A 57,671-nucleotide genomic window follows, 5' to 3' on the forward strand; every position below is an offset into this window, starting at 1 on the left:
GGGGTGAGATGATGGGCTAAAAAGAGATTTAATGCATATTTGGTCAAATAGCCAAGAACAGCTAAGATGAATAAAAAATACACATCCCTGGCTACCTGGCGAAGAGTTAATTCCATATGTACCCCTTTTTGCAACGTCAAAACTCATGAGTGTCAAACTGATCATTATTTTTTATATTGAATTCATTTTTATAGCGGACGTTTTTTGTATTTAAATAGTTGATCAATGAATGAATGCCTTGCTGAAAAATACTCATTAACAGGTGCATCTCTTCCGGTTTAAAAGCAGTTGAATTATAACGAAACTCTGCATGCAATTGTCCATTATGGATGAGTGCCTGTAAAAAAAGTAAATAATCAGGTTGATTTTCAGGAGCTATGGTAGCTTCACTCCATTTAATCGTTGTTTTTATTGTTTGCGATTTTTGAGTTTCTTGAAATTGGCCAAGATAATTAAACTTCAATTTCGTATCACCAAGCAACTTCACCCATTTGGGTAGGATACCTTGTCTTAAAGTGCGTAGTAATCCAAAACCAATACCGTTGTTGGGCAGCTCTCGGAGTTGTTGGACTATCACTTGATAAATTGCCAGCGGGTCAGCACTTTTTTCTTCGGCAACACTTAGATCAATTAAAACGGGGAAAATAGAAGTAAACCATCCAACAGTGCGGGATACATCCAACCCTTCAATACAAACCTCTCTTCCATGCCCTTCCATGTGAAGTAAAATAGCTTCACCATCTCGCCATTCTTTTAAAGAAAGCACATATACTGCGAATAAAATTTCATGAATGCGTAAACCACTTTCCTCTGGTAAGATCTTTGTAAGCGTGAGGGTGTCTTCTGGTGATAACTTAAACACTAATTGGGCGATATCGGTGTAGGTCGTTGCTTGAGCAGTAAAACAAATTAATTGTTTCTCCCGGCACCTGTCGGCAAGACTTTTCCAATAAGTGTATTCATTGGTAAACCATGCGCTTTGTGTTGATTTTTCTAAAACCTGAGCCCACATCTGATAACTATCAGTTTTGTCACCGAACTTAGGGGCTCTACCTTGCTTGTAAGCATTAATTCCAGTTTCCAGATCCTCTAATAAAATTCGCCATGAAACACCATCAACCACTAAATGGTGTAGTGCGATAAGAATATCGGTCTGTTCATTATGACAACGAAATGCAACCGCAAGCAACGGTCCCTTTTCCAGATTAAATTGCCTTTGGCACTTTCCAAATGCTTCACGGAATTCCTTGTCATCAAGATGAGAACAATTCTCCAACTGGAGTAGTTGTGCCAAATCCGAGAAATCATAATGCTGCAACCAAGTTCCAGTTGTATTCTGTTTATAGCGTAATCTTAAACTATCATGCTGATCTACCAGCGTTTTGAAAATGTGTTCTAAGGCGAGCTGCTCAAAAACACCATTTACTGATACGAAAAAAGCCTGATTATAATATTGCGGATGGATTAAGTTTCTTGTAAAAAACCAATGTTGGATCGGTGTAAGGGGAACCTCACCCTCAGGACGAATTTCTTTTCGCTTCACAAGAGGTGACGATTTAATTTGAGAGGCAATTGCAGCAATGGTGGGTTGCTCAATAAAATCGATGAGCTGAATAAGCAGTCCAACTGAGCGGCATTTTGAGATGAATTGAATGCACAGAATGGAGTCACCACCCAAAGAAAAAAAGTTATCTAATACACCTATTTTTTCAACTCGAAGAACTTCCTGCCAAATCTGAACCAGTTGTTGTTCAATCTCATTGCGTGGCGGTACATGGTCTACATCTCTGGCGTGCTCTGTTGTTACTCCCAGGTTTATAAGCCTTGCTTTATCTACCTTCCCGTTACGGGTAATCGGTATTTCAGGAACAAATATAAATTGCTGCGGAATCATATAGTCGGGTAATTTTTCGGCAAGAGCTGTTTTGAGTGCATGAATGTCCTGGTGCTGGTACTGATAAGCAAACATGGGACGGGTGCTCAATTTAGTTGCTACAGGATTCTTTGCTTCATGGTAACCTGATAAAGAACTAAACCGGGTTGTGCAGCCTTTTTTTACGAATAACAGATCTAAATAGGTTTCTGCATCTTTAAAGCCCATAGCCATATAAGGGATTAAAATATACCCTCTTTGCTGGGCTAATTCGTAGAGAGTGTCGAGGGCAATGGGAACATGCTGATTATGATTTTCTTCAACGCGTCCTTCAAGGTAGGCTGTTGTCCAATAACTTGACCAAAGGCGCGAATTTGGAACGCCTCGAATACAGAATGACTCGTCTTTTACATCAAAGTAAATGGCCATATCGGTATTGGGTTCATAATGGTAGAATTTTATCGGTTCCTTTTCCTGGTCTGCCTGTTGTAGTAAAGCAACTGTCATTACAACATCATATCGCCAGGTATTCAGTTCATTGGAGGTATGTCCTTGTTTCGCTAGAACATCGACGCGAATACATTGGTTAATCCTTGTGCCTAAATCAACAAAATATTCTGGGTCTATCAGTAATTCTTTTTCCTGGACTTGTCTGGCATATTGATAATTACGTCGTGCTTCAAAATGGTGTAGTGCATTGATGTTATTGGCTAAAAATATGCTGTCGTAATAAGTCGGTGCTAATCGATAGTCACGAACGTCGCCAATAATTATCACACCAGAATCAGTCAGTTTACTGATACACCAGGTTAACACATCTTCCAAATACTCCAGACAGGGAAAATACTGCACTACAGAATTAAGGATAATAGTGTCGAACGTTGCATCTTGTAACTCAGCAAGAGTTCCTAACTTATGGGCTGGGGCACAAGCAAGGGTTGCATGGCGAACATCAAATTTCGCAATTTTTTTACTTAAAATATCTATAGCCGTACTTGAAATATCAACACCAAAATAGCTCGTATATTTATTTTTCAGACCAAATAATATTAAACCGGTACCACAACCAACTTCCAATACTCTGCCGGGTTTTTGCTGATAAATACGCTCGATAATGGCCTGTTGCCATTCTTTCATTTGGGCTTCAGGAATTTTTTCATGATCATAAGCACTTACCCAGGTACTCGTTGCAAATGAAGCCAATTCATTCTGGTTTTCTCGACTGTATAATTGATCATACATTTCAGTCCATGACGATAATGCTACTCCATCTCGTGCAGCACCAGGATCGGTTTCGGATGGTTTAATATAAGCAATTAAGCGATCGCTACCGATTGATGATCTGATTTTACAGAGTTCAACACTAGTTGCTATGCCTGTTTCAAGAATGGCATGCTCAATTTCCTTGCTTTCAATCCGATGGCCACGAATTTTGATTTGTGCATCTTTCCGTGAGCATATTTTTAAATTCCCATCTTCAAGCCAATAAGCCAAGTCTCCGGTTTTATAAAGCACCTCACCCGGAAATGCAGGGTGGTGCACAAATTGTTCAGCAGAAAGCTCAGGATTAGCCAGATACCCTCTGGAAATACCCTGACCACCAATCAGCAGTTCACCAATCACCTCTATGGGTTGCAAATGCATTTGGGGGTCAACTACAGCCGCAAAAGCTCCGGTAATGGGTTTTCCAACCACCGGTACCGATTTAAAATAAGAGTATTGATCGAAATTAATAAGGGTTGCACAACATCCAACAGTTGCTTCAGTTGGTCCATAATGATTCATAAATTCTATAAAAGGGTAGTGACTGCGAAATTGCGCTACATCTTCAACATCGATGGGTTCACCACCCAAAATAATGAGGCGTAAATGAGTTAAGGAAAATTGATGCGCGTCGCAAAAGCTGGAGCGCACAATAACACGGAAAAAAGAAGGAGTAATTTTAATATAAGTAATCTTGTTTTTTTCGATTAAACTTAGGGTGGAACATACATCCTGCAATGTGTTTTGCGATGGAATATAAAGTTGATTTCCAAGTGAAAGGGCAGGAAAAAGATTGGTATAAGAGGCATCAAAAAAATAAGGCAACATTAAAAAGGAGACATCTGCGTCGGTCAGCTTGGCCGCAGTTGAAAACCATTGTACGTAATTTGCTAAATTTTTATGTTCAACCATCACTCCTTTTGGATTACCTGTAGTGCCTGAGGTATAGATTACATAAGCCAAGTCATTCAATTGTGCTCGCACAGGCTGGTTAGCAATAATGAGGTTATGATTCCCTGAAAATACCTCATCAACATTAACAATGGTGAAATCCAGCTCACGCAGATAAGGATGCTGTTTTAATGTAAGGGTATTTGTTACTATAATTTTTATACCGGCGTGATTTAGCATGTACTCAATTCGACTTTTCGGGCAAGCAATGTCTAAGGGAAGAAATGCGCCACCACTACGCCAAATTGCCAGTATGCTAACCACTATTTCAGCACAACGCTCCATAAATATAGCCACAACGGGCTGTTGGGTATATTGTTGATTATTTTTCTGATGAAGGACATGGGCCAACATCACACTTTGTTGATAAGCAGCTCTGGCGGTTAATTCCGTGTGTTCATCCAGGAGAATTTTCTTTTCTGGATTAGCTTGTGTTGTTTGATCAAAGTCATCCAATATGGTTTGTAATGCATTTTTTACAGGGTTTTTATGACCAGACATTCGATACAGTTCTTGTAACTCTTCACTGTCAACGAGAGCTAACTGCTCAAGACGAGCCAATGGTTCGTCCAATAAAAACAATAAGGTTCGCAGATAATGATTTGCATAACGTTGAATCATCGCTGATGAAAAGAGAGTACTTTCGTAATTAATATCAAAAATCAAACAATCGTCTTCTTCCTGAGCTTCTAATGAAAACGCATAGTTTATATCGAAATGCTGATAAGCATATTTATTAAGCCAATGATGTTCCAAACGGGCTTTTAACGTATCGTTTAAAGAGTGTTTTTTAAAGTCAACAAAAGTTTCAAATAGGGTCTCGCTTTGATGTGTGCCAACCCAGCGTTGTAATTTACTGAGTGGTATCGTAATAAATTGCTCTAAATTTTGATATTGCTGACGAATCTCGCGTAAAAAGGACTGAACAGTCTGATGTTCAGTTGTCACCTTAATGGGCAGTGTATTGATGTATAAACCAACATGATTTTTCACAAGGCTTTGGGGATAAGCGCGAACAGTACCAAACACTACTTCGGGATTATTTAAGTAACGAGAAAGAAGCAGACCCCATGCGCCAAAAATAAACGTACTGGGAGTGAGGTTCCATTGGGTGGCTATCTCGCGTAGCCGAGTTGTTGCATTTGTCTCCAGTTTAAAACGATAAACAGATTGCCTGGCTGTAAGGATTTGATGTTCTGATGTTCTTTTTTCATGAATTCCGGGCAAATGACCACTTGCTTGTGAACCGGCAAAAATGGATTGCCAATACTGTCGTCCCAAGTCTTCATTAACCAGACTCGAATTTTCCCCGGTTCCGGGGATATAAAAACCACCTGGAGTTTCTTTAAAGTTCGGAGTGTTGCCTGATTTAAACGCTTCATAGGCCAATATCACGTCGACAAGTACCTGGACTGTAGAAGGGCCACCCATAAGTGCGTGATGATAACTCCAAATAAAATACGTCAATGATTCGTTATAGATGAGGCAGGTGAGTCTCATTAATGGCGGTTTTGATAGCAGAATGCCTTTGTCTGCGTCCTCTAACAAAAATTCATTCAAGGAATGTTCAATCTGATTGGCATTATAGGTTTTAGAGCTATAGTCTAAACAGGTCAAATGCACTGTGCACTCATCTTCAACGCATTGATGAGTATAATAGCTCTCTTGACTATCAAAATAAGATCGTAGAACAGGATATCTCGCTAATGCACTATTCCACGCTTTTTCAAGGGCTGTCAGGTTTACAGGCTCTGAAAACCTGATTATTTTCTGGACTAAATAAGTACTTTTTCGAGGACTTGATAAGGTATGGTATAACATTCCCTGCTGCAGATCGCTAAGAGGAAATCTTGACGTATTTTGACGAGATAATGTCATGGCATCAGATCAGAAAAAGTAGTTATCTCAAGATGTTATAATCAAATACCAGGTCTTAGCAATTATTTAACTTAGTAATTACTTAACTTAAAATAGAGTTAATAATCTAATCTATACTTTATTTTAAAACCGGATGCGTCAGCACAAAATATAAAAACTAAGGCTATTGAACCATGATGACTGTTGATGAATTTTTTTGTGCTCTGAAAAAAGAAGATATCCTTCTTACCGAGCAAGAAGGTAAGCTCATATGTCATGTAAAAAAAGGGGAGGATCTTAGCCCTGAGTATCGGTTGTACCTGAAGCAGAATAAAGAAGAGATTCTTAGAAAGCTCAAGCTTTTGTCACATAGTGATTCTATTAAAAAAATGTATGGCCTTACCCCCCTTCAGGAGGGATTGCTTTTTCATAGCTTGGATAGCTCTACTGATTTATCTCTTTATTGCCAACAAAAATGCTGGGAAATTGAACAAAATATTGATCTTCATGTCTTTAAAAAAGCCTGGCATATTTTGTTCGATCGCTATGATGTATTGAGGGCACGATTTATTTGGCAACAGTTGGATAGGCCACAGCAAGAAATCGTTGATGAGGTTGAATTGCCATGGTTTGAATACGATATCAACGATACATCAGCTGATCTTGATACTTTTCTAGCCAATGATTGGAGAACAGGCTTTGATTTAATGCAAGCGCCTTTGGTCCGACTGATTTTGTTAAAAGTAAACGGTAAGCCTTATAGGTTTGTCTTTACTCATCATCATTTAATCCTGGATGGTTGGTCATCCTCTTTACTTCTTCAAGAGCTTGAAACGCTTTATTTTGAGGGTGTATCTGGAAAAATATCACATGTTCACTCAAGCAGTCCCAGTCACTCGTCTCTGGTAGAGTGGTTGGAAAAGCAGGACTCTCGCGCAGGTCTTCAATTCTGGAAAGAACATCTTGGCGGATTTGCGGAAGGAAACTCTTTGCCCGTCAGGCTAAATCAAGAGGTTATAACGAGTACTCTTGGTGAAAAACAAGTATCCATTTTTGAACATAGATTTGATCCTGTTTTTTCAAAAGCATGTGTTGAGTTTGCTCGCAAGAATGGAATCACAATTAATGCCTTGATGCAATTTTCCTGGGGACTCCTACTCAGCATCTATTCAGGCTCAAATGATGTTTTATTTGGGATGGTATCCTCAGGAAGGACGGCTACCATCGATGATGCAGAACATATTATTGGCATGTGCATTAATACGTTACCATTTCGAGTAAAGATCACTGCACGTCTATCAGTGATTGATCATTTAAAACAAGTGCATACTGATATTCAAAAGGCAAATGTGTACGGGTTTCTCAAATTAGTGGACTTGCGCAAATATACCGAACTGGAAGCCGGAGTTGATTTTTTTTCCAGCCTGTTTCTCTTTGAAAATTATCCTGGCAGAAAAAAAGCCTTGTCCGACGCTTCACTTTGGCATCATCGCACGATTCAGGAAAAAACTAATGTTCCTATTACTTTGCAGGTATTCGAGGAGCTTGATCAAAGCCTTTGGCTTAAACTGCAATTAGCTCCTGATATCGCATTTCAGTTTAATGGGAAGCGATTATTGCGCCATTATGAGGGTGTTCTAAACTGGATCATTCAACATAGTGATCAAAGTCCATTTGCATGTGACTATCTTTCAGAGGAAGAGCGCACAAAAATTCTACGGTGGTCTCAAGGGCCGGTTAAAGAACGTGATAAAACGGTCTTGTCAATTTATTACGCCAACCCCTGTTTCAATAGTGATAAAATACTCCTTGAGTATGATGGACTACCGTTGTCTTTTGCGGCCTTTGAAGCGTTGACGAATAAATGGGCTAATTTACTCCAAAGTAAATATCAGGTTACCCAGGGCGATGCGATTGCTTTTTTACTCACAGAACCCTCTGCGGCAGTGGTGCTGATGTTCAGTATTTTAAAGCTTGGCGCTCATTATGTTCCTTTACATCAGGATTGGCCTAGAGCTCGACAGCAAAAAGCGGTTGCTGATGCAGGTGTTAGATTATGGATAACTGATGCTAATGTGACATTGTCCTCAAATGAACTGCATCCTGCAATAATCTTGTCCTCCTATGTAAAAGAAGTGCAGCATTTAGAGCATTATTCAAAGGAATTCAAAGCAGATTATATTGCACCTCATGAACTGGTTTATACCATTTACACCTCTGGTACTACAGGTGTTCCTAAAGGGGCTTCTGTATATCATGAGTCGGTAAGCAACGTAATTCGATGGTGTGAAGAAACTACTCCGATTGAGTCAGACAGCAAATTTTTAATTGTCTCCTCCTTGAGTTTTGATCTCACCCAAAAATACATTTTAACGCCTATATGTTTAGGAGCAGAATTGCATTTTTTGCCTGATGGTCATTTTGATATTTGGGCGATTTTAAGCATTATAGAGAGTAAAAAAATTACTCATTTAACCTGTACTCCCAGTGTATTTCGTCTTCTGCTCGATGAAGCAGAGACTGACAATTTTCAATGCATGAGGAGTTTGAAGCAAATAGTTTTTGGTGGGGAAAAGCTGCAATTGCCAAAATTGGCAGCCTGGATGGCAAGTGGTTTCTATGCTGCCAATTTACATAATAGTTATGGTCCTACTGAATGCACGGATATAGTGACCTGTTTTACCCTACCGCAAGGTTCAGCCCTGAGTGAAATCCCTGGAGAATTTTCCATTGGGACTCCCGTCCCAAATCTCACGGTGTATATTTTGGGCAGGGAAAGCTGTTTTGAAGGGATTGGAGTTCCCGGTGAATTATGCATTGGAGGTATGGGCGTTGGTTCTGGATATCTAAGTGATAAAGCATTAACCCAACAGCGTTTTGTATCCAACCCGATTAATAGTGCGGAACGAATTTATCACACTGGGGATTGGGGTATTTGGCGTGAGGATGGGCTGATTCATTTTCTTGGGCGTAAGGATGCTCAAATCAAGTATCACGGTCATCGTATCGATTTGACCGAAATAGAAAGAGTACTGAACAACCAGCCTGAAATGAAGCAGAGTGCGATTGCGCTTCAAGGCGAAGAAAATAAAGAGAAAATCATCGCTTATTGCGTTCCGCTTAATATGGATGAGCCGATAAATGCGGAATTATTGCGTACTCGATTACTGCAGGAATTACCTCAGTACATGATTCCCCATGTTTTTATTGAACTGACAGAGATTCCTCTAACCCATAATGGTAAATTAAATCGCGCTGCTTTGCCTCTTTTGGATAGAGAGGTTTTTGAGTTGCAAGAAGATTTTGTTGCACCTGTAACGCAGGAAGAACAGCAATTAGCGCAGATTTGGGCGGAAGTACTCGGTCAGTCTCAGATTGGCATCAATGATAATTTCTTTAGTCTAGGTGGTGATTCAATTCTGGGTATCCAGGTTGTAGCTAAAGCACGCGCCTTGGGATTAAGTTTTGAAGCCCACAATCTATTTCAATATCCCACAGTTTATGAACTTGCTAAAATTGCTCATCAAAGCAAGGCGCTTATAATTGATCAGGGTTTGGCAAGTGGAACATTTCCTTTGTCACCACCACAGGCCTGGTTTCTTAGGATGCAACCCGATAATCCCTCTCATTTTAATCAGTCGTTCTTATTTAAACTTAAAAAATCAGTGGCACTGAACTCTTTAGAAGGAGCGTTAAAAGAGTTGGTGAACCATCATGATGCCTTGCGCTTACGTTTGCGAAAAGGTCATCAGACGGCGGATGTGGCTTTTTATGACGCGCAGGATCATGCGTTTGTACCGTTTTTGCATCAGGTGAAGGTTCAAAAAGAGCAAGACCTAGAGGACTTATGTAATTCTTATCAAGCATCACTTGATATTGAGCAGGGCCCGGTAATGGTAGCGGTCTTAATTGAAGGAGCTGAATTTAAGTATAAGAGATTGTTTCTTGCAATCAATCATTTTGTTGTTGATACGGTTTCCTGGCGAATCATTCTTGAGGATTTCCAAGCCTTAATTGAACAATTGGAAATGAATAAAACCATCAGTTTACCCAAAAAAACATCCTCTTATCGTTCCTGGGTAGAAGGGCTGCATAGGGCTATTAATTCAACCTTGCAAAACGAATTACCCTATTGGGAAAAAATAAGTTCTGGATATCGGCCTGTTCCAGTAGAGTTGAATCAGGATTATTTTCCTAAACGTCATGAAACAGAACTTGTCCATATAAGTTGGACTAAAGAACAGACCCAAAATTTATTGACGCAAGCTCATGTTGCTTATAACACGCGAATGAATGATTTATTGCTGGTGGCATTATCGCTCGCTTTTTGGCGCTGGCAGCATATAGAACAACTCTGGTTTAATTTGGAAGGACATGGGCGGGAGCCTATTACACAAGATGTAGATATTTCGCGTACCGTTGGCTGGTTTACTTCGTTTTTTCCGCAAAAGTTGACATTTAAAACTGATTTTGCCGATAACTACGCGGAAATGATTAAATCGATTAAGGAGCAGATCCGCAGGGTTCCAAATCAAGGTGCTGGATTTGGGCCTTTATGGTGCTATTTAAATGAATGCCCCATTAATATTGCATGTAATGTCAGTTTCAATTATTTAGGACAACTTGATAGTTCTTTTAATGAGGGATGGCTGCTTTCATTAGCTTCCGAAAATAAAGGGAGGGAGCGATCCCCAAATCATCGCTCACCATTTCAACTCGATCTGAATGCTGCAATCCTGAATCATCAATTTACGATGCGTGTTCGTTATAGTCCTAAAAACTATCGTGAGGAGTCAGTGCGCCATTTTGCTCAGCTGTTTAATGATTCTTTAGATCAACTTGTAGCGCATTGTCTTGCTCAAAATTCATCCACGAAAACTCCCTCTGACTTTAATCAAATCAATATTACTCAAGACACCATCGATAAATTATCAACACATGGGGGCTTGGAAAATGCTTTTCCACTGACTCCATTGCAAGAAGGGATGTTGTTTCATAGTTTGTCTTTACCTGGGGATGATGTTTATTGTACCCAGGTTTGTATGCAATTTAGTGCAGAGGACTTTAATTCAATAGACTTTAAGCAAGTTTGGGAAGAAATTGTTGAAAAATATGATGTTTTTCGTACTCGTTTTGTTTGGGAAGGTGTTGAAAGGCCTTTTCAAGTCGTTTATGCCGATCGAAAGTTAAAATGGAACGAGTTGGATTGGCAGGAATATACTGAGTCAAAAATTGAAGAGCTGTATCAGGTGTTTCTTTATGAAGATCGGCAGCAGGGTTTTGATTTCACCCAGGATGGCTTATATCGTTTATCACTGATCCGGTTTTCAGAGAATACTTTTGCCTGTGTTTTTACGCATCATCATCTCCTTTTAGATGGATGGAGCATTTCGCTTTTGATTGATGAAGTTGTAAAAAAATATATTAATGCAAATAATTCGAAGAAAAATGGATCTAAAGTTGCGGGTTATGGCTCATTTGTAAATGTGTTTTATCAAACCAACAAAGAAGAATGCAAAGAATTCTGGCATGATTACTTGCGAGGTTTTGAGAAGACAACCACCTTGGGATTTGCAAATAATGCCCTGGATGTTCACAAGCAGATAAAATCAGTTTCACGTTTATCAACTCACCTTGATGTGGTGCTTTCAGATAAATGCCGTCAATTTGCTAAAGTTGCTCATGTGTCTCTGAGCACGTTTATGGAATATACCTGGGCAGTATTGTTGTATTTATATAATGGTGAACGAGATATAGTCTTAGGAGATGTGTCTTCGACTCGTCATTTGGAGGGAATGACCCATAGTGAATATATGGTGGGATTGTTTATTGCTACATTGCCCAAGCGTATTGCCTTAAAATTAAATCGACCCATAATCGAACAATTGCACGAACTTAACCTGATGTCGCAAAAACTGGTTAAGTATTCCAATGTTTCCTTAAAAGAAATTCAACAAGAAACATCACTTGATCCCAAGGCCTCACTCTTTTCAAGCATATTTGCTTTTGAAAACTATCCCATCAACACAACCTGGGTAAAGCATGATCGTTTTCATTTGCTGGAAAAAAGGACTTATGAAAAAAATAACTATCCATTTACCCTCTTTGTTATTCCCAAAGCCGAAGTTGAGTTACGCTTTGTTTGGGATGGGGAGTGTTTTGATAAAGTAGCAATAGAGCGAGTCTCTCGTCGGTACAAAAATCTGTTAGGTATTTTTATTGAATCAGACAATTTACTGCCTCTTGATCAACTTCTTTATCAGTTTTTTAAACAAGAGGATCTTGCTTATCATCAACCGCCAAGCGTTCAGTTCCTGCATGCGATACATAACGAAATGCCCCTTTCATATCATCAGGAAAGACTACGTTTTATTGATCAATTTGAAACGGGAAGCGTTTACGATTTAGCCCCAAGTTATCATAATATTCCAATTGTTGTGCAATTTTTTTCAGAATTGGATCTGGGAAAATTACATTGGGTTGTTGAGACTGTGTTAAAAAAACATGCTGTTCTCCGTGGGATCTTTACAGAAGAGGGCGGGCAGAATTGTTTTCGGATCCTTGATGTTCAAGAGGCGATTGAAGGCATTAAATTTAATGTTCAACAAATGAGTCATTTAAATTTGGAAGAAATTTTGGCAATTGTTGCTGAAGATGCTAATAAACCTTTTGCTATTGATAAACATCGTTTGCGGGTGGGTATTTATCTGCAACAGGAGCAGCACTTTATTTTCGTACTAACGGTACATCATAGTCTGTGTGACTTTCAATCTACTGGTATTCTTGCAGATGAAATTGGGGGCTGCTATTTGGGGTTGGACAATGAAAAAGCTTCGTCAACATTGTCATTTATGGACTTTTCTTTATGGCAACGTAATTTATCTTTTGAATTGATTGATCGCCTCTTTTTTTATTGGCGTTGGCAATTAGCTCTCCCATTACAGGCGCTGAAATTACCAGAGGATCATTCGCGACCACCTGTTCATCGTTATAGTCAGTCGAAAATTAGTGCTGAACTTTCTCCAGATTTGTTGCTGGGAGTTCAGCAGGTAGCAATGAGTAGTAATGTATCTGAGGAGGAGGTATTTCTAGGGAGTCTTCAGGTTGTTCTTGCTCAATATTCGAGTACTAATGAGGTAATTGTTGGACGGGAACATGATAATCGGATTTGTTCAGATCTTGACTATACCATAGGTCCATTAGGTAATTTGACCGTGATTCGCAGTATTCTGGATTGGCATGATGAATTAAAAACTCATTTTTTTAAATTAAAACAGCTCTGTGATTTGGCGGATCTGTATTCGGGACTGCCTTTTGATCAGCTCGTTAAAATGGTAAATCCTGAGAAAGATATGAGTCGCACGGCTCTTTTTGATGTGTTGTTTAAATACATGCAATCAGAGGGAGAAGAGGCTAATTCAACGCCGAATTCCTATAAACATCTCGTGAATTATCTGGGCTATGGTAAATATGATTACGTTTTTTTTATTAAAGCCGGTTCCTCGGGTTCTGCAATTGATGTTATTTATAATCGCGATATTTATGATGAAGAATCAGCGCGGCAATTGTTAAGACATTACATTGCGCTGCTGCAAAATCTTCCCAGGTTACTTTATGAACGGATTGAAGACATTGATTTGTTAAGCGAAGAAGAAAAACGCATTCAATTAGAAGTTTGGAATCGTCCAGACATTACTTTTCCTAAGACCTTAACGATTGTTCAGCGTTTTGAGGAAATGGTCTGTTTATACCCTCATCATATAGCCCTTCGTTTTGTCCACGAGGAAATGACCTATCGTGATCTTAACCGGATGGCAAATCAACTCTCAGAGTACTTAATGCATCATGGGGTTGGACGAGAGATGCTGGTAGGATTACTCATGCCTCGTTCATTGGATATGATAGTTGTCCTTTTGGCGGTCTTAAAGACGGGAGCTGCTTATTTACCCTTGGATGTTCATGCTCCAGAACGTCGCAATCAACACATCATTGAAAATTCAAAAGTTCAGTTTCTCATTACCGGTCTCTCGAATTCAGAACAGTTCATCGAGCATGTTGCACATGTGCTGGACTGGAATTGCATTAAACATCAATTACATCGCTATAGTCAGGAGAATCCTGGCACAGATATTAAGAGTTCAGATGCTGCGTATTGTATTTATACATCTGGGACAACAGGAGTGCCGAAAGGCGTTACTATCAGTCATCAAAATGTGATTAGGCTGTTTTTGAACGATGAGGCTTTATTTGCTTTTTCTGCAACAGATCGTTGGCTGCAATTTCATTCCTATCATTTTGATTTTTCAGTGTGGGAAATTTTTGGTGGATTGCTATTCGGTGGCTGCATTGTACTCGTTGCCAAAGACGATACCCTTAATCCTTCCCGAATTTTAGAGTTATTAAGGACGGAAAGGATTAGTGTCTTAAACCAAACGCCCACTGCATTTTTTAGTTTAAGCAGGGAAGTGGTTGCCCAAGATTATCCTTCTTTGGATGCATTGCGGATGGTGATTTTTGGGGGTGAAAAGTTAGATACGCGGTACTTGCTGGAGTGGGTAACCAAATACCAGCACATGAAAATGATTAATATGTACGGTATTACAGAAACAACCGTTCATGTTTCTTATAAAGAAATTCAATTGGAGGATATTCTCCATAATCGCAGCAACATTGGTAAGGCTATTCCCACGACGCTGATGTACATTATGGATCAGCATCAAAATCTGCTTCCTCCTGGAGTGCAAGGAGAAATTTATGTGGGAGGTGCAGGGCTGGGGGATGGCTACCTTTATAACCCAGCACTTACTGCAGAACGGTTCATTAACCATCCCTACCGCGTTGGGGAGCGCCTGTATCGCTCTGGTGATCGCGGTAAGCTATTACTTAATGGTGAGGTAATTTATCAAGGTAGGAATGATAACCAGGTTAATATACGTGGTTTTCGGATTGAACTGGGTGAAATTGAAACCTGCCTGGCCAAAATTACAGGAATCTCCCATGCCGTGGTGTTGGTCGATTACAGTATTGTAATGACCCCCAAAATAATTGCTTATTATATGGCAGATAAAACCATGCAAAGTGCTGATATATATTCTCAGTTACGTGATTTTCTGCCCCATTACATGATTCCTGCTTATCTTATTCAAGTTCCCAGGATCCCGCTTACCGTTCAAGGCAAAGTGGATAAAGCAGCCTTGCCATCGCCTACCGACTTAAAAAATGATGAGTTACATCGTTCGGAACCACAGACTGAGGTTGAACTTATCTTGGCTCAGATCTGGGAGAATGTGCTGAGCCGCGAAAGCATCTATTTAGAGGATAATTTTTTTGATTTGGGGGGAGACTCTATCCTGATTATTGTTGCCATTTCCAAGGCAAGAGAGCAGGGAATTTATTTAACTCCAAAAGATTTTTTTATCGCATCAACCCTTAAGGACTTAGTGAAGTTGGCAGCGTTTCATCATAAGCAAATTGCTGCTCTACCAATCCCCTCGGGCCCCTTACCATTGAGTCCAATTCAGCACTGGTTTTTTGCCCGTGATTTAGCTAAGCCTAATCATTTTAATCAATCGGTTTTGCTCAGAGCGAACGACTCCATACACACTGAATTTTTACAGCAGGCCCTTATTGAGTTGGTCAACTATCATGATGCTCTGCGGATTCGATTTAGTGTTGATAAAGAGGGACAATGGAAACAGACCTACCAAAATAAGGTCACTTCCCAAGATATTCCATTATATGTATTAAAACCAAGTGGCCTCTCTGGCGAGTGGGAAGAGGGGGAGTTGCTGGCGGCATTTACCCAGTTACAAGCTGGTTTAAATTTTCAAAATGGGCCTCTCATGCGTGCTGCGCTTGTTCCAAAGGCTGAGGGAACTAAAGACTTACTGCTTCTTGTGATTCATCATCTGGTTGTTGATACTGTTTCTTGGCATTTAATCATCAACGATTTGGAATTAATATACAAAGCAAAGCTTGCGGGAGTTGATGCGGATTTACCATCTAAAACATCTTCTTTTTATGATTGGGTCTTGGCACTTGAAACCTACAAAAACTCATGGGCTTGTAAGCTGCAGAACTCTTTTTGGCACAGTATTGTGCAATCCGATAAACTGCTGAAGTCCAGAGAAGAACAAAACAAACAACAGCAATACAGTGCTGCCAGCTGTTCCCTGAGTTTGGGCAAGAAAGTTACTCAAACACTGAGCAAAGCCTTGGCGAATCGCTCTGATATTTCCATTGACGATATTATTTTTACTGCCGTTTATAATGCATGTCAGTCTACCTTGGACGATGAGTTTATTTGCTATAAAGAAGGTCACGGGCGGGTTGGTGATTTATTAGGGGTTGATTTGACGCGCACGGTAGGTTGGTTTACCAGTTTATATCCAATAATGGCCGGTGTTCCAGTTGCCGATCTCGATGAGAATCAATCCAGAAGCAACCTCCAGCGGTGGTTGCAACGCAAGCTGCTTATTCCTGATGAGGGCATTGGGTATGGTTTGATACGCTATGGTGGCGCCCATGAGGCGGAGGTTGAACCATTACAAAAATATCGTATTGGAATTAATTTCTTGGGACGTCATGAAATTGCAAGGCAAAATGCGTTTTTTTCTCGAAGCGATTTAGCGTGTGGACTGGAGTTCTCTTCCCATAACCATCGATTTTTCGATGTGAATATAGTTGGGTGGATAGGTACTAATGGCCTAGAGTTAAAAATAGCTTATGATGCGAATACATTCGGTGCTGATTCTCTTCAGTATTTTACCAATAAAGTACGCAATACAATACAAGATATAGGTCAGACGCTAAAACAAATACCTTCTGACTCAGTGCAATTGAATCAGGTTATCCTGGGAAGCCTTCCTTTGTTTAAGCCTGTCCTGTCGTGGAGCGAAGAGGCTGTCAATACACCGTTATTTTTATTTCCGCCATTGTTGGGGGGGGCTGAAACGTATATAGAACTCGCTAACCGTCTTGGTTCTGATCGCCCGGTTTATTCTCTGGAATCGTATAATTTACATAGTGGTTATTCTTCGGTGTCTGATTTGGCTGAGTTAGCCAGATATTACAGTACAGTCATTTTAGCTATTTTGCAGGACTTTCCAGCCCATAATAAAATTTGTCTGGGAGGATGGTCCATGGGGGGGCTTCTTGCTTGGGAAGTAGCACATCAATTGGCAAAAAAATCTATAGTTATCGAGAAATTGTATTTAATTGATACACCTGTACATTTGGCTAACCATTTCTTTAATGCATCTGAAATTGCATTTGATCACTACCTGTCTCAACTTATGGACATTGCTAAAATTAATGAATCTCTTAAAGAAAAATACTACACAATATATGAATCCGAGCGAACTGCTATTGCGAACTATTCCATTCAACCGAACGAGTGCGATGTAGTGTTATTTGCTGCACAAGCAAGTTATGGTGATTTGCATGAAGGGTGGTCTCAGTTTGCTTGCAAGGTTGAATTTTATGATGTTCCCGGCTCACATTTCGATATCATGAAAGAAGATAATCTGGAAAAAATAGCATCTGTAATAAACGGTAACGCGAAACAAAAGGATTAATAAATGAATAAATTACAGGATAAAACTCGAACAAGTGATGGAAGAAATTTAAAAAAATATTCCAAGGACTATTTATCTGCTATTGAAAAGCGACAAGGGAGAGGAGAGTCTTTAACTATTGAAGAGGCCTATCAATTATTTTCTAGTGTTCAGGCAACATCGACGATTCCTGGGGTGATGGCAGAGGTGGGTGTCTATAAAGGCGGATCCGCAGTTATTCTTTGCGAAGCGAAGGGAAATCGGCCGCTATATCTTTTTGATACATTTACCGGCATGCCGATGTCGGAGGTTTCAACTGATGCGGATACCTGGGGTAGAAAAACGCATCAAGACACCTCGGTGGAGGGTGTTCAAGAGTTCTTGTCTGAATATCCTAAGGTTGAAATCATTCCAGGGATTTTTCCACAGAGTATTCCTGAACAATTTAAGTCCATGTCATTTTCTTTTGTAAATTTAGATGTGGATTTATATCAACCTACGCTGGAGGCACTAAAGTTCTTCTGGCCACGGATGTCTGTGGGCGGACGTTTAATTTCTCATAATTATAATTCGGTTTGTTATGATATTGATGATACACCTGGAGTAAAAAAAGCCTTTAAAGAATATTTTAAGGATAGCCCGCACCTTATTGTGGAGGTAGCTGAAACTCAATGTCTGGTGATGAAGTGTTAAATGTTTTAAATAGACAATTTCATGTCACTGAAGCAAATAGAGCCTGTGCTATGCGTAAACGTAAGTTCTCTAATTTTTCGATGGTGCGATAAAATTAGAAACAAAATTATATGCCCATTGCTGCCTATGAAACACAGAATACTTTTAATAGCACACTTATTAGTGTCTGTGCTGAACATGTGACGTCCTGGTGGCTCAAAGGTGCTGATCGCAGAAAACATCGTATTGAGACAGCAACTAATTGTAGCGATGTGAAATCGAAAAAAGTCACCACACTTAGGCACAAAGGATAGAACTATTTTTAGCTTCTTAGCTTCGTTTACAAGCCTGCAAAGACTAAAGCGCCTTGCCGTCGTAATCAAGCCGACTACTTTTTTAAAATTGCATAAGGCTCTGATACGCAACATACATAATTGAGTAAATAAGTTTGAAGCATGTGGTGTGTCATGCCTCTATGATCTTATCCATAGACCTTAAATCAAAACATTAAAGTTGTATTTTAAATACATCTTTAATATAATATATCTTATGTCATACACTCCAAAGGAGCATATCATGCCAGTAACTCATAAGCCTGCTACAACCATCAGTGATAAAATTGCTTTTGGTCTGGTGAAATTTTTCCGCTTTTTTGCAGATACTTTTTTTCAAAAACGCTATGGCAATCGAGCCATTGTGCTGGAAACAGTCGCCGCCGTTCCTGGTATGGTGGGCGCTGCTTTACTGCATTTACGTTGCTTAAGGAAAATCAAAAATGATGAAGGTTGGATTAAAATTTTATTGGATGAAGCCGATAATGAGCGAATGCATTTGATTACGTTTATGTATATTGCCAAGCCCAATTGGTTTGAACGTTTTATTATCTTTACAGCGCAAGCTATTTTTGTAGTGTTGTATCTGTTGATGTATGTTTTTTCTTCAAAAACAGCACATCGTTTTGTCGGATATCTTGAAGAAGAAGCCGTTGTCAGCTATACCCATTATTTACAGGAACTGGATGAAGGTCGCATTGAGAATATCCCAGCTCCTGATATTGCTAAAACTTATTGGGGACTAGCCCCCGATGCGCGATTACGAGACGTACTTTTAGTAGTGCGTGATGATGAGGTAGAACATCGGGATGTCAATCATCAATTAGCTGACAAGCTGGCAAACGAACGTACTTTGTTAACTCAATTGAAACCGGAGTCTATCAACAATACAAACGGCAAGGAATCACAGGATCTTTGATAACAGCATAAGGAATCATTATGAGATTAGAACACAATGAGCTACTGTGCTACAAACAAACAGAAATTGACAGCCATGGAAAACTAAAATTTTTCCTAGAAAAACACAGTACTAAAGAAGGAACCTGGGGTAAGCTTTCTCTGCATGAAGGCGCAATTGATTTTGTATTTTTAAATGGTGAAGGAAAAGAACTGTCACGCGATAGTATCAATGAAGAGCATCCCCAAATAATGATTCCACCTGCTGCGTGGCATAAAATTATTCCTGTTAGTGAATCGTTTAAAGCAACCCTTGAGTTTTATTGCATTCCCCAACGCTATTTCAATAAAAAATACGGTCTAAGTGCAGTGCACAGCGATTTGGCATCTACCTATCAAACTTATTTGCGCCATTTACAAAACGCATCAATTCTTGATGTAGGCTGCGGTTCGGGCAGAAATTTACTGTATTTGGCAAAAATGGGGCATCGTGTAAAAGGGATTGATCACAACCAATCAGCAATAGAGGCGATCCAGGATGTTGCTCAAAAAGAAGCCCTGCCTGATGTAATTGCCCAATTATACGATTTAAATCAACCCTTGAATCTTGAGCCAGAACATTATGATTTAGTGCTCTCAACAGTCACGCTGCAATTTTTAAATCCTGAACGTATCCCAGTTCTGTTCACTGAACTTCAAGAGGTGACTAAAATAAATGGATATCATTTTCTAGTCATTCCTATCCAATCAGAACTCTATCCATTGCCTGATTTCTTCACTTATCTTCCACAAAAAGAAGAGATCTATCATAGGTATCAAGACAGTGGGTGGTCTATACTGGAATATAAAGAATCAGTAGGTCATTTGCATAAGCAAGATGGATTAGGAAGGCAGATACCAGGTTTGTTTGGTGTTTTGCTTGCGCAAAAAACCGGATAATGCATGGTCTATAGCAAGGAGTGCTATGAACTCGACTTTTCGAAACAGGATAGTCATTTGCCGTGTCTATACTCCTCCAAAGGTTAAAGAAGGATCGTGGGTTTTGGTCGATAGACTTTGGCCTCGGGGCATTAAAAAAGAAACCTTGGCTTTTGACTTGTGGCTAAAAGACATCACTCCGAGTACTACTTTAAGACAATGGTTTCATGAAAATAGTGAAAAGCGGTGGAGCGAATTTGTTGATTGTTACATTGAAGAATTAAACCATAAAAGCGACTTAATAGAGCTCATTTTGGAAATGGCAGAACATACTCCTGTCACTTTATTTTATGCGGCGAAAGATCCTGAGCACAACCATGCACTTATTCTGAATGCTGTTTTGCGGTCCTGGCCCAATCTTCCCGATAAAACTTTACTTCTCTAGTGGTTTGATGTTCAGTAATACCGACAGCTCAGGTTTGTTGTACACTACATCCGCTAAAGTATAACGTTCTAAAACCCCCATAAAAGCAGCTTGAGCCTCATGTAATACACCCTTTAACCTGCATACAGGAGCAATACAACAATTAGCTTTTGCTTTATTAAAGCAAGGTACTAAATCAAAATGAGGCTCCAATTGAACAATTAATTGACCTAAATTAATGGTTTCAGGCTGCGATGCCATTAAAATACCACCGTTTTTTCCACGGATGGTTTTAATCAATCCCAGCTTGGCTAAATTATGAATGATTTTAACCATGTGATTGTTCGATATGCCATAAGCTTCGGTAATGTCTTTAATAGTGCAGGATTCATTTCTAAGCGTGATATAAATCAGAGCTCGTAATGAATAATCGGTAAATTGCGTAAGTTGCATTATTAATTCCTAATTGGTTGTTGACTGTGATTATTTCTTTTTACAAGATGCATTTCAAATAAATCTTTTAAAGGAGTCACTATGTCAGAGTCATTATTTGAGCGTCTGGGAGGTCAAGACGCGGTCAATGCTGCGGTTGAGGTATTCTATCGTAAAATGTTGATGGATGAACGGGTCAGTTATTTTTTTGATGACGTTGATATAGAGCAATAAATCCTTATGCAGAAAGGGTTTTTAACCATGGTGTTTGGTGGGCCTAATCAGTACAGCGGAAAAAATATACGCGAAGGACATGCTCAACTGGTCAAGCGTGGGTTAAATGATACGCATGTGGACATTGTTATTGAGCAAGCGTAGGTCGGGCGCCTCGCCCGACATTTCCTTACTCCCCAAATGCGAATAAATTCTGTTGTATTGGAGACGTCCAAAGAGGGGGAATAATCCCATCTCGAATAAACTGATGGATACTAGAGTAAGGCCAATCTACAGGAAGCTTAACATGTCCATGTTTCACTGGATTGTAATGAATATAATTGACATGATGTTCAAAGTCTAATTCATCACGAATGAGATGCTCCCAAAAGCGTTTTTGCCAAATACCACGTTCCCGTCTATTTTTTTGAATTGGCGAAATGAATTCCTGTGAAGGTAGCTGCCGTGAAAAGATGCCTTTTATCAAATTCCAACGCAATGAAAAATTTCCATCATTTTCTGGTAAGGTCATAATCATGTGCAAGTGATCGGGCAGTATCACAATGGCATCAATTGCGAAGGGGTGATGATTTTTTGCATGGCGAAAAGCCGCACGCAGCTCATCAATATACTCAATGAGTATCTGACTTGTTCTATTTTGCAGATTCACTGTAAAGAAATAAGTTCCTCCAGGATTTATCACTCGTCGATAGCGCATGTTGGATTATTTTTCTATTCCGTTGAGGATGTGTTTATAACTGTTTTGAAATGCGGGTGCAAGAAAAAAAGGAAATGTCGGGCGATGCGCCCGACCTACGCTTGCTACATTGGATTAAAGATCAGCAAAGCGCTCTATTCGGGATAGCAAGGTCAGCAGTGTATGGTGCTCAAATAGCGCTTCTTTTATCGCATAAGAAATCATTATATCATTTCGTGCTAGACAAAATTTGTTCTAGAGGTAAATGGAAAGATTATTTTATTGATTTCGTAAGTCCTCGCTCATTTTTCGAACCCTATGATTATAAAGAAATGATTGTTAAATCAGGATTAGAAGTAGTTGAATTATCTGAGGAAGAAATGACTTACTCCTTTAAATCAAAAGAGCAGCTCAAAGAATTTTTCAGTGCTGCTGGATCTCAGATAAAACAAATTCCTGAACATAGGAAAGTTGAGTTTTTGAATGATTTTGTGGCTGAATATTTAAAAGAAGCAGGCTGTACCCAAGAAGACTTAATACCTGTTGGTTTTTGGTGCTTACAAATTATAGCAACTAAACCAAAACCCAAATTAATGAAACATGCTGGTTTAGATGAGACACCAACATTTTTTTCAAAACTGTAATCTTAAGAAAGCACATTCATAATAATCAGTTATAACAGTGAATACAGAAATAAATCCCTCCAAGACACTAAGAACCACGATATCCATACATTGCTTATGTCTGATTTTGTCTTTGAGTTAATGGATTGCAGAAGCCGGAATAAAACCAGAGAATTTGTATTTCCATCGGAAAGTAAAACGGGCTCTTATTTTTCTGGCTTACAAAAACGAATAAAAAATTCAATGTTATTTTTGATTAATAATATAGTCGCAGATAAATGACTCATGTTAAGAAAACTTAAAAATGTTAATATGACTTACTTTTCATGTTACAAAATCGGATTTTCTTAACATGACTAAAATTAAAACTACAGGTCTTAAAGTGCGCAGAATCCTACTAATCAGCGATACTCATGGTAATTTGGATATCATCAACGAAAAAGTGAACCAGACACAAGCCGATATGGTCATTCATGCTGGTGACTTTGGATTTTATGATGAGCAGAGCATTTATCGACTCAGTCATCAGTCAAAGGGAATTACGCTTGTTAGTATCCCACTCACCAGTTTGGCGACAATATGAAGTTGATAAACAAACGAGTCGCGAAAGGTTAATAGAAATCGTCAAAGAAAATCGATTACTAGGTGACTTTCCAGATTATATCTCAGGTAAAATGAAGTTCTCCGTTCCTGTTTATGCTGTTTGGGGAAATCATGAGGATCTCCAAGTTTTAAGACAATTAAATACCAACCTTAATATTGAAAATCTACACATGCTTGACGAACGCCACTTTTATCAATTCCACAACAGTGAAAATGATCTTGAATTTTCTCTTTATGGCTTGGGCGGAAATTTTTTGGTCAGTAAAAAGCTATTCGATAAACCCATTGCAGGGTATGGGGGAAAGGTATGGACAGCATTACATCAGTTTGGTGTTTTGTATCAGCAGATTAAAGATAAAAGCAAACCTTCAATATTTGTTTCGCATGTCAGCCCCGGGAAAGAACCACTGTTATCTCGTTTAATCATGCATTTTATGCCTAACTTTTGGATCAGTGGTCATATGGGCGCACCGTTTACCTGTACCTGGAATCAATTTACTATCCGGGAAATGAATGAATCCTTAGATTGGCTAGAAAGCGATATTGATTTAATAGAAGAACAATACCAGCAAGGTCGTCTTACAGATGAGGCATTATTAGCTTATGAGCTAATTAAAAAGCCTATCTATAAGGTTGATTCTTGGTATAAAAAACTGTGGAATATTAATCATCCCTGATGTGATTGATGGGTATGCTCTTTTAATTTTGAAAGATGATAAATTTTCATTAGAGACTTATTCAAAAGGAATTAAATTCAATAATTAAATACTGCTATTTGCTGGCATATAGGAAACCATCAGGGAACCAGAACATACCTTAAATATAAAACCATCCTGTTCTGATTTGCCATTTAATAATGTCACCAACTCGGATAACAATAATTGAGTTTCATTAATCAAAAAATCTTTGAATTTATCTTTTTTCAAAGTTCTTTCCTGAACATTTAAAGGAATAAAGCATGATAGCTCTTTATGGAGTGCATCGCTGTAGATAATTTTTCCAATATTTGCAATTACTTATGGCGATTATTTTAATTAAGTATACGGTAATCCTATATTTATATAGCATTTCTGTATACTTGAATTTTTACGGCTGATTTCAGCTAATCAAAAAAATAGAATCGCTTGCATCGCTGATCGAGCAATTCGATATATTTTTCCTGCATCTGTTGAGATAACAAACTGAATCCAATAAGTTTTCGCCATTCAGGTATTATTTGATGGAACTCTTGTACGATCCCATCGATGATGTTCTGATTTAATCCTAATTTTTCAACGGCAAAGTATTTAAGAAAATCACTCTTTGTTAAATTATTTTTTTTCCCTTTCAGAGGCAAAGCGATTTCTTCTTTTGTGTTTTTTTGAGCGATAGTTGAGTTAAGTAAATCATATGCTGGTGATATGGAAATTTTTCTATCCTTAGTAATTAAGGAAAAATTTTTTAGATGCATGTCTTCATTGCCAATCAGAAAGTTAAACAACGTCAACTTAAATAATTTCACGAATTCAATTTTTGGGAATGTACAAAACTGTTCTATGACTGCAATTACTTTTTCCATAGAGCTTTTATATTTTGTATGTCGATCTTCACCTGATAGCTGTGCAAAATCTTCTAAAGCTAACTTTTTATTATGGCCTATTCTATCAAAGCGTTTAATAAAGTAGGTCAAACTGTTGTCTTTAGAATAAACCAAACCATGAACCGGAACTTCGAGGCCTATAGTTTTTGCAAGGGTCATAGTAATCGCTTCATTTTCAGGCAATTCTGGATAAATATCACTTTGTGGTTTTAAAATATACTGACCAAATTGATCAACGATTTCAAAACATCCCTGTTTAATCTTTAGTTTGGCACTTAGTTTCTTTTGGACGCCCTGAACAGACATCTTTCCTACACGAGCAATTGCTTCCTGTCGCTGCTCATCAGCACTTAAATCTAATGGGCTAAGATTTTTTAATTGAGGAGAAAGCAAATGCAATCCACGTTGCGAATAGTTTTCTTGAACACTTATCTTTTCATAAGTAATAGGACAGTGTTTCATCTTATTTCCTCAATAGTCACTGCGCCTACGACATCTTGGCCAACTAGTATCAACTGACCAAAATAGTCATTTTTATCAATTTTATATTTACGTAATAGTGCTTCAAGCATAATTCCTTCAGGAAGTAATCCTTCAAAAAAGGGTGGAAATACGCCAAAATCATAGATCTTATTGTTCAACGGCATAGTGAGCGAAACAGGTGCGCCCTGATAATCTTCAAAGTAAGTAAATTGATATGCTCCACCTTGTAATTCTTCTAATATTCCAGCTTTAATACCATTCACTGATACGTATGCTTTTCTCATATATTATTATCCGTTGTTTGAGGAAAAGGCGTTTCAAATTTCATTTGGATATTTAAAACATCGAACACTTTTAGCAAGGTGTTCAAGCGCACCGATTCTTTCCCTTTTTCAATATCATAGATAACCGTCTTACCGACACCCGCTAACCGTGCTAATTCTTGCTGCGATAAGCCGCTTTGCTTACGGTAGTAATGGACTAAATTGGCAATCTCGTGTGTGGGCATGGAACACCATAAATTAATCATATATTACTGTTATAGCAGTAAAAACGATAAAAATAAATTTATTATTGCATTTTTTTGCATTAATTAGCTATAAATTACTGTTATAGCGGTAAATTTGATTGATTTCCTGATTTTACCCATATTTATTTATTATAAATTCCTGAAAATTACTGTTACCGCGGTAAATTTGTGGGGAATAACAAAAAAGTCATGTTCAGCCTCAAAAATTCGTCCATTATGGATTAAAGATTTGGCTAATATGGATTATCAGTTCGTCCAAAATGGATTATATGTCCGTCTAATATGGAATAGAGCTTCGTCCAAAATGGAATGCAAATGAATTTTTTCGATTATTTAATGCTCATTGGTAGACGTATAAAAATATCTGGGACTAATGGGACACGTGGGGCATCCATGTCATTACTGGGCTAGACACGTCCCTAGCTTATTTGAGAACTTTGGGACGTATGGGACACGGATAATTCCTGCACTTAAGTAATAAAACTAAAGGTTATGATAAATTCGCGATTCGCGAATTGCGAATTTATGACATGTTATATTTCATTTTTAGCAAGCGTAGCCTGTATTAGACGAAGTCGTAATACAGGTTGTCAGATTGCTTGTCTATTCAAGTTAATGTGAAAAAATAGGTGGTACCGGGTGAATAATCTCTAAGATATCGCACCATGAAAAAGCCTTCCTAAGTTGTACGATGATGTGTATATCAAATTAAAGGGGGGATTACATGATTGGGATAGACCCTGTATTACGACTTCGTCTAATACAGGCTACGCTTGCTGAATTTTTGTGTTAAGGACTGTACCTCAATCAATAATGGGCTTTAGTCAAAATAACGTAACCCAATAGCACTCCGAACTTCTTCAAGAGTTTTTTCAGTTACTTTTTTTGCTGCGGCAGTGCCAGATATTATAATATCCATTACTTCACCGTGTTTATAACTATTTCTCTTTTCCCTTATTGGTTCAAGCATAGTCTGAAGGGTAGTATTAAGAATATTTTTAATAGTAGAGTCACCAAGCCCCCCTTTTCTATAATGAGCTTTTAAATCAGATACTTCTTGAGAGTCCAAATGAAATGCATCAAGGTATTCAAATACAACATTTCCTTCAACTTTCCCAGGGTCACTTATTTTTAAATGAGTTGGGTCAGTGAACATTAAAAATACTTTGCGTTTTATTTCATCTGGAGTGTCGGAAAGAAAAATTGCATTACCTAAAGATTTACTTGCTTTAGATTGACCATCTATTCCAACCAGTCGAGGGGTTTTACTTAAAATTGGTTTTGTTTCTTTTAAGCAATCGGTATTATAAATTCTATTGAAGCGTCTTACAATTTCATTGGTCTGCTCAATCATTGGAACCTGATCTTCACCAACAGGAACTGCCTCTGCTTTGAATGCGGTAATATCTGCTGCTTGACTGACTGGATAGCAAAAAAAACCTGCGGGTATAGATGAATCATATCCTTTTTGCTGAATTTCTGTTTTGACAGTGGGGTTTCTTTCTAGTCGCCCTAAAGTGACTAGGTTCAGATAATAAACAGTAAGTTCTGCAAGCTCAGGAATATGAGACTGTATGAATATTGTGCTTTTTTGTGGCTCAATACCTATTGATAAATAATCTAAAGCCACCTCATACAGGTTATCTACTATTTTACTTGGATTTTCAAAGTTGTCAGTTAGAGCTTGAATATCCGCTATCATTATATATTGCTGATATTCATCTTGAAGTTTAATTCTATTAGCTAAAGAACCAACATAATGACCAAGATGTAATTTACCTGTGGGGCGATCGCCAGTTAATATAATTTTTTTCATTGAAAACTCGAATGTAACTCTGAATTATTGGAACTATAACAGAAAACCAGTATCCACCAAGTATAATTTTATTCACTAATATTGAGCCTGAGATGACATTGGTTTTATTTTCAAAAACATTTGAAACAGCAATAATATCTTTAAAAAAATCCTTTAAAATTCCAGCTATAGCTAATGGGTCGCACCTTGTCTTTTGCTTTTTCGAAAAGGTAACAAGAAACAGGTTCATACCCAATTTGGTTCGAAATTCATATGGATACCTATGAGATAAGTTATTTAAGCAAAAGACAAGACGCGACCCCATTATGCGTATAAAATTACTTAGCAAGCGTAGCCTGTATTAGACGAAGTTGTAATACAGGAATGTTTCAACTTTATACGCTCTAGGTATCATTAATGACCCCGTTTTTAATAAAACGATGAATAGTTGAATAAGGCCATTCAACTGGTTTTTTTACATAACCATGTTTGACGGGATTATAATGGATATAGTCTACATGAGTTTGAAAATCTCTGTCATTTCTAATTCGATGTTCCCAAAATCGAGGCTGCCAAAGATTGACATTCCCTCGTTTATTTTTCTTTAAGGGGATATTTAACATTAATAACGCTTGAGTAAAATTGGTTTTAATCAATCTTATTCGTTGTGAATACTCTGAGTCATCGAAAGGTAATTGCCATATACAATGAAGATGCTCAGGCAAAACAACAAGAGCATGAGTGATGAAATGAGCTTTTGCCCTGACCGTTCGAAAAGCATTACCTAAATGGTCAATATGCTTTGTGAGATGGTCAGATTGTCTGTCTAATAAAGTTAATGTGAAAAAATAGTTGGCGCCGGGTGAATAATCTCTACGGTATCGTACCATGAAAAGCTTTCTTAAGTTGGACGAGATGATTATATCAAATTTATATGAAAAGGGGATTATTTGATGGAGTAGATCCTGTATTACGACTTCGTCTAATACAGGCTTGCTACGCTTGCTGAGTATCCCTGGATTTCTGAAATAATCGAGAAGAGATTTCCATTTATTTAAAAACTCACAACTCAGCTAATGCGCTAAGCTTGGACGTGGTCCACTTGCGTCGGAATATGCATCCTTTTCAAAATCAGTTAAAATCAGGGGGTTGTGTTTTTATTTCAGGAAGTCGTAATGAATGGTTTAGAAGGGCAGAGTGGCGCAGAGCTGACGGTAGAGCAAAAACATCAGACAGGAGTTTGTCTTTTGGCACTGATGAAAAGTCCGGGATTGTTTTTTTTCGAACAACGATTTGCCAATGAAATGTTGCGGCAGGTATTTCCAACGCCATCCTCAACATCTGATGTTAACATAACAACACCTGAAACGAAGATCACTGTAACTGACAAAGGTTTTCGTTTGGATGATGGAGCAGAGATTCTATGGTCTGATAGAGATGATATTATCTTGACGCTCGAAGATTCTCCAAAAAATCCAGCTTTGGGTTGAAAATTTCCAGATCAGGGTAAAGCAGTTGAGCTGTTATATTTAATTCTTTTGCCTTCCGCTTTTGTCCATTCAATCGAGCTATTTATTGTTACGCATTATTCTATCGAACTTTTGTTAAACACAGTAGCTCAAATCCGCTGTTCATTTAAATTTCAACTTGAGTTTCCGCAAGCTTGTCGAAAACGCACAAAAAATTTTACACTGCTTTTTCAATTCCCTGCTCATCTGGTTCTGCATCTAAAGCAAGTAAATATTTTTCTACCAGGAAAATACTGCCTGTGGCAGCATCAAGCAATTTCGTATGATCAATAGCTTTTCTTACATTACGCAGGAGTGCCAGCTGATCATTTATATCGCGGATGATTGGTAGAAGATCATGAGAAACATTGCCCCACAAAATCCCCACAATGGTTTTTGAGGAGTTGGGATAATCGATTGCAACTTATTGATTTTACTTACTTTAATTGGTGGGCCCACTAGGACTTGAACCTAGGACCAACGGATTATGAGCCCTGATCTTTTAAAATAACTCGTTGATTTTAAAGTAATAATTTGTCGCGCGATACCACTACAAATGTCGTACGATGTATAACAAAGTCGTACTCAAATACGCAAATCTCACGCAAGATTATTTAGGCTGAGTAATTAGATCTGCTCGCTTTTATTTCGTTTTTTAGTTCCCCTAGCCAAAAATCAAGCCCAATTAAAAAACCTGCAATTCCAGCACAAATCACTGTGTATTTGTTTAGTTCATAGCCATAAACTATTGAGGTGGAGCAGCTCACTAGTATAGTAAGAACGCAAGACCAGAAAATACCCACTATATCACCTTTACTCTCTAATATTTTGTGCAGAGTATAGCAATTTCGCGCTCAAACGCGCAAACTTAATTCAAGTATATTTTAGCTACTATATTCATATTTTATTAGAAAAAATTGATACAAATATTCGTTATTTATTTGTAATTAACGAAACAATGTATCATCATTTAAACATGAAGACCGAGTTCAACAATAAACAAAAAGTGCTCCAGATGGCTAGTAAAACGGGTGTCGTTAGAATGTCCGATCTAGCCAAGAAGGGGATAACTAGAGCGACCGTTTCAAGACTTGTTAGTGAAAACAAACTTGTAAAACTTGCTCCTGGACTCTATTGCTTGCCCGAAACCGAGTTTTCAGAAAAGGAAAGCCTTATTATTGTAGCAAGCCGAGTACCTCAAACAGTATTTTGCCTACTAACTGCTTTGCAGATCCATGCTCTAACAACACAGTTACCTCGAAAAGTATGGATAGCTATGCCCAAAGGCAGTCATACACCGAAAATGAATTATCCATCACTAAAAATGGTGCAATATTCAGATGAAGCCTTTAGCGAAGGAATTGAAATTATAGAATCAGATAATATTAAACTAAGAGTGTATAACATAGCCAAGACAATCGCAGATTGTTTCAAACATCGCAATAAAATTGGACTAGATGTGGCTATGGAAGTGCTGAAAGAAGCTTGTACAAAAAATAAAGTAAAAATAGATGAACTATGGCACTATGCAAAAATTTGTCGCGTTGCAAACGTAATGCGTCCTTATATTGAGGCAATTCAATAACAAATTGATTTTATTATAATTTTCATTTAATGAATTTATTATAAATGTCCTGCGATGTATAACAGTGTGGTACTCAAATACATAAATTCTCCAAAATAGATTTTATGGTTAAATTTTAATATTGAAACCCATTTGACGTAATTGGGTTTTAATATTAAAATTATAGGTATGAAACTAAGTAATGAAAATACATTGAAAGATCTGTTTGCAAGACCAGTCTTTTACGCCTCAGAGGCGCGTGAAGCAGGTATCCATCCTAGCAGACTTAGTTATTATGTAAAAACTAATCGAATTGAACGCATTGGTCACGGTGTTTATCGCAGTGTTGAATCGTCTGTTGATGTGGATTTTCAGTGGGAAGATCTGATTATCATTGCCAAAAGTATTCCACAAGGCATAGTCTGTCTAGTCTCAGCTTTGGCTCTTTATGAACTGACTGATGAAATGCCAAGAGAGCATTGGATAGCAGTTCCTCATTCTACTACGGCACCAAAACGAGATCATACTCGTATTGTTAGAATGCGTGATATGGAAATAGGTAAAGAACAGTACACAATAGGGCGGGAAACAGTAGTCATTTTTGACAGAGAAAGAACGATAATAGATGCTTTTCGCTATCTTAGTAAAGAAATTGCAATTAAAGCGCTTAAAGCAGCAGTGAGTGGTAGAGCGACAAAAAAATTGGATATTAAAAAGCTTCAGCAGTATGCGAGACAATTTGGACTTAATCTTGAGCCGTATATTTTGACGGTGACAACATGAATGAACAAGCATTAAAAGCACGATTAAAGTATATTCACAAGGAAAAAGGTTAGAGTGTTAATGAAGTCTGGAAGCTATTAGTTCTAGAGCGATTTTTAGCTAGACTTTCTCGTTCTGAATATTCTGATAAATTCATATTCAAAGGTGGGTTGCTGTTATCCTATTATCTGACTATTGGCAGAGAAACCATTGATATTGATTTACTTGCAAGACAGTTAAATACAGAAAAGTCCAATGTAGAGTTAATCATGCAAGAAATCTGTGAACTTAATTTAAATGATGGGTTTCAGATGAGGTTTATCAATCTGGACGATTTGGATCATCAACATATGAATTACCCTGGGTTTCAAGTAGAGATTGATGTTCAATTTGGGGTGATGAGCGATAAATTTTATGTAGATATTGGTGTGGGAGATGTTGTTGATCCAGTATTACTAGAGTGGCCGTCCTTTAATTACAAAGATAAGCCATTGTTTGAAGATCTCATTTCGCTGGAAGTATATCCAGTAGAAACAATTTTTGCCGAAAAGCTAGAAACTCTCATTTCTCGTGGTGCAGCCAACAGCCGTATGAAGGATTATCATGATCTGCTGCTGTTATGTAGGGAGAGTCGGCTTATTGATAAAATCCGGTTAAAGGATAATATCATCCAAACATTCCAAAATCGGGGAACAGTATTTTCTATTCCAGTTCAGTTTCATTCGGATGAATTAGAACGGATGCAGATTCTTTGGTCTGGGCATTTGCGTGTTTTAGGTGCTGAACGAGTTCAGGCACTTAGTTTGCCAGAAAAGATAGATATCGTTATTAATGACTTAAATCAATGGTTGTTAGCTATTTAGGCTGATTGATAAAGTTATTAAATTTACACTTGAAGCATATGTTGCCATGCTTCAATAATCATAACCATGGCCAATGTATCCAATTCACAATATCTCAATAGAGCGTTTCTAAGTTCTTCACGTTCAGAGTGGCTCATATTGGTGAACTGTAACTTTGCATAAGCTATTGTTGCGGCACCACCTCCTTTTAAGTCTTCACTATCAAATAGAAGTTGAGCATCTTCATCAGTGATCTCTTTATTAATTGGTGGTAACAAGTGGTATGGATCTTTTATTCGATTATTTTCTTTAACTATCCAGCATTGATTTATAAAGTTATGGCTATGAATTCCATTATCGGTGCCATAAATTGGTTGGCTATATTTTTCTTGAAGGAAATCTGATCGATTTAAAATTGCAGGAAATACTTTCTTAATTGAGTTAGACCCATTGGTAAGGGGATCATAATGAAAACGTTTGACTAATTCCAAAATATCAACCATACAACGTGGTCCCTCCCATTTTAATTTACTTTTAGAAGGTGACTTGGTGATCGAAAAAATAAAAGTACATAAATCTTCTTTATCATCAGGTGGCTCAATCATTTGCTCTAGATATTCGCGGATAAAGTTTAGATAGGTATTTTCATGACTGCTATATCTAAATATTGTTCCCTCATCATTTTCTAATTCCTTTTTTAGATGGCGAACAAAATCGATACTTGGATCTACTCCAGGCTCAGAATTAAGATACTGGCCAACATGAGTAACTTGACCGCTTTGATTGAGTGTATGATGTGAGAATTGAAAGGCGATACCTTGATAAGGGTGCGAACTCTTATTAAAAGGAATTGGCAGCATAGCTGTTTCAAAATCTATAAAGTGAAGGGGATATCGCCATGAATCAATTTCAGCCTTTAAGTTTTCTTTATCAATCCATACACTATTGTCTTGAGTTTTAATTTTTTCTATTTGCAGCCATTGCCTTTCTGTCCTCGAAATACCTGACTTATCCGATTCGGTTTTTTTGAATTCTGTTTCGTTAATATCCTTTAGTTTGATTAGCCCTTGCTGAAAGTATTTCGGTTTATCTCGGCAATCCCATAAATCGAGAATTGTATGGTCATTAAAATCTGTTTCTTTGTACCCTAATGATTCACGCCAACATTCTTTAAAACCAGATAGGAATTTGTCTGATTCTTTTGTATTAAACTGGCAATCCCCACATTCGCTTTTTGCTTTAGGAGGGAACTTCTGCTCACTAAAATACAGTTTGCTGAAATTGTGAAACTGGTCTTTTACCGTTTGTTCTTCGTCATTTTTTTCTTGCCAAAATAATTCGATATGATGGTCAACATTTACTTCTCTTAGGATTTTTATCGATAAATCTTCTTCCGTTACTGGTGATGTTAATGTAACAATAGCTTTACCGTTGCTATCTTTTTGTACCAGAAACTTTTGATTTAAGCCATCAGTTGGACAGATCGCATCTTTATCAACAAGCATTAAATAACTACTTATGGTGAAGGATGGGTAGAGTTGCTGCAGAACCCATTTTTGAAAAGCGATATCAGCAATATATGGCTGCCATTTTTTAGTTGCCATCTTAGATTCATCTTTTTTACTAATTGATTTTGCTTTAACTTCAATTATTTTGATATGCCCTGGTCTTTTTTGCAGGATATCAGCACGTAGAAAATAGTTTTGATATTGAAAGGAGGCCTCAAATACAGTTATTGAATCCCGTTGAATTAACTCTTGAGTTTTGTTCAGTGCCTCCGTTGTACTTGAGCTATCAATTGATATGCCATCTGGAAAATAACATCTTGCTAATGCTTCTACTTGAGCGCCACCTTCAGCTAATGCTTTTAGAAAAGAGTCATCATCCAATATATTTGTATATTCATCAGGTCGATCATAATACCAGAGCTTAGTTGGGCATTCTAAGGCCATCTTGAACTTTGATTTAGTTAGGAGCTTTGTCATCCCTGTCTCTAACAATATTGGGTTTAAATATGTATATTATTAAGTTTAGTTGATAAAATAAGAAGCCCTAATGTGGGCAATAGATAGATTTATAATTCTTTTGAAATGGACCTTATAAAAAAATATTAAAAAAGCATTATCAAAATATGTAGGAAACAACGTGGCTGATGAAACAATTAATTAATCATTCATAGTATTCCCAATCTTTTGGTCAAACAATAATTTCTTAACTTGGAGTTCTCATGAAATCATTTCTAATCGGCTGCATCCCTGGGATAATCATGATTTTAATCTTGACATTGGTAAACTTGACTCCCAAACCATCACTTTCAGATCCGGCTTGGGAAATTGTTCCAACCCCAAATTCAACTTCAGATATTATTAGAACGCGAGTCCCGCATGGATGGTTAGTTGCGTATAGAGCTTATTTCGCAAGAGGATTGGTGTATATTCCTGATGATAAACATGAGTGGAAAGTTAAATGAACTCTTAAACTCAAGACTGCACGACTATTTAATTTTACGATTCGTGCTTTTTATTCCTATTTTTGCAACTATATCACTAGTTCATACTTTAATAATATGAACTAGTGATGAAATCAAATTTTTAGTACCCATTAACTCTTTTTGCAGTCTAAATAAATACAGTACTTATTTACAAAACAATAAGAGAATTATACAAGAGGCAGCAAATAATGAGGCTGATGAAACCAATGCAAATCGACTTAATTTTTGCGTCTTTTGTGTTAAAGAGTGAGTATTAATTAATAAATCTGCAATCAATTTTTTCATGACTTGAACTAATTCTTTAGTAGACTCTTGCAGTAATCTATTTACAGATTCTTTACTGCTGGCTAATGCTGCATTGAGAACTTTTTCAGCTTTTTCTTTGGCATCATCTTTCCACTGCGAGGAAATACTTTCTATTTCCTCTCGGAACTGTATCAGCAAATCCTGTTGGGCTTTCCGATTTTCCTCAATCAGTTGTGCATTCATAGTCTGCAGCATGAGGATTGGATCGTCTTTACCCAAAAGTACACCATGTTTGACAGTGATGTCTTGAATGATTTTATCAAGTTTCTCTGACATTAGATCACCCTGGCGTTATCCAGCTGTCCAAATAGTTGATCGCGAACGATTTTTAAGCGTTGGCGGGTCATAATGTTTTTTTCTGGCGTACCCAAAACTTCATCGAAGGTCAGTTTCTGTTGAAGCATCTCGGTTAGATCTCTGCCATAGGTTTCTTTTTTCAGATCAGGGATATGAATTAAGGCTGATATTCTGTCTTTGTTATCTCGGTAGGCTTTCAGTTGCTCAAAGGGTTTGCCTTCATGCTCTATGGCTCCCCAGTAGGGGTTGAGCCAAACAACAAATTGCGCTTCATTTACAAATTGGTCAATCAGCTGTGCAAATCCATTAATAGTATCGAATAAGGCCTGGCCGCCGGTAATGACTGTATGAATTACCATTTCATGGCCTAATTCCTTTAATAAAGTGGGAACTTGGTTGCTTATGAGGTAATGCGACAGTGGTACAAAGGAGCTGGCACCATTGTCAATCACTACATCATTAGTTGTTGAGGCAATTTTTTCGATGAGTGTATCAAAAAGGCGTGGGTTGATTTCATCACCGCTCATGACTTGAATATGATCGACATTGAGGGCTTTAAAGCCATGAAAAGTAGAGTTGATCGGATCGGTGTCAATGCACAGTGGAGTTTGACCTTTGTGTTTTTTGTATTGTGCAGTGGTTGCTGAAATAAATGATTTGCCGACACCGCCTTTACCTTGCAGTGTGATATGTATTTTTGCCATTACAAGAGTTCCTCCAGGTTGGGTTTTGGATTAAAAGTAAAACCGCGTATTTCATTTTTTGTTTTACTTTTAGCCTGTTCATCTTCCTTGGTGTTCTCCTGAGTTGACGTTTTTTTTTCTGCAGCAATCAAACGTGCTACATAGCCACAAAATGTTTTATATGAAAATGAGATTTTGCCTTCTTCAACTAAGGTTTCCCAGACAAGCTTTATGGACCAACCGTCAGCCAGCGCTGAAGCTATATCTTTTTTTAGCGCAAGAAAAGCGGCTTTATTTACAGATTTATCAGAGATTTTTCTTTTCATCTGCTTGGCTGCAATTCGTTCGCTGAGAGAGCTTCCCATTTCATACCGTCAATTTATTGTTGTGCATCCTTGATGTTAAGTAATATTGCGTTTATGTGCAATAGGTTATGTTATTTTACTTCTATTTGTCGTTATTAAATAAACCCTGAATGTAACTAAGTGTAATTTATCGTAATTAATAGTAATTGTTCGTTATTATTTGGGTGTTACTAAAAATAAACTTGAAATTACATAAAATTACCTGATAGTATCCCATTTAATGAACTTAAAACGCAGGGCAAGATAGGTGAAGTTAGCTAACCAGCAAGCTGGCTACCAAACCTCACAAGTCTTATTCGCACCTTCGTTGCTCAACGAAAAACCTGTGTTTTGAGATCAAATCAATACCCAAAGGATTGCATAACCACTTAATTAAGAGGTCAGCATCCTTATGGACGATAAGCTTAAAACACCGACCAGAAAAAATGGTCGTCATCTTCGCGTACCTGTCTTGCCTTCCGAAGAAATTCAAATTAAATCGAATGCAGCCACTGCCGGCCTTTCAATTGCAGAGTACTTAAGACGTATTAGTCTCGGCTATCAAATTCAAAGTAGTATTGATAAAGACTATGTACTGCAGCTAGCCAAAATTAATGGAGACTTAGGGCGGCTTGGTGGGCTGTTAAAACTATGGTTGATTCAGGATAAACGCGTTGCGCATTTTGACTTCCAAACAGTAAAAACATTACTAAATCGTATTCAAACCACTCAGGATGCCATGTTGGAAGTGGTGAAAAAACTATGATTATTCGCCATATCCCTATGAAGAAAACTAGACTTAGTAGTTTTTCGAGTCTTGTTCAATACTTGTGTAATCAACAAAACAAACAAGAGCGAGTGGGTAAAGTCAGGTTATCAAACTGTAGTAGCCTCGATCCTATATGGGCGGTTCAAGAAGTATTAGCAACACAAGCTAAAAACCAAAGAGCCACCGGAGATAAAACCTACCATATGCTTATTTCTTTCGCTCCAGGAGAAAACCCTTCCGCTCAAGTTTTAGGGGAAATTGAAGATAGAGTGGTATTGTCGATTGGATTTAAAGAACACCAAAGAATCTCAGTTGTTCATCATGATACAGATAATCTTCATATTCATGTTGCGATTAATAAAATTCATCCTCAAACCTTGAATATGATTGAACCTTATAGGGCATATAAGATCTTTGCTGAGGTTGCATCCCAGCTCGAAATTGAATTAGGCCTTCAAATAACCAATCATCAAACTCGGAAAAACCGTTCGGAAAATCTTGCAGATGATATGGAGCACCATTCAGGTATTGAAAGCTTAATTAACTGGATGAAGCGTCATTGTAAAGAAAAAATAGAGGCAGCTAGAAGCTGGAAGGAGATTCATAGTATTTTGGCAGAACATGGGTTGATCATACGTGTTAAAGCCAACGGTTTTGTTTTCTGCAATCCGCAAGGGATGACTGTTAAAGCTAGCTCTATTTCCAGAACCTTTTCTAAAAAAAATCTCGAATCCAAGCTAGGTCCTTTCGTACCATCCTACTCAGAGGGTGATGCTCCTGAGTCTAATGTTTACCGTTATGAACCATTAAATAAAAAGATACTTGGCTCTGCGCTCTATGCCACATATAAGCATGAAAAATCACACAATAAACACATTATTTCAGACAAACTTAAAAATTTGCGGGAGGCTAGAGCCAAACTAATTGAGAAGGCTAAAAAGCGAGGTCGAATTAAAAGAGCGACTTTAAAATTAATGAACCTTTCTAAAGTAAAGAAAAAATTTCTATATAGTCACATCAACAAAACGTTACTTAATGAGATTGATAGCATAAGAAAAAATTACGCCAAAGAACGAAGCAGGTTATTAGATTCTTACCGCAATAAAACCTGGGCTGATTGGTTGAAACAAAAAGCACAAGAGGGCGATCAAGAGGCCTTAGTAGCAATGCGTTATCGTAATCGTAAAAATAAACATGATTACACCATTTCAGGTAAAGACTCAGTTTCTACTATTTTCAATTTTAGTCAAATCGACTCTGTTACCAAAGAAGGCACTGAGATTTATAAGAAAGATAAGAGTGTTATTAGGGACAATGGAAAGGAAATTTTCATTTCTAAAGGAGGTTCTATTTCGGCTCTTAAAAAAGCGTTGGAGATGGCGCGGCAGCGTTATGGTGACTGCATTTGTGTGAACGGGTCTCCACTATTTAAAAAGATTATTTTGCAAATTGTCATTCAATACCAAATGCCGATCACTTTTGCTGATTTGGATTTGGAAAATCAACGTCAAAAACTAAACTTTGAACAGGAGAAATCTCATGAGCAATCAAGATCAAACCGACAACACCATCGAGGAAGAACTTCAGGAAGCCATGAGGCTGTTGGAACAACCACTGGAAATAGACGAAACCGGAGCACGAAGCCCGACTCTGTTAGCATTAGACAAGGCTCGCCAGCCAAAGATCACAACGGCCTGCGAAACTTGTCCCAATGCGATCTGGTTCAGCTCACCGGAGGAGGTCAAGTGCTATTGCCGGATAATGCACATGATCACCTGGAGCGGAAAGGATTCAAATCTGATAACCATGTGCGACGGAAAATTTTTGGAATAAAGCAGAAATGAAACCACAGTAACTGTCGGATAAAGTCGGGACTAATACAAGTTAACAGCCAGCAATTTTGTATATTTTAATAACTGGCTAGATCTATTTCATGCCTTAGAAGGCGATGAATATAATTTTGCAATTGTTTCAAGTCATCTTGTGCTGTATCACCAAGTTCCTCAGCTCCGTTATGAACTATATTTGACCTGGTATCATAGATTTTTTTAAATTTGCTAATAATTTCATTTCTTTCCACAGGTGACTTTGCAATTGAGTAAGCCATACGATTTGAGATTAGATTTTGAATCCCTAAAGTATCTGTATATTTTTTCTCACCTAATAAAATTTCTATGGCAGTTGTTGCTTGTATATAAGCAAGTAAGTTATTTTCACTTAAATAACTGTTCATTAACCACCTGGCTGTCGCTCGTACTTTATTATTCATGTTGAAATAAGTTTGAATTTGATTGCTAGCATTAGCTAAAAATTCTGGTTTTCTGTCATTATCCATATTTCGAAAATAGTCACTTACATTTATGCTGGGATAAAATCCATACCCAGATGAATAACAAAAAGAATCAATATGATTGTATTGATCTTCAGAAATATTTTCAAAAGCAAAATATGACTTATCTCTTTGAATTGGTGTTGATCGTATATCAACTAAACCAATGGTATTACATATTAACAAAGATTCTTTGAATATATTATATACCTCTTTTTTAGAGGGGCCATCGAAAATTGGGAAATATCCATTGTGAGATATTTTAAGGCATGTCTTGCCGCTAGATAGAGGGGGGCTTTCCAAAAGACCTAATCTTTTTTCTTGGGTGATCAAATATTTTTTTTCTAGATCAAGACTTGTCAATTGGACAAGTTCCACAGAGTCAGAAAGTTTCAAGCTATTTTTTTCTAAAAAAGACCACAAACCACAATCTGTATAACTATCTAATATTTCGAAAAAAATTGTATAGCTACGAATTGGATTGAGAAGATTGTTTATAAGTTCATCAGAGACCGTGCCAATATCCTTATATTTATCAATAGATCTTAGTGATTGTTCTTTACAGTTATCGTCTCTGGTACGGTTGTTTTTTAAATCATAATAGATTTCAGAATATATAAAATCTCTTACAGGGTTCTCAGATATTACTGCTTTTAAGTGTTGTCTAGTTCTCTCAGGAAGAGAATTTTCAATCTCATTTAAGTTTGATAAGATATCCAAGCTTAGAAAATTATTGCTCGTGAACGAAGATTTTGTAATCCCATCCTCAACCTTTTCTTTTAAAATTGTTCTACACTTTTCATGCAAATTAATCTTGGTTATCTTATTCATTCCATGCCTAAAATTCCGTACGTATATTACATATAGTATATATTTTCAGATTTTTCGCTGTATATTAAAAGCCCGTGCCATTTCACAGGCTATTTAGAATTTCAATTGTATCTAGGCGATTCGAATGACATTGGTTTTTTGCGATAATTGTAAGCGGCTATTTTGCTTAGAAATTTTATCAAATTTTGATTTTAACTGTCGTTTCACGCCCTCAATTCCTAGCTTGCTGTTGTTAGCAAGATCATTAAAATCGCTGAGTTTCTGGTGGCTTAATAACTGCTCTTTTGGTGCAAAAGTCGGTAGGATGATAAAACCATTGACTGACTCTGCTGCTTCTCTCCCTTTTTCCTTTCCGGGATTGATGCCCTGCGTTAACTCAAGATGCTTGTCGTCATCAGCTGCCACAATAATTGGAGTTTGAGGATATTTTTCATGCATAGCTTTAGCGACTGATTTGAGATTGCCTGAATCAAAGGCGGATACAACTGGTAGTCCAGTTGCTTCTTTTATTGTTGCAGCTGTGGCATAACCTTCGGCAATTATAATGACAGGCGTTTTAGCAAGCTTATCTAATCCACCCAGTACATGAAAACAGCCTTCTTTTCTTGAGTCCTTTGCAAACCGTTTAGTACCATCTTCCGAAATATACTGAACAGTCCAAAGAGTGCCGTCGCAATCCGTTGCTGGAACGCAAGTTAGCTTTTTTTCTTCATCGGTATACACGCCAGCATGAACCTGAATGCCTTTTGCTTGCATATACGGTGTGGGTTCCACGACCTCCGTCATCATGGATAATTTTTGCTTAAGTCTTAATGCGGTACTTTTTTGTTTGGATTCCAGCTCACGTTGGCGAGTTTGTTGATGTTCCAGCGCTTCTCCCTTAAGCGTCGCCTTCTGTTCATCTGTTAAAATGTAACCCTTACATTTCCAGTTAAGCTCAGCGCCAGTTCGGTTGTTTTTAATGTATCCTGCCGGAATACCATCTAAATGGGCTACATAAAATCCTGCCTTCTCACCATTTTTATCACCCTCTGTGGAAATGCGATGGGGTTTCCCATCCATAACTGGATGCTCACCTGAAACTTTAGCACCGAGGCTTATCAATGCCGCTTTAAACTCATCCTCAGGTATAAGCGCTTTTTCCTGAGTTAATACCTGAAGAGCAGGAATCCAGGCTTTGATTTTCTCAACAGAAACGCCAGGCTTTGCATACCAACACTTTTGTACTTTATCCCAGGCAATACCTGGTGTTCCATCAGGGAGTTTTCCTATAGTGGATTTGGCAATTTCTTTTTGTTGGAAGGGGATGCTTAACCAGACTTTTTCAGAAGTGATGTTTTCAGACGCCATAACGAATTCCTCTTTTAGTTTATCATCCTTGATTTCAATAAATTCTCTCAGATTAATATCTTGAGTTTGTTCTAATGCACATAAGTGATTCACTATTTTCTCTGCATCAGCGGATGCTCTGAATATTTCTAAAGGATCGTCTTCTAAAACCCGTATCCATGATTTGATATATGCAGTGTGTTGAGAAGGGTCATGGCCTATACCCAGTTCGGCACCTAACAGCATACTTGCGATTTCTGCTCTTAATTCTTCTTTGGCATAAGCATCTGAACCAAAGGGATGGCCTAAATCTCTATCCAATCTTGAGGGATGACCGCTCCAATGCCCTAGTTCATGTAGGGCAGTAGCATAGTAGTTGTCCGCAGATTTAAATTGCTCTTTAGTGGGAAGATGAATGCTATCAGTCGATAATCTGTAAAAAGCTCTGTCTGCTTCTGAGTGAACAATGTTAGCGCCAGAGTTATGTAGCAGTTTTTCAGCTTTTTCAATTAAGGACCAATCTGGCTCTTTTGCAATGAGTTCTGGCATATTATCAATTTGCGAGGCATGAAATACCGTTGCATAAAACACTTTGGGCCGTTCAAGATTCACCTGCACTTTTAATGGATTACCCTGTTCATCAAGAACAGGTTTACCAGTATCATCGTGTTTGGTTTGTTCTTCATGAAATTTCCAATATTGGATTGTGGTGCCTTTTTCTCCCTTGCGAACCTGTGCACCCACACTTTGTGCTTGTTTATAGGTTAACCAACGATTGTCATCACTTTGATTCACCATCAAATACAAAGCATTGATACCTCGATAACGCTTCCCAGTGACTGGATTATATGGAATTTGACCATTGCCAATACCTGGCTCCCATGGTTTTAACCAGGGAGCGGTTCCTGATTTCAGGCTTTCAATAATTTGATTGGCAACGACTTCATGGTAAGGCATTTTAGTCATAAATAGCCTCCATCGCATCTTCTTCATTGAGTGCATCTTCTACAAATGCTCCCATGATGTCCGCTTCTATCGGACTGACTTCAAGAAGAAATCCAGGGATTACTAAATCCTCAAATTTTTCTGCAATCACATCCATTAATTCGGTTTCATGATTCATGTGGTTCTCTCCCGTTTATTTAATTACCCATATGGGTGTGATCATTCCTTTGATTTGTCCTGTATGAACAAGACCATAATATCGACCATCAAATGACCATTCGCTTTGACTGGTCATAGTCATCACTTCATCGTTTTGGAGTTGGTAATTCATTACTTGCCATTGAGGTAAGGAGCGCTTCATCCCATCCTGTAGTTTTGGTTTTGAGTAGGGGGTTAGTTTTTGATTAACAAAAACCCCTTTATTGGTTACAGAGAGGATATCGCCAGAAACAGCCACCACTTTTTTCATTAAATAACCATATCCCTCACAGTAAAGACCATAGTCTATATAACCTCTATCCCTCGCTAACCTAAAAGATTCCCTGTCATCAGGACAAAAAATCACATAAGAATTTTTGATTGGGGCTTTGCTGTCGATTCGATATAAACCTATAGGAATGGATTCAGTCAGGTTTATCCTAAAACCCATGCCATGAAATAGTGAGCCTACAACAATAAGGCTTATCAAAAACATAGAGATGATGACTGACATTTTTTTCATAACCTGATGACCTCATCTTCACGTAAGCGAGTACGTAAAATATCTGAGTGAACAGGAGCCTCAACTGATGCTCTTGCCATGAAGATCGGATCTTTAAAGTAAAGAGGTTGTTTACCGTAAATAGCAGGGAAGCCCGCTGCATATACGACCATATCCCCAGCTTCAACAATCAAGCCATTGGCATCTTTTTTAGGTCCTGGCATACGTAGACACTCATCAACGGTTAAGAGCGGTCTCGATATTTCCTGAACGGTTTTTGATATTTGATTTAAGAACGTAGAAAAACGTTTTCCACTGGTAGTGATGTGTTCTTTAACAATAGTGGTTTGACCTGTCAGCTTGGAAAGATGTTCTGCAGTTTCAACTCTGTTGGGTGGATAAGCATTTTGGATATGACAATTTGAAGTGATAGTTTCATCGGGGCCATAACCTCGCTCACGGCTTTTAAGTTGATTAATGTCCTGACAAATTAAATAAAACTTTAAACCATAGCCGGCAACAAAAGCTAATGACTCTTGCAGTATGTCGAGTTTTCCAAGACTTGGAAATTCATCAATCATGCAAAGCAGTCGATGTTTATACGTTTTTTTAGCACTTACATAAGATAATCCTCTGTCATCGGATACACGCTCAAATTCCATTCTGTCGGCCAATAGTCTCACTATCATATTAATCATGACTCTAACCAGAGGCTGAAGCCTTGCCTTGTCATTGGGTTGAGTAACGATATAGAGGCTCACGGGATTTTCATGATTCATTAAATCGCGGATGCAAAAATCTGAGGCAGATACGTTATGAGCAACCACGGGATCGCGATATAACGCCAGATAAGATTTTAAAGTAGATAACACAGAACCTGCTTCTTCTTCGGGCCTATCAATCATGTCACGAGCAGAGGCTGATATAACAGGATGGGTTTTTCCTTCAACATGCGGGTATTGGGTCATTTCAATGAGCAGGTCAGCAATATTAATATTGGGATCAACCAGCATGCGGTCAATGTTGGGAAATGTGGCTGGTTCTCCGCAGGCGTTCAATTTATAAATCGCATGCAGGATAAAACCAACCAGAAGGGCTTGAGAGGTTTTCTGCCAGTGGGTTTCCAACCCCTTTCCATCGGGATCAACCACAAGCGTTGCCAAATTTTGTACATCACCTACCTCTGATTCTGTACCCACTCTGATTTCATCCAGGGGGTTCCAGCGTGCGCTTCCTTTTAACGTTGCAGGTTCAAATCGAATGACTTTGTTGGCTGCATGTTTTTGTCGCCATCCAGCGGTCATTGCCCAAAGCTCGCCTTTTAAATCGGTAATCACACAGGAGTGTTTCCATGATAGAAGGGTTGGAATCACAAGGCCAACACCTTTCCCTGAGCGGGTTGGTGCATACGTTAAAACATGCTCAGGTCCATTATGGCGTAGATAATGAATTGCTCCTTTGTCATCTTCAAACGCACCAACATAAACTCCTTCATCATGTCCAATGAGACTTGCACTGTTTAAGTCTTCCCAATTAGCCCACCTGGCTGAACCATGGAGGTAGTCACTCACACTGTTCTTTTTTAAATACTTGGAAGCCAACACAATCATCATTAAAAAGAGAGAACCCATCATGACGATGAGACCAAAGGCGGCATTAAAAGAGTCTGGGTAATAGGGTTGATACTTAATAGCCCAGATAAAAATCTGCCAAGGCATATAAATAGGGGCGAATGCCCCTCCAAGGGCATCAGAATAGTGAAATTGATGCGCGAAAAACTGAGTTCCAATTTGCATGCTGATTAAGAAAGAACAAATTACTAGCAAGACTAATGTTTTATTTATTTTGCTGGTATTTTTTTCTCTGACTTGAGGGCCAATGGCTTTATTAGGTTTGTTTTGGCTCATTGGCTCTCTCCAGATGCCTTTTGGTTCACAAATTGACTGACCTCATCTGATGTCTCAAATCCTGAACTGAGACTACCTGCAGGTGTGCCCATAGATAAAATGTTTTGCGCATTAGATTCTTGCGGTTCAGAAGTGGATGTATCTACCTTGTTCTGAATTGCTTCGGCAATTTTTCCACCTGTTGTGTCAGCGATTTTTTCAGCAACTGCTTCTTTAATCGAATTTGCTTTCTCACGAGCTACATCCATAGTGCCTGAGGCTAAATGTGAACCAAAAGAGCCTGCAAATTTGGCAGCACTTCCCATCGCCTCAGCTAAACCACCGGTTTTGGAGCTTTTATCCATCCCTGACAGTGCATTGGTGTCACCTGAGTTGGTTGATTGACTGGCTGCTTTAAACGCAGCATTCAGTGCAGATAATCCACCACCGCTTTGAGCAACTACGCTACCTGCGGCACCCGCCATGGCTGCTCCTGCAATTCCAGCAGCTCCAATTGCACCACCAAGACCTAGTCCACCGCCACCACCAGAACCGCCTCCTGACACAATACCAGCTAAAGCAGGTGGAATTTTATCTATAAGAACTAATAGCAGTACTGCAACTACCAGCATGACAAACATCTCTTTGAGCATGATGTTTTCAGACATCGCTGCGTAATATTGATCTACAAAAGATTTACCGATACCAATAATCAAAATCATGGCAAAAGCTTGTAATGCAATACCCAACACGGTTTTGTAGTAGTTAATCGCAATATCCTGTGTCCAACGGCCACCGCCAAACCCTAATAAAACAATGCCACCATAGGTTAAGATCCAAGCGGTGATTAAGATAATGAGCATGTTAATACTGACTAAAGCAAGAATAATCAGAATTACCCCTGCAACGAGCAATCCTACTGTAGTAGCTGCGGGGGACCAGATAGATGAGCTGTCTATAGCTTTTGAGACTATATCAAACCCAACATCCACAATATCAGAAGGGGAGACATGTTCATTAATTCCCGAAGCCTTGGCTGCAAGTTGCCGCATGGAGTCTATGATTGCTTTTGCAATGGCCGGTCCATTGTCTAAAATCCAATAGAAAAAACCGACCACTACAAAGAACCGTACTGTTTCAGCTAAGAACTCCTGAATATCTGCTTTACGCAGTGCCATCAAGCCGTAAGTCCACACCATGCTAATTAAGGCCAAAGACCAGAAAAGATATCTGGCATAACTCAGCATGGTTTTGCTCCATAGCGCAGATGTGCTGGCAAATCGCTGTAAAATATTATCCAGTAAATCACGACTATCCATGCCATGCCCCTTGGCATAGCAGCAGGCAGAAAACCCAAATAAACTAATAGCAATTACATAGGGGATTATTTTTTTATTCATAGCATTACCACGTCTGTCCAGAGCTTTTGGAGTAACTACCCCCTCGGAAACACGCATCACCAATAGCCTGCAGTTCTTCTTGAGTTCGACCCTCTCGTGGGCTGCTACAGGTGAGTGTTGCCAAGTGCTCAGCTTTTTTCTGAGCCTTGGATTCAGCGCTGTCGCAACCTGATAAAACACAAGCAACAATCATAATTGATAAACATAAGATCTTCATTTTCCTCTCCTTTTTATGATGGATTACCACTTTTTTCCTGAACTTTTATGGTATGCGCCTGATCTGAAATGCTCATCCCCTGCAGTCTGTATCGCCTCTTTGTTGGCACTCGCTGCATCTTTGACCGCCTGAGCATTCTGCTGCGCTAATAACACGCCTCGGATTTGAAGCAATTGATGAGATTGATTACTGGCTAATTGAGAAGCTGCTTGAAGAGCCTGTTTTTGGCCTGCGGCACTTTGTGCCTGAGATTGCAAAGTACGTAACTTTGCAGAATCATTTTTTAAGCTCTGTTGTTGTTTATCAATCCCTTTAAGCATGGCGTCATTGGATCGCTTTTCAGCAACAGACGCCGCTAATCTGCTTTGTTTGATTTTTCTAAGTTCTTCAGCAGAACATTGACCTGTGCCATTAAAACACGGGGTCTTTTGGTAGTATTCCTGACTTTGGAATCGGTCCAAGTATCCTTGGAGGCTGCCAGCTTCCTGCTTGTAGTAATCAATGGTATCAGTCGATTCAAGCAAATTATTAATCACTGAGTTGGCATTATCCCATTCAAAGGAAGTCAGTGACTTGGTGTTGTCTAACATGTTTTGGTATTGATCCATCTGATTCTTGTATTGATCGACTTGCGTTTTATATTCACTAAGCTGGGTTGCAATCATTTTCCCATTTTGAATCCAATTCGCAATATCAAACACAGGTGCGCCACCCGCAAATACTGGTAAAACAAAGCAATAAATAATCATGGATTTAAATTTCATAATGCTCTCCTTCATTAATAAGCAAATTGCTTATAGGATTGTTTAAAGGTTAAGTCTTTCACCACGATGATATTGAAACGATAACCTGGGCGAACATTTATGGTGGGGGACACATTCAGGTTTTTTGAAACCAGTTGCGAAGTGACCTCGCCCAACTGTTGTCCTAAAGCCTGACTCATGACGCTGCCAGCTGTGGGCTGGGTGTAACCGAATTGATTAGATTGATTGGTATTTTGGCTATAAGTAATTCCAGCAATAATGCCTGACATTAAAAGTGCTGAACCATAAATTCTTGCATAATGATGATCTACCTCATCGCGAAATCCGGCATATCCAGCACTATCAGCACCTGGCATAGAGCCGATATCCAGGGCCCTACTGTCTGGAAAAACCAGGCGTTGCCAAGCCACTAATACAGAGTTCTGACCAAAAGGGACATCACTGGAGTAAAGCCCCAATATCTTGGTACCTTGTGGTATTAAAAGATATTTCCCCGTAGCAGTGTCATACACGTTTTGTGATACTTGAGCGATGATTTGGCCTGGTAATTCTGAGGAAATGCCACTAATCATTACCCCTGGAATTACACTACCAGCTCTTAGTTCGTATCGACTGTTTGGGCTTTGAAGTGTTGAATTTAAATGCCAGCGCATTTCATTTTCCTCACCACCTAAAGTTTGTGGCATGGGTTTGGCTTGCCTTCCTTGTAATAATGCGAGCTGCTCTTTAAACGCTAATGAGGGGTCGATGTTTAATGCCATCTCATTGCTATTCATGGACGTTTTGGCAGTGTCGCGATTATTCAATCGTGGGTTATCTACCATTACGGAAGTCTTAGCTTTGACCGCTTCTTCAAATTCTTGAGTTTTTTCCTGACGAATGCGTTCGATTTCAACTTCAGATACATCTTGTGTGAGAGCATCTTCTTTATGTGGAAGTTGTTCAGGAATGGGCAAAGGAGTTGTTTCACTGTTAGCTATCGTGACACTCTGGGGGGGAATTACTGCTGATTTATGGTTTCCTACCACGTCATTGGCAAGGCTCATGGTATTTTTCTTTGAGTTTTTAACCTTCACTATTTCTGGTGGCTGGTTTTGCGCATTAGCTCGTTTATTGGCAACCAATGCGATGAGCACTACAAAAAGAGTTAAAATACCAATTGCAATCATGAGTGGCACATTATTCACTCGTTTTACACCTGTGGTTTGAAGCTTTTGAGGTGAATTCTCTGGTGACAAATAATCATTATTTTGATTCATAGCTCTTACTCCTTATGAGTCCATGCGCTTACAGGGATGATATTTTCATGGCTTTTTGCATACACACGGCTCAATGTTTGCATTCCTACAAAAAGGCTTACTCGATAGCTTTGAGGTTTAAGCTCATCAAGCACGTAGAAAAAATTAGCTTTATTCCTAGGGCATTGATTTTCATTGATGCCATAACCCTTTTTTCTAAGGTTTTGAATAAGACTTAAGCCAAAGCCATCTGTCACTCGTTGACCAATACAAAATGTATTTTGAGCAGGTGGATATACTCGCGTTAATTGAGTAGCTGCATCTGCCGCCAGATATGCATCTTTGCCCTGAGACATTTGGGTGAAATTGCCATAACGCATGCTGGCACAACTTGATAACAAGATGGCAGTCAATAAAACACTTAATTTTTTCATCTTCAGCACCTTGTAATCGTATTTTTTTCTTGAGAGGAACCGCTGCCGATAACTAAGATGGCTTTATCAAAAACTCCATCTACGATGTAACGACAACCCTGGAGGCGATAATTGACCATGACGGACTCTGATTTTTTAAATAGCCCTCGACTTCTTAAAACCAGCAGCGCAGGCGCTTCACTTTGAGCCATGGTTCTTGGCATCTCAATAATTGTTTTGACACCATTGTTATAAACTCTAACTGGCTTAAATCGGGCATTGCCTTGAATTCGATAATTGAAGTTAAGGGAGCCAAGATATTCATTGGTTTCTGGTAAGGTATCTACTTTTCTTCTTTCAGCCTGAATGCGTTGTAGTAACTGCCATTTTGCTTTGGCTTCATCAGGATAAGTAAACGAAATGTAAGGCATAAATTCAGTTCTATCTGACTTTAATCTAAAGTGATATGTTCTTCTGTCTGTGGTGACTACCAAAGAAGAATCAAGCCCTACATCTTTAGGTTTTATTAACAGATGGATTTGTTGCATAGCCCCAGCTCCTGTGAGAGATGGTTCAACAACAAAGCGTGGGTCACCGACGTTCATGTCGTTAAACTGCTCACCTGGTTGAAGGGCAATATCACACACTTGTAAAGGGGCACAAACTACCCTGATTTGCCCTGAGCCATAAATAAAACTGACTGAACCATCGCTTGATGCAAAGGGTATACTTGTCTTTTCTCCTTGTTGTGTACGCTCTGCAATATCTAAACCTTGTTTTTCCTGAGTCGATAGCTTGGGTACGGTATCCGAAAAATAATGCTCGGCCAGAGTAGTGTTATCCAATGCAAAACTTGTGAGCGGTGTTAATAAACAAAATAGCTGCATTACTCTTTTCATTGCTGTTCTCCATGCTTTAATTCGTATGACCAGTTAAAATCACGCACATAAATCAGGTGGGGATTTTTCAAAATGGACTCACTGGTGGCATCATTGATTTCATTCTCCTGATACATTGTAATCATCGCTTTCATCATGCGAGGCTTTTCTTTAAGTGAGCCATCACGATTTCTCACTGTTTCAATCCAGTCGACTTGCCAGGTCTCATCCGATTCTTGAAGTACTGAGCGAATGTCTATGCTCACAATCTCAAAAGCTGCTCTTTCAAAGGGATTAGATTGTTGTTTGTCGCTGTAGAATTCTTGAACTTTGGCAAGGGCTGCATCATTGGCATTTAAATAGGAATACACTTGAAACACTGCCTTCTTTTGTAGTTCTACATCAAGGCTTACCATGCGTATGTTTTCAATAAAATGAGCAGCTGCAGCGCGATAATCATCGATGCTTGCCTCACCAACTCTATCAGCACGAGTAACCGATAAGGTATTGCCATTGGCATCTTGTTGAAACACCAAAGGGATAAATTTAGATTGGCTACCTATTGCGATGAGTCCACCAACTGCCGCCAATGCGATTAAAAGACTACTTAAACCAACCAACTGCCAAACTTGGAGTGATTTCATAAGTCCTGCGGTATGAACATTCCATGCTCGTCTCGCATTGAGATAAGGATTATTCGTTATACTTTGTTTCATGCTGCTTCTCCGTATTGATTCATGCGAATACCTTTTTCTAAAAGCCATTGAGAGACCCACGCATCCCCATGCTTAGACTCCAGTTGCTTCATTCTTGCTATGGAGTCAGGATCGGTAGCTCCAACAAACGCCAGGGCGTAAGGTCCTAATGCCAGTTGATAAAGACGTTGACCTTTTTCACTGACATAGTAGTAATCACGTTTAGGTTGAGCTGCTGCAATGATGTCAATCTGACGTGGATTTAAACCCATGCGCTCATAAATGAGGCGGGTTTCTGGATCTCTTGCATACAGATTTGGTAAAAAGATTTTGGTGGCGGTTGATTCAACAATAATATCCAGGATTCCAGAGTTGGCAGCATGTGATAAATGTTGGGTTGCCATAAACACCACACAATTTTTCTTAGCCATGGAATCAAGCCATTCAGCAATCTTGTTTTTAAACACTGGATGAGCCAGCATTAGCCATGCTTCATCAAGCAATATTAGGGTAGGGCGACCATCTAACGAGGTTTCAATACGCCTAAAGAGATAGAGCAACACAGGCAATGCAAATTTTTCACCTAGACCCATTAAATGTTCGATTTCAAAGGTCATAAAGGAAGACAAACCAAGCCCATCACTTTCTGCATCCAATAAATGCCCCATTAACCCATCTATGGTGTACTGTTTTAACGTTTCTCTAATAGGTTCATCCTGAATCGTCATAACAAATTCAGATAAGGTTTTAGAACCACTTTGGTGCATACTTAAAATGGCATGGCCGATTTCATTGCGTTGAGCTGGTGTGGTATTCAAACCATTCAAAGCTAAAATCGTATCAATCCACTCCATAGCCCAAGCTCTATCTGCTTTAGTTTCTAAGAACTGTAACGGTGCAAAGGCAAGACGAGAGTCTTTATCTGCAATGGTGAAATGCTCCCCACCTGTTGCCTTACAGGTTGGATACATAGACATGCCTTTATCAAAAGAATAAATACGTGCATCTTTATAACGACGCCAGGACAATGCCAACAAACCAAGATGAGTTGATTTACCAGAGCGTGTGGGGCCAAACATAATGCCATGCCCTAAATCTCTTACATGCAGGTTCAAACGAAATGGCGCATTGCCGCTGGTGACGCAGTGCATCAATGGTGGTGAATACGGAGGGAACAGTGGACAAGGCGCTTTATTTTCACCAGTCCAAATGCTGGATGTGGGTAACAAGTCCGCCAGATTCATGGTATTCATGAGAGGTCGTCTGATGTTTTCAACGCCATGGCCTGGCAGGCTGCCCATATAGGCATCCATGGTATTAATGGTTTCTGTTCGTGCGCTAAACCCTAACGCATTGATATTCTTTTCGATGAATAGGGCTGCTTTCTCAACGTTCGCTCTATCCTCGTCCATTAACACCACAATCGATGTATAGTAACCTTGGCCAACCATTCCTGAATTGGTTTCGGCAATCGCTGCTTGCGCATCATTAACCATGCCGAGCGCGTCTTCATCAACGACCCCCGAGTGGGTATTAAACATTTGGTCAAAAAAACCTCTGACTTTTTGTTTCCATTTTTTACGGAATTTAGTGAAATGAGCTACAGCTTCATGGGGATCCATGAATATGAAGCGAGAGTTCCAGCGATATTCCACAGGCAGTTGAGTCAACAGCGTTAAAATACCTGGGTAAGACTCCATGGGGAATCCTTCAATAGCAACACATTGAATGAACTTTCGACCAATTTTAGGTGTAATCCCCGGGGTTAATTCCTGACCGCCTATTAAAGCATCCAGATAAATTGGATTTTTAGGTAGATTCACAGGGTGATTAATCCCAGTGACACAATATTGGATGTGTCTTAAGAAGTTATCCTGAGTGACTTTATTGTGTTTGTTGATGAATAGTTCTGAGCCTAGCCTTTCAAGGTGAAGTGCCGCACTCATACGCGACTCAAAGTTCCTGCATGATTGCTTGAAGGTTTCAACCAGTTGATAGGTTTTCGCTTTATGGTTTAATTTTTCCCCTGAATCATCAAACATCAATTCAACAAAACGTTTTTGCGCCAATACAGGTGGATACCAGGTAAATGTGATAACAAAATAACCTTCATACAATGCCCCTATACTTTCAAAGTACTGCCGTCTTTCTTCATCAACAGCTTTTGATACCGGATCTGGAAAGTATGAAGCACTCTGCTCACTGTAACCTGGAGCAGCACGTCTTATGGCATCGACATGAATCATCCAGCCATTACCCAATGAGGACATTGCCTGATTGATTCGAAAAGCCATCATTTCACGGGCTTCATCTGTAGTGTTGGCTATGTCTTCACCTTGATACAACCAGGCTGCCATAAAAGAGCCATTTTTACCTACAATCACACCATCATCGACTACTGCTGCGTAATTCAGTAAATCAACCAGTCCTGCTGTATGACTTCGATGTCTTCTGACATGGTGTTTACCGCCTTTCATTTGAGTGGCGTGAAACAATGTACCTAACAACAAAAAACCAGTAATACTGATTAAAAAGGTAATGAATCCAATCATAGATAACCTCCTTTATTATTACGAAAAGGGGTAGAACGTGCTGGATAATAAGTCTGATAGCCTCTTTGTCTCAGATAGACTGCTCTCATATAAGGATCAGCTTTTGCCATGAGCCTTAGACCTTTTAAGGATAAAAACCAAAGGGCAAAGCCAAAAAGTGCGGCAAGCCAATCTTGAGCTGCGAATACTAAGATTGCTGAGAGTAAACCTGAAAACATAACCAGCTCGCGGTCACCACCCATGAAAAGGCTTGGGCGGTTACCACATCTGCGTATAGGAATGGTGCGTAGGCTCATGGCTGCAACTCCGTAGCACTCGTTAAAACTGAGGGTTTAGCAATTTCAGCTCCCTTGCCTGTAATCGCAGTCATGGTATTTTGTGCGGCAACCAGGAATGAAAGCACCAACACAATAAAGAGAAGGGTTCGCAAAAAACCATTCATTTCACCACCAAAAATCAGAGTGGCTCCTGCGCCAACTAAACCAATAATTGCAGCAGTAAAGGCAAATGGGCCGGTAATGGATTTTTGTATTTTGGTTAGATAAGAGTCAAAAGGTAAACCTCCACCTGCACTAGAAGCACATGCAGGATCTGTTATAAACAGAAGCAATAAAACAATCGCTCCCATCATCCATAGACTTCGATAATTTATATTGATTGCTTGGTTCATACCTATTCTCCTTAAATAAGTTGTTTAATGTTGTAATGACCGTTTTCATATCCTTTAACCGATATGATTTCTTCAACTCTGCGTCCTTGTGGAGTTCTTGCGATATGCACCACACAATGAACCGTCTCACCAATCAAAGGTTCAATTTCAGCAGGCGCTGCGGGGTTACGGGTAATGAGTGATTTCAAACGATGAAGCCCTGCGAGGCAGTTATTAGCATGCAAAGTGGCAGCACCGCCCTCATGACCTGTATTCCAGGCATCAAGTAAATCCAGCGCTTCACTGCCCCGCACTTCACCAACTAGGATTCGATCTGGTCTCATCCTTAAAGTGGTTTTCAAAAGCTGGGTCATATTGACATCAATGGTGGTGTGATATTGGACGCAGTTCTCAGCAGCACATTGAATTTCACCAGTATCTTCAATGATGAAGACACGCTCGGCTGGTGAGCTACAAACCATTTCATTGATAATGGCGTTCACTAAAGTAGTTTTACCAGAACCTGTGCCTCCAATGACGAGTATGTTTCGATGTGCAATAACAGCCTTCTTAATTACCGCACATTGTGCTTCTGTCATGATTTTTGATTTTACATAGTCATCTAGTGTAAAAACCGAAATGGCTTTTTTACGAATCGCAAATGTTGGTTTTGATACCACGGGTGGCAGCTGCCCTGCAAAACGTGAACCATCCAATGGCAGTTCACCCTCCAGTATTGGATTAAAACGTGTTACCTCTTTACCATGAAAGCCGGCAATAGTTTTAATGATGGATTCAGCACGCGCGTCATTGATACTACCTATACAACGCATGGTTTCTCCAAGCCTTTCCTGCCAAAGCTTGCCATCTGCATTGAGCATGATTTCAACGGTTTTAGGATCGCTTAGCGCTTGTTCAATCGTGTCACCCAAGTCACGCCTTAACTTTTCACGGGCACGGTCTTTAACTGTGATTCCTTGTTCTTCTTGTGCATTCATACGATATAATCCTCGATTACTGATGCTTTTAAGCTGACTTCAATCCGTTTTTGAATTTGCTAATTAAGCGATCAACGATGCTTTCTTTATTGGAGGAAGAGTCGCTAAACCATTGATCTTTTTGGCGTTCACGATAAATGCGTCTTTGAATTTCATCACGGTGAACAGGGATTGATTGAGGGGCATCGAAGGCTAGACGAACCTCACCATCTCGATAACCCACCACAGTGCAGTAAACTTCCTCACTGATAACAACTGATTCACCAACTTTTCTTGTTAAAACCAACATAATGCGTCTCCTTTAAGTTATTTAAATAAATAGGCCTTGCACTGCCTGATATTCTCTTCAACCACTTCTTTGCTGGCTGGTTTATATTTTTCTGATGTGACATAAAAAGCATTTCGCCTTTTGATATCACGACAAAATCTAATCATTTGCGGCAGGCTAGGAGGCATTTCGCAATGATCACGACAATCAATAATGACCTGATTCAAAATCTCATCACTGAATTGGCTTAAGCCCTCCAACCACTCTTTCTTGGCAAACTCCAAAAAACCATCACTCTTAAACTGACTGCGCCACAAATGTCCGTAGAACACTGCAAAGCGGGTAAACAAGTTTTCAATACACTTTTTTCTACTGTCGGTAGCATTGCAGGTTGATGACGTTTGATTGCTGGTATTCGTCTGTACCTGTGATTTCTTCATCTCCTGTTTCTGGGTTCCAGAATGGATCAATGGCTCCGCGCTTAGTATTTGTGCCGCACTTCTCATTCCTTTTCTCCTGGGTTAATTCAATTTTGATTTCATCTTCCCAGCATTTTTGAGATAACCAGTTGGCTGGAAACTTCCATGCTGGAACCCATTCTCCATGTGCTTCTTTTGCTGTACGGGCTTTGATTTGTTGATCAAGGGCATGCAACATGAATTGCAGCAAAGGTTCATCTGGATTGATTTGTTGAAAAATTTCAAAGGCACGTTCACGTGACTTTTTCTCGGGGTACATACACCAGAAATGGTCGAAGCGTTGTAATAAATAAATATAATTATTTTCTTTTATTAGAGGTGTGTCGGCTTTTAGGGATTTATCTGTGTCGGCTTTTACTTCAGTGTCCTCCGAAACCCTTGTATTTACAGGGATTACAGCGTGCGGTTTTGTGTCGGCTTGCTGTGTCGGGTTTGTGCCGGGTTTATTTTGGACACAATAGCTGATATCCGCTAAAAGACATTTTAAAATAAGATGTTTATCAAAAGACTGAATGACAATAAGTCCTGCGCGTTCAAGCCCTTTAATGACTCGACGAATTTGCTGACGGCTAGGACTTCCCGATTCTGTAATACCTTGATGGGGTTCAATATAAAGTGTCTCAGCCAGCGATTGATAACTAATACGTCGTTTAATCCCTACTATGAAAGTATTGCGATCCATGTAAGGTCGAATACCCCTTAAGTAGGTAATTTGCTGGATATATGAAAGCCCACAGAGCGCATCCAATTCATTGTCATTCACTGTAAAGTACATAAATAGTCCGTTATTCCTTAACTAAAAGTCTTAGCGCTCAATGAAACTTGTGATAACATTTTGAGAACTTAAGACAAAAAAAGCTCTTAATGAGCTTAACTACTCGAAACGAGCAGTTGTTAAATCTCAAAATAACACATATTGAGTTATAGTCAATATGTAAATGGATTAATTTATTAACCAAAAACCGTGGAATGGGTATGAACATCAAAGAGAAAATCGGCCAAAGAATCATGACTGAACGAAAAGCCAAAGGATTGACAAGAAAAGCATTGGCGGAGTTGACTAGTGAGTTGAAAATTTCACGTATTAATAATTATGAAAGAGGAGACCGTACCCCTGGTCCAACAGAAATTAAATTATTAGCTGATGCGCTGGAAGTTTCAGCCTCTTATTTAATGTGCTTAACTGATAACCGTGAAGGGAAGATGACAAAATCCCTTGGCATGGGTGCATTGATTCCTGTCTTGGATTATAAACAAGCAATTGATGCAGCTGCTTTCATACAGAAAATCAAAGATGATGTTGATACTAAAGTTGAGTTTATTCCTGTCGGCACAGCTGTCAGTGAAAACATTGGAAAAAATGCCTTTGCACTCCAGATTAAGGATGAAAGCATGGTTCCAGAGTTTCGGATTAATGATGTCATCATTGTAGATCCTGATACACTCCCTAAGCCTGGAGATTTTGTTGTGGCTTTGATTGAAGGGGAGCAGGAAGTGATCGTTCGTAAATATAAGCAATTATATGCCGGTAAAGAGATGCGGGAATTTGAATTGATTGCTATAAATGAAGACTGGGCTAATATTCGTGTTGGTTCCAACGAAATACAAGCCCAAATTATTGGTCATGGGGTTAGTTTGATTAGAGTGTTGAGAAATTAATTATCCACCCGATGAAAACATAAGTTTAATTAGCGACCAGCATTTTTTACCGCAGTTTCTATCCAGCCCTCAATGTTGTTAAAACCATCATCAATGACCCAGTCATAAGTTGGGTATATTTCAGAAAAGTACTTCTTACTGCCGTTTTCCTCTATGTACCAGTAATTAAAAGGATTGAT

The 57,671-nt window shown here is 38.8% G+C and carries 48 protein-coding genes and 3 pseudogenes (2 of these 51 only partly in view); 16 read left to right on the forward strand and 35 right to left on the reverse strand.

The genetic code is table 11. From position 1 onward, the window contains the following. Both Lqua_RS12195 and Lqua_RS12200 read right to left on the reverse strand, forming a co-directional pair. Window positions 1–116: the 5' end (the start) of an MATE family efflux transporter gene (locus Lqua_RS12195; protein ID WP_058474565.1), read on the reverse strand. The gene continues 1,210 nt to the left of window position 1, outside the view; the window shows 116 of its 1,326 coding nt (coding positions 1–116); it begins with the start codon at window positions 114–116; the stop codon falls past the left edge of the window. Between the two features lie 20 nt (window positions 117–136). Further along, entirely contained in the window at window positions 137–5,965 is a 5,829-nt protein-coding gene (locus Lqua_RS12200; protein ID WP_058474566.1) for a non-ribosomal peptide synthetase, read from the reverse strand. Between the two features lie 173 nt (window positions 5,966–6,138). Here Lqua_RS12200 and Lqua_RS12205 point away from each other — a divergent pair, with 173 nt between their 5' ends. The 5 genes from Lqua_RS12205 (at window position 6,139) to Lqua_RS12225 (ending at window position 20,763) form a co-directional block, all read left to right on the forward strand. Continuing rightward, complete coding sequence (locus tag Lqua_RS12205) at window positions 6,139–17,520, forward strand: non-ribosomal peptide synthetase (protein ID WP_083501328.1); 11,382 nt, start codon at window positions 6,139–6,141, stop codon at window positions 17,518–17,520. 3 nt (window positions 17,521–17,523) lie between these two features. Next, on the forward strand, window positions 17,524–18,192 hold the full coding sequence (locus tag Lqua_RS12210; RefSeq protein WP_058474568.1) for a TylF/MycF/NovP-related O-methyltransferase: 669 nt from the start codon (window positions 17,524–17,526) through the stop codon (window positions 18,190–18,192). 555 nt (window positions 18,193–18,747) lie between these two features. Beyond that, on the forward strand, window positions 18,748–19,422 hold the full coding sequence (locus tag Lqua_RS12215; protein WP_058474569.1) for an alternative oxidase: 675 nt from the start codon (window positions 18,748–18,750) through the stop codon (window positions 19,420–19,422). A 20-nt stretch (window positions 19,423–19,442) separates the two neighbouring features. Further along, window positions 19,443–20,339, forward strand: coding sequence for an SAM-dependent methyltransferase TehB (gene tehB / locus Lqua_RS12220; protein WP_058474570.1), 897 nt, complete (start codon window positions 19,443–19,445; stop codon window positions 20,337–20,339). Between the two features lie 25 nt (window positions 20,340–20,364). Further along, window positions 20,365–20,763, forward strand: coding sequence for a DUF488 domain-containing protein (locus Lqua_RS12225; protein WP_058474571.1), 399 nt, complete (start codon window positions 20,365–20,367; stop codon window positions 20,761–20,763). Here Lqua_RS12225 and Lqua_RS12230 read toward each other — a convergent pair. Beyond that, entirely contained in the window at window positions 20,752–21,195 is a 444-nt protein-coding gene (locus tag Lqua_RS12230; protein ID WP_058474572.1) for an Rrf2 family transcriptional regulator, read from the reverse strand. The genes Lqua_RS12225 and Lqua_RS12230 overlap by 12 nt on opposite strands. A gap of 81 nt (window positions 21,196–21,276) precedes the next feature. On the opposite strand from Lqua_RS12230, the pseudogene Lqua_RS18960 reads away from it, so the two are divergent. Then, window positions 21,277–21,543: pseudogene (locus Lqua_RS18960) on the forward strand (group I truncated hemoglobin); the annotation flags it as partial. Window positions 21,544–21,577: 34 nt separating this feature from the next. Here the strand turns inward: Lqua_RS18960 and Lqua_RS12240 are convergent. Further along, complete coding sequence (locus Lqua_RS12240) at window positions 21,578–22,105, reverse strand: REP-associated tyrosine transposase (protein WP_058474573.1); 528 nt, start codon at window positions 22,103–22,105, stop codon at window positions 21,578–21,580. A gap of 56 nt (window positions 22,106–22,161) precedes the next feature. Here Lqua_RS12240 and Lqua_RS12245 point away from each other — a divergent pair, with 56 nt between their 5' ends. The 3 genes from Lqua_RS12245 (at window position 22,162) to Lqua_RS12250 (ending at window position 23,987) form a co-directional block, all read left to right on the forward strand. Next, window positions 22,162–22,728, forward strand: a complete 567-nt coding sequence (locus Lqua_RS12245; RefSeq protein WP_133141031.1) for a hypothetical protein — start codon at window positions 22,162–22,164, stop codon at window positions 22,726–22,728. Between the two features lie 331 nt (window positions 22,729–23,059). Next, window positions 23,060–23,290: a metallophosphoesterase family protein gene (locus Lqua_RS18790; protein ID WP_238585577.1), complete on the forward strand. Its 231-nt coding sequence runs from the start codon at window positions 23,060–23,062 to the stop codon at window positions 23,288–23,290. Beyond that, window positions 23,253–23,987, forward strand: coding sequence for a metallophosphoesterase (locus Lqua_RS12250; protein ID WP_238585578.1), 735 nt, complete (start codon window positions 23,253–23,255; stop codon window positions 23,985–23,987). Before Lqua_RS18790 ends, Lqua_RS12250 begins: the two co-directional genes overlap by 38 nt. 84 nt (window positions 23,988–24,071) lie before the next feature. On the opposite strand, the gene Lqua_RS18520 is transcribed toward Lqua_RS12250, so the two are convergent. From Lqua_RS18520 to Lqua_RS12275, 6 genes are all read right to left on the reverse strand, one after another. Further along, the gene (locus Lqua_RS18520; RefSeq protein WP_174887870.1) at window positions 24,072–24,236 is read right to left on the reverse strand and encodes a hypothetical protein; all 165 of its coding nucleotides are present in this window, start codon (window positions 24,234–24,236) and stop codon (window positions 24,072–24,074) included. Between the two features lie 176 nt (window positions 24,237–24,412). Further along, window positions 24,413–25,351: a lpg2370 family Dot/Icm T4SS effector gene (locus Lqua_RS12255; RefSeq protein WP_058474575.1), complete on the reverse strand. Its 939-nt coding sequence runs from the start codon at window positions 25,349–25,351 to the stop codon at window positions 24,413–24,415. Beyond that, window positions 25,348–25,656: a HipA N-terminal domain-containing protein gene (locus tag Lqua_RS12260; protein ID WP_058474576.1), complete on the reverse strand. Its 309-nt coding sequence runs from the start codon at window positions 25,654–25,656 to the stop codon at window positions 25,348–25,350. Before Lqua_RS12260 ends, Lqua_RS12255 begins: the two co-directional genes overlap by 4 nt. Next, a complete protein-coding gene (locus Lqua_RS12265) occupies window positions 25,653–25,880 on the reverse strand; it encodes a helix-turn-helix transcriptional regulator (protein ID WP_058474577.1) in 228 nt (75 codons plus the stop codon). Before Lqua_RS12265 ends, Lqua_RS12260 begins: the two co-directional genes overlap by 4 nt. 841 nt (window positions 25,881–26,721) lie before the next feature. Then, window positions 26,722–27,717, reverse strand: coding sequence for a tryptophan--tRNA ligase (trpS, locus tag Lqua_RS12270; protein WP_058474578.1), 996 nt, complete (start codon window positions 27,715–27,717; stop codon window positions 26,722–26,724). 383 nt (window positions 27,718–28,100) lie between these two features. Next, window positions 28,101–28,586 (reverse strand): REP-associated tyrosine transposase, encoded by a 486-nt coding sequence (locus tag Lqua_RS12275; RefSeq protein WP_058474579.1) that lies wholly within the window; start codon window positions 28,584–28,586, stop codon window positions 28,101–28,103. A 285-nt stretch (window positions 28,587–28,871) separates the two neighbouring features. Here Lqua_RS12275 and Lqua_RS12280 point away from each other — a divergent pair, with 285 nt between their 5' ends. Then, the gene (locus tag Lqua_RS12280; protein WP_058474580.1) at window positions 28,872–29,186 is read left to right on the forward strand and encodes a hypothetical protein; all 315 of its coding nucleotides are present in this window, start codon (window positions 28,872–28,874) and stop codon (window positions 29,184–29,186) included. A 196-nt stretch (window positions 29,187–29,382) separates the two neighbouring features. Here Lqua_RS12280 and Lqua_RS12285 read toward each other — a convergent pair whose 3' ends face one another. Then, window positions 29,383–29,583, reverse strand: a complete 201-nt coding sequence (locus Lqua_RS12285; protein ID WP_058474581.1) for a hypothetical protein — start codon at window positions 29,581–29,583, stop codon at window positions 29,383–29,385. A 636-nt stretch (window positions 29,584–30,219) separates the two neighbouring features. Between Lqua_RS12285 and Lqua_RS12290 the strand changes: the two genes are divergently transcribed. The 3 genes and pseudogenes from Lqua_RS12290 to Lqua_RS12300 form a co-directional block, all read left to right on the forward strand. Next, complete coding sequence (locus Lqua_RS12290; protein ID WP_238585579.1) at window positions 30,220–30,789, forward strand: type IV toxin-antitoxin system AbiEi family antitoxin domain-containing protein; 570 nt, start codon at window positions 30,220–30,222, stop codon at window positions 30,787–30,789. Window positions 30,790–30,957: 168 nt separating this feature from the next. Next, window positions 30,958–31,551: a type IV toxin-antitoxin system AbiEi family antitoxin domain-containing protein gene (locus Lqua_RS12295; protein ID WP_058474737.1), complete on the forward strand. Its 594-nt coding sequence runs from the start codon at window positions 30,958–30,960 to the stop codon at window positions 31,549–31,551. Between the two features lie 101 nt (window positions 31,552–31,652). Further along, window positions 31,653–32,393 (forward strand): annotated as a pseudogene (locus Lqua_RS12300) (nucleotidyl transferase AbiEii/AbiGii toxin family protein); the annotation flags it as partial. 23 nt (window positions 32,394–32,416) lie between these two features. Here the strand turns inward: Lqua_RS12300 and Lqua_RS12305 are convergent. From Lqua_RS12305 to Lqua_RS12325, 4 genes are all read right to left on the reverse strand, one after another. Continuing rightward, a complete protein-coding gene (locus Lqua_RS12305; protein ID WP_058474584.1) occupies window positions 32,417–34,357 on the reverse strand; it encodes a DUF2779 domain-containing protein in 1,941 nt (646 codons plus the stop codon). 650 nt (window positions 34,358–35,007) lie between these two features. Continuing rightward, window positions 35,008–35,445: a conjugal transfer protein TraM gene (locus Lqua_RS12315; protein ID WP_058474586.1), complete on the reverse strand. Its 438-nt coding sequence runs from the start codon at window positions 35,443–35,445 to the stop codon at window positions 35,008–35,010. Continuing rightward, window positions 35,445–36,170: an ArsA-related P-loop ATPase gene (locus Lqua_RS12320; RefSeq protein WP_058474587.1), complete on the reverse strand. Its 726-nt coding sequence runs from the start codon at window positions 36,168–36,170 to the stop codon at window positions 35,445–35,447. Before Lqua_RS12320 ends, Lqua_RS12315 begins: the two co-directional genes overlap by 1 nt. Further along, complete coding sequence (locus Lqua_RS12325) at window positions 36,170–36,514, reverse strand: TraK family protein (protein ID WP_058474588.1); 345 nt, start codon at window positions 36,512–36,514, stop codon at window positions 36,170–36,172. The genes Lqua_RS12320 and Lqua_RS12325 overlap by 1 nt, the downstream gene beginning before the upstream one ends. 391 nt (window positions 36,515–36,905) lie before the next feature. Between Lqua_RS12325 and traJ the strand changes: the two genes are divergently transcribed. Next, complete coding sequence (gene traJ, locus Lqua_RS12330; protein ID WP_058474589.1) at window positions 36,906–37,259, forward strand: conjugal transfer transcriptional regulator TraJ; 354 nt, start codon at window positions 36,906–36,908, stop codon at window positions 37,257–37,259. Then, window positions 37,256–39,106: a TraI/MobA(P) family conjugative relaxase gene (gene traI / locus Lqua_RS12335; RefSeq protein ID WP_058474590.1), complete on the forward strand. Its 1,851-nt coding sequence runs from the start codon at window positions 37,256–37,258 to the stop codon at window positions 39,104–39,106. The genes traJ and traI overlap by 4 nt, the downstream gene beginning before the upstream one ends. A gap of 65 nt (window positions 39,107–39,171) precedes the next feature. Here traI and Lqua_RS12340 read toward each other — a convergent pair whose 3' ends face one another. The 19 genes and pseudogenes from Lqua_RS12340 to Lqua_RS12430 form a co-directional block, all read right to left on the reverse strand. Then, a complete protein-coding gene (locus Lqua_RS12340) occupies window positions 39,172–40,422 on the reverse strand; it encodes a HEPN domain-containing protein (protein WP_058474591.1) in 1,251 nt (416 codons plus the stop codon). A 111-nt stretch (window positions 40,423–40,533) separates the two neighbouring features. Beyond that, window positions 40,534–42,717: a zincin-like metallopeptidase domain-containing protein gene (locus tag Lqua_RS12345; protein WP_058474592.1), complete on the reverse strand. Its 2,184-nt coding sequence runs from the start codon at window positions 42,715–42,717 to the stop codon at window positions 40,534–40,536. Then, on the reverse strand, window positions 42,710–42,874 hold the full coding sequence (locus tag Lqua_RS18455) for a hypothetical protein (RefSeq protein ID WP_042754934.1): 165 nt from the start codon (window positions 42,872–42,874) through the stop codon (window positions 42,710–42,712). Before Lqua_RS18455 ends, Lqua_RS12345 begins: the two co-directional genes overlap by 8 nt. Beyond that, window positions 42,871–43,417: pseudogene (gene traF, locus Lqua_RS12355) on the reverse strand (conjugative transfer signal peptidase TraF). The gene Lqua_RS18455 and the pseudogene traF overlap by 4 nt, the downstream one beginning before the upstream one ends. After that, complete coding sequence (locus Lqua_RS12360; RefSeq protein ID WP_058474594.1) at window positions 43,414–45,303, reverse strand: type IV secretory system conjugative DNA transfer family protein; 1,890 nt, start codon at window positions 45,301–45,303, stop codon at window positions 43,414–43,416. The pseudogene traF and the gene Lqua_RS12360 overlap by 4 nt, the downstream one beginning before the upstream one ends. Then, window positions 45,300–46,682 (reverse strand): P-type conjugative transfer protein TrbL, encoded by a 1,383-nt coding sequence (gene trbL, locus Lqua_RS12365; RefSeq protein WP_058474595.1) that lies wholly within the window; start codon window positions 46,680–46,682, stop codon window positions 45,300–45,302. The genes Lqua_RS12360 and trbL overlap by 4 nt, the downstream gene beginning before the upstream one ends. A 4-nt stretch (window positions 46,683–46,686) precedes the next feature. Beyond that, window positions 46,687–46,899: a hypothetical protein gene (locus tag Lqua_RS12370; RefSeq protein WP_058474596.1), complete on the reverse strand. Its 213-nt coding sequence runs from the start codon at window positions 46,897–46,899 to the stop codon at window positions 46,687–46,689. Between the two features lie 23 nt (window positions 46,900–46,922). Continuing rightward, window positions 46,923–47,663, reverse strand: a complete 741-nt coding sequence (trbJ, locus tag Lqua_RS12375; RefSeq protein WP_042754978.1) for a P-type conjugative transfer protein TrbJ — start codon at window positions 47,661–47,663, stop codon at window positions 46,923–46,925. Window positions 47,664–47,677: 14 nt separating this feature from the next. Next, window positions 47,678–48,922 carry a TrbI/VirB10 family protein gene (locus Lqua_RS12380; RefSeq protein WP_058474597.1) on the reverse strand — a complete coding sequence of 415 codons (1,245 nt, stop codon included), beginning with the start codon at window positions 48,920–48,922 and terminating at the stop codon, window positions 47,678–47,680. 5 nt (window positions 48,923–48,927) lie between these two features. Beyond that, window positions 48,928–49,335, reverse strand: coding sequence for a conjugal transfer protein TrbH (locus tag Lqua_RS12385; protein WP_058474598.1), 408 nt, complete (start codon window positions 49,333–49,335; stop codon window positions 48,928–48,930). A gap of 2 nt (window positions 49,336–49,337) precedes the next feature. Continuing rightward, on the reverse strand, window positions 49,338–50,213 hold the full coding sequence (trbG, locus tag Lqua_RS12390) for a P-type conjugative transfer protein TrbG (protein ID WP_058474599.1): 876 nt from the start codon (window positions 50,211–50,213) through the stop codon (window positions 49,338–49,340). Next, on the reverse strand, window positions 50,210–50,908 hold the full coding sequence (locus Lqua_RS12395; RefSeq protein WP_058474600.1) for a conjugal transfer protein TrbF: 699 nt from the start codon (window positions 50,906–50,908) through the stop codon (window positions 50,210–50,212). The genes trbG and Lqua_RS12395 overlap by 4 nt, the downstream gene beginning before the upstream one ends. Continuing rightward, window positions 50,905–53,439: a VirB4 family type IV secretion/conjugal transfer ATPase gene (locus Lqua_RS12400; RefSeq protein WP_058474601.1), complete on the reverse strand. Its 2,535-nt coding sequence runs from the start codon at window positions 53,437–53,439 to the stop codon at window positions 50,905–50,907. The genes Lqua_RS12395 and Lqua_RS12400 overlap by 4 nt, the downstream gene beginning before the upstream one ends. Continuing rightward, complete coding sequence (locus Lqua_RS12405; RefSeq protein ID WP_058474602.1) at window positions 53,436–53,735, reverse strand: conjugal transfer protein TrbD; 300 nt, start codon at window positions 53,733–53,735, stop codon at window positions 53,436–53,438. The genes Lqua_RS12400 and Lqua_RS12405 overlap by 4 nt, the downstream gene beginning before the upstream one ends. Further along, complete coding sequence (locus Lqua_RS12410) at window positions 53,732–54,109, reverse strand: TrbC/VirB2 family protein (protein ID WP_058474603.1); 378 nt, start codon at window positions 54,107–54,109, stop codon at window positions 53,732–53,734. The genes Lqua_RS12405 and Lqua_RS12410 overlap by 4 nt, the downstream gene beginning before the upstream one ends. An 11-nt stretch (window positions 54,110–54,120) precedes the next feature. Next, entirely contained in the window at window positions 54,121–55,086 is a 966-nt protein-coding gene (gene trbB, locus Lqua_RS12415; RefSeq protein ID WP_058474604.1) for a P-type conjugative transfer ATPase TrbB, read from the reverse strand. 28 nt (window positions 55,087–55,114) lie between these two features. Then, entirely contained in the window at window positions 55,115–55,375 is a 261-nt protein-coding gene (gene csrA, locus Lqua_RS12420; protein ID WP_027265149.1) for a carbon storage regulator CsrA, read from the reverse strand. A gap of 17 nt (window positions 55,376–55,392) precedes the next feature. Beyond that, a complete protein-coding gene (locus Lqua_RS12425) occupies window positions 55,393–55,704 on the reverse strand; it encodes a hypothetical protein (protein WP_058474605.1) in 312 nt (103 codons plus the stop codon). Window positions 55,705–55,723: 19 nt separating this feature from the next. Next, window positions 55,724–56,608, reverse strand: a complete 885-nt coding sequence (locus tag Lqua_RS12430; protein WP_058474606.1) for a hypothetical protein — start codon at window positions 56,606–56,608, stop codon at window positions 55,724–55,726. Window positions 56,609–56,808: 200 nt separating this feature from the next. Here Lqua_RS12430 and Lqua_RS12435 point away from each other — a divergent pair, with 200 nt between their 5' ends. After that, complete coding sequence (locus Lqua_RS12435) at window positions 56,809–57,492, forward strand: helix-turn-helix domain-containing protein (RefSeq protein ID WP_058474738.1); 684 nt, start codon at window positions 56,809–56,811, stop codon at window positions 57,490–57,492. 29 nt (window positions 57,493–57,521) lie between these two features. Here Lqua_RS12435 and Lqua_RS12440 read toward each other — a convergent pair whose 3' ends face one another. Then, window positions 57,522–57,671 carry the final stretch of a TIR domain-containing protein gene (locus tag Lqua_RS12440; RefSeq protein ID WP_058474607.1) on the reverse strand. The gene runs 342 nt beyond the window's last position, so 150 of the gene's 492 nt are visible here — the last part of the coding sequence; its start codon lies beyond the right edge, outside the window; its stop codon occupies window positions 57,522–57,524.

It is taken from the genome of Legionella quateirensis (genome assembly GCF_001467955.1).
In the GTDB taxonomy this organism is placed as follows: Bacteria; Pseudomonadota; Gammaproteobacteria; order Legionellales; family Legionellaceae; genus Legionella; species Legionella quateirensis.

Excerpts from the sequence above, each read along its gene's own strand:
- Lqua_RS12200 (WP_058474566.1), bottom strand. The coding sequence starts at position 5,965 with ATGACATTATCTCGTCAAAATACGTCAAGATTTCCTCTTAGCGATCTG.
- Lqua_RS12205 (WP_083501328.1), top strand. The coding sequence starts at position 6,139 with ATGATGACTGTTGATGAATTTTTTTGTGCTCTGAAAAAAGAAGATATC.
- Lqua_RS12210 (WP_058474568.1), top strand. The coding sequence starts at position 17,524 with ATGAATAAATTACAGGATAAAACTCGAACAAGTGATGGAAGAAATTTA.
- Lqua_RS12215 (WP_058474569.1), top strand. The coding sequence starts at position 18,748 with ATGCCAGTAACTCATAAGCCTGCTACAACCATCAGTGATAAAATTGCT.
- tehB (WP_058474570.1), top strand. The coding sequence starts at position 19,443 with ATGAGATTAGAACACAATGAGCTACTGTGCTACAAACAAACAGAAATT.
- Lqua_RS12225 (WP_058474571.1), top strand. The coding sequence starts at position 20,365 with ATGAACTCGACTTTTCGAAACAGGATAGTCATTTGCCGTGTCTATACT.
- Lqua_RS12230 (WP_058474572.1), bottom strand. The coding sequence starts at position 21,195 with ATGCAACTTACGCAATTTACCGATTATTCATTACGAGCTCTGATTTAT.
- Lqua_RS12240 (WP_058474573.1), bottom strand. The coding sequence starts at position 22,105 with ATGCGCTATCGACGAGTGATAAATCCTGGAGGAACTTATTTCTTTACA.
- Lqua_RS18790 (WP_238585577.1), top strand. The coding sequence starts at position 23,060 with ATGACTAAAATTAAAACTACAGGTCTTAAAGTGCGCAGAATCCTACTA.
- Lqua_RS12255 (WP_058474575.1), bottom strand. The coding sequence starts at position 25,351 with ATGAAACACTGTCCTATTACTTATGAAAAGATAAGTGTTCAAGAAAAC.
- Lqua_RS12260 (WP_058474576.1), bottom strand. The coding sequence starts at position 25,656 with ATGAGAAAAGCATACGTATCAGTGAATGGTATTAAAGCTGGAATATTA.
- Lqua_RS12265 (WP_058474577.1), bottom strand. The coding sequence starts at position 25,880 with ATGCCCACACACGAGATTGCCAATTTAGTCCATTACTACCGTAAGCAA.
- trpS (WP_058474578.1), bottom strand. The coding sequence starts at position 27,717 with ATGAAAAAAATTATATTAACTGGCGATCGCCCCACAGGTAAATTACAT.
- Lqua_RS12275 (WP_058474579.1), bottom strand. The coding sequence starts at position 28,586 with ATGGTACGATACCGTAGAGATTATTCACCCGGCGCCAACTATTTTTTC.
- Lqua_RS12280 (WP_058474580.1), top strand. The coding sequence starts at position 28,872 with ATGAATGGTTTAGAAGGGCAGAGTGGCGCAGAGCTGACGGTAGAGCAA.
- Lqua_RS12290 (WP_238585579.1), top strand. The coding sequence starts at position 30,220 with ATGGCTAGTAAAACGGGTGTCGTTAGAATGTCCGATCTAGCCAAGAAG.
- Lqua_RS12295 (WP_058474737.1), top strand. The coding sequence starts at position 30,958 with ATGAAACTAAGTAATGAAAATACATTGAAAGATCTGTTTGCAAGACCA.
- Lqua_RS12305 (WP_058474584.1), bottom strand. The coding sequence starts at position 34,357 with ATGACAAAGCTCCTAACTAAATCAAAGTTCAAGATGGCCTTAGAATGC.
- Lqua_RS12315 (WP_058474586.1), bottom strand. The coding sequence starts at position 35,445 with ATGTCAGAGAAACTTGATAAAATCATTCAAGACATCACTGTCAAACAT.
- Lqua_RS12320 (WP_058474587.1), bottom strand. The coding sequence starts at position 36,170 with ATGGCAAAAATACATATCACACTGCAAGGTAAAGGCGGTGTCGGCAAA.
- Lqua_RS12325 (WP_058474588.1), bottom strand. The coding sequence starts at position 36,514 with ATGGGAAGCTCTCTCAGCGAACGAATTGCAGCCAAGCAGATGAAAAGA.
- traJ (WP_058474589.1), top strand. The coding sequence starts at position 36,906 with ATGGACGATAAGCTTAAAACACCGACCAGAAAAAATGGTCGTCATCTT.
- traI (WP_058474590.1), top strand. The coding sequence starts at position 37,256 with ATGATTATTCGCCATATCCCTATGAAGAAAACTAGACTTAGTAGTTTT.
- Lqua_RS12340 (WP_058474591.1), bottom strand. The coding sequence starts at position 40,422 with ATGAATAAGATAACCAAGATTAATTTGCATGAAAAGTGTAGAACAATT.
- Lqua_RS12345 (WP_058474592.1), bottom strand. The coding sequence starts at position 42,717 with ATGACTAAAATGCCTTACCATGAAGTCGTTGCCAATCAAATTATTGAA.
- Lqua_RS18455 (WP_042754934.1), bottom strand. The coding sequence starts at position 42,874 with ATGAATCATGAAACCGAATTAATGGATGTGATTGCAGAAAAATTTGAG.
- Lqua_RS12360 (WP_058474594.1), bottom strand. The coding sequence starts at position 45,303 with ATGAGCCAAAACAAACCTAATAAAGCCATTGGCCCTCAAGTCAGAGAA.
- trbL (WP_058474595.1), bottom strand. The coding sequence starts at position 46,682 with ATGAATAAAAAAATAATCCCCTATGTAATTGCTATTAGTTTATTTGGG.
- Lqua_RS12370 (WP_058474596.1), bottom strand. The coding sequence starts at position 46,899 with ATGAAGATCTTATGTTTATCAATTATGATTGTTGCTTGTGTTTTATCA.
- trbJ (WP_042754978.1), bottom strand. The coding sequence starts at position 47,663 with ATGAAATTTAAATCCATGATTATTTATTGCTTTGTTTTACCAGTATTT.
- Lqua_RS12380 (WP_058474597.1), bottom strand. The coding sequence starts at position 48,922 with ATGAATCAAAATAATGATTATTTGTCACCAGAGAATTCACCTCAAAAG.
- Lqua_RS12385 (WP_058474598.1), bottom strand. The coding sequence starts at position 49,335 with ATGAAAAAATTAAGTGTTTTATTGACTGCCATCTTGTTATCAAGTTGT.
- trbG (WP_058474599.1), bottom strand. The coding sequence starts at position 50,213 with ATGAAAAGAGTAATGCAGCTATTTTGTTTATTAACACCGCTCACAAGT.
- Lqua_RS12395 (WP_058474600.1), bottom strand. The coding sequence starts at position 50,908 with ATGAAACAAAGTATAACGAATAATCCTTATCTCAATGCGAGACGAGCA.
- Lqua_RS12400 (WP_058474601.1), bottom strand. The coding sequence starts at position 53,439 with ATGATTGGATTCATTACCTTTTTAATCAGTATTACTGGTTTTTTGTTG.
- Lqua_RS12405 (WP_058474602.1), bottom strand. The coding sequence starts at position 53,735 with ATGAGCCTACGCACCATTCCTATACGCAGATGTGGTAACCGCCCAAGC.
- Lqua_RS12410 (WP_058474603.1), bottom strand. The coding sequence starts at position 54,109 with ATGAACCAAGCAATCAATATAAATTATCGAAGTCTATGGATGATGGGA.
- trbB (WP_058474604.1), bottom strand. The coding sequence starts at position 55,086 with ATGAATGCACAAGAAGAACAAGGAATCACAGTTAAAGACCGTGCCCGT.
- csrA (WP_027265149.1), bottom strand. The coding sequence starts at position 55,375 with ATGTTGGTTTTAACAAGAAAAGTTGGTGAATCAGTTGTTATCAGTGAG.
- Lqua_RS12430 (WP_058474606.1), bottom strand. The coding sequence starts at position 56,608 with ATGTACTTTACAGTGAATGACAATGAATTGGATGCGCTCTGTGGGCTT.
- Lqua_RS12435 (WP_058474738.1), top strand. The coding sequence starts at position 56,809 with ATGAACATCAAAGAGAAAATCGGCCAAAGAATCATGACTGAACGAAAA.